This window comes from Acinetobacter sp. YH12239 (genome assembly GCF_013417635.1).
In the GTDB taxonomy this organism is placed as follows: Bacteria; Pseudomonadota; Gammaproteobacteria; order Pseudomonadales; family Moraxellaceae; genus Acinetobacter.
Genome location: NZ_VPDP01000019.1, coordinates 1 through 47,928, shown reverse-complemented (window position 1 = coordinate 47,928; position 47,928 = coordinate 1). Strand labels below are relative to the sequence as shown.

The window sequence follows — 47,928 nt, the reverse complement described above, 5'->3', positions numbered from 1 at the left end:
TTCTTCGCACATACAGTTGCGATAGCAGCAGTTAAAGTTGTTTTACCATGGTCAACGTGACCGATTGTGCCCACGTTAACGTGTGGCTTATTACGTTCAAACTTAGCCTTAGCCATGAGATCTTCCTTTTTAAACTACTCATGGAGGATTACTCCATGAGCACTTGGTTTTAAACTATGAATTAGTTGGGCTTATAGTAATCGAAAGATTACTCGTCGTCACCTTTTTTACCACCAGCTTGGAACTTAGCAATGATGCCTTCAGCCACGTTACGTGGAGTTTCAGCATATTTAGCAAATTCCATAGAGTAAGTCGCACGACCTTGAGACATAGAACGCATGTGTGTTGCGTAACCGAACATCTCAGAAAGTGGAACTTCAGCACGGATTGCTTTAGTACCGCCAGGTAAATCGTCCATACCTTGAACCATACCACGACGACGGTTTAAGTCACCCATGATATCGCCCATGTAGTCTTCTGGAGTTTCTACTTCAACTTTCATGATAGGCTCAAGAAGAACAGGATCTGCTTTCATGAAACCATCACGGAATGCGTAAGAACCCGCCATTTTGAACGATAATTCGTCAGAGTCGACATCATGGTAAGAACCATCGAACAATGTCGCTTTGATGCCTACAACTGGGTAACCAGCAAGGACACCATTCTTCATACGTTCTTGAATACCTTTGTCAACCGCACCAAAGAATTCTTTAGGTACAACACCGCCGACAACTTCTTCAGCGAACTCGTAGTCTTTACCAGCTTCAGGATCCATTGGCTCTAAACGTACATATACGTGACCGAATTTACCTTTACCACCAGTTTGACGAACGAACTTACCTTCTTGCTCAACAGATTTTTTAATCGTCTCGCGGTAAGCAACCATTGGTTTACCAATGTTCGCTTCAACACCGAATTCACGCTTCATACGGTCAACGATGATGTCAAGGTGAAGCTCACCCATACCAGCAATAATTGTTTGACCAGATTCTTCGTCAGTACGAACGCGGAATGATGGATCTTCTTTCGCCAAACGACCTAAAGCAACTGACATTTTTTCTTGGTCAGCTTTAGTTTTAGGTTCAACTGCAAGTGCAATTACTGGCTCTGGGAATTCCATACGCTCTAACGTGATCACATTGTTTTCGTCACAAAGTGTATCACCTGTAGTCGTGTCTTTAAGACCTACACATGCCGCGATATCGCCCGCACGAATTTCTTCGATGTCATGACGGTCATTAGCGTGCATCTGTACAATACGACCAACACGTTCACGTTTAGATTTAACAGGGTTATAAACTGCACTACCAGCTTTTAAAACACCTGAGTAAACACGAACGAATGTTAAGTTACCTACGAATTTGTCGTTCATGATTTTGAACGCAAGCGCAGCAAACGGTGCTTCATCAGACGCTTCGCGAGAACCTTCTGTCTCATCTTTGTCGTCTAAGATACCTTTAATTGCTTCAACGTCAGTAGGTGCTGGTAAGAATTCAATAACAGCATCCAACATACGTTGAACACCTTTGTTTTTGAACGCTGAACCACAAAGCATTGGCTGAATTTCATTCAACAATGTACGCGTACGAAGACCATTAACGATTTCTTCTTTAGTTAAATCGCCTTCTTCAAGGTACTTATCCATGAGTTCTTCTGATGCTTCTGCAGCAGCTTCAACCATGTTTGTACGCCATTCTTGAGCAAGCTCAACAAGGTCAGCAGGGATTTCACCGTATTCAAACTTCATACCTTGAGATGCTTCATCCCAGATAATCGCTTTCATTTCGATAAGGTCTACTACACCTTGGAAGTTTTCTTCTGCGCCAACAGGAATCACGATTGGCACTGGATTACCACCAAGACGTGTTTTTACTTGTTCAACAGCACGGAAGAAGTTTGCACCAGTACGGTCCATTTTGTTAACGAACGCAATACGAGGTACTTTATATTTATTTGCTTGACGCCATACAGTTTCTGACTGAGGTTGTACACCACCTACAGCACAGTAAACCATGCACGCGCCGTCAAGAACACGCATAGAACGCTCAACTTCGATCGTGAAGTCAACGTGTCCCGGTGTGTCAATTACGTTAATACGGTGTTGTTCGAACTGGTTACCCATACCTTTCCAGAAGCAAGTTACTGCTGCTGAAGTAATGGTAATACCACGTTCTTGCTCTTGTTCCATCCAGTCAGTTGTTGCTGAACCTTCGTGAGTTTCACCTAGTTTGTGGCTCTCACCTGTGTAGAACAAAATACGTTCAGAAGTCGTTGTTTTACCAGCATCAATGTGTGCTGAGATACCAATGTTACGGTAACGAGAAATTGGGGTTTGACGAGCCATGATTTCTTGCATTCCTAAATTTTGTTGTTTAAAACAGGACGCTTTAAGCTGCTGAGCAGCTTAAAGCGATTCGATGACAAATCAGTGAAACCCGACTTACCACCCTCCTGAATAGGGGCTGTTTTATCCGCTTAGAAACGGTAGTGAGAGAAGGCTTTGTTAGCTTCAGCCATACGATGCACATCTTCACGTTTCTTGATCGCTGAACCTTTACCTTCAGCTGCGTCAAGCAACTCACCAGCAAGGCGTAACGCCATAGTTTTTTCAGAACGCTTAGCAGCAGCATCTACTAACCAACGCATCGCTAGAGCAGTACGACGGGATGGGCGTACTTCCATAGGAACTTGGTATGTAGCACCACCAACACGGCGTGCTTTTACTTCGACCATAGGACGAACTTTTTCAAGAGTAGTCTCGAAAAATTCAACTGGGTCTACTTTAGATTTTTCTTGAACGCGGTCTAAAGCACCGTAAACGATACTTTCAGCAATAGATTTTTTACCATCTTGCATTACGTGGTTCATGAACTTAGCGATTGTTTGGCTGCCGAACTTAGGATCCGGAAGGATTTCACGAGCAGCAACTACGCGACGTCTTGGCATTTTAATACTACCTATAAATATGACACTTCAGGTTTATCCAGCAGCAGTACAAAGTGTCATGTACTATTCGCTGGCCTTACTACACGTCGCTTGAATTTCACAAAATTAAATGCAGAAATCAGACAAGCGAGACGATAAAGGATTGCAGTTCTATACGTTTAAGAAAATGATCTAGTTAGATTATTTCTTAGGACGCTTAGTACCGTATTTAGAACGAGACTGGTTACGATCTTTAACACCAGCACAGTCTAAAGAACCACGAACGGTATGGTAACGTACACCTGGTAAGTCTTTAACACGACCACCACGGATAAGAACAACACTGTGCTCTTGTAGGTTATGGCCTTCACCACCGATATAGCTAGATACTTCGAAACCTGAAGTTAAGCGAACACGGCAAACTTTACGCATTGCTGAGTTAGGTTTTTTAGGTGTAGTTGTGTAAACACGTGTACAAACACCACGACGTTGTGGACAAGCCTTCAACGCAGGAACTTTTGATTTTTCAATCAAAGTCGTACGACCCTTACGGATCAACTGATTTGTTGTTGCCATGTGGCAATTCTCCCGTTAATAAAAAGCCCCAAAAAATACTACTTTTTGAGGGCATGCAATTGTAAGCCAAGAAGTAAAAATGGTCAACATTCAACATGACATCAAATATTGACCATTGTGTGCTTACAACGAAATTTTCAGAATGATTTCTTCAATAATTCATAACTAAATTTATTGTTTTTTTGGTGACGTAGGTTGTGCATTCGCTGCATCGTCTTTCTTTTTTGAGTTACGACGCTTAGATGGCGCTTTTACCTGTACAATAGGTTCGCCTTGAGGCTGGTCTTTATCAGCGTCTTGAACACTTTCATTAGAAGCCGATTCAACATGTTTTTCAGCTAAAGCCTTAAGACCTTCCTCAACACTGACCTCTTCTTCCTTTTGAGACTCCACAGGTTTTGCTTCAATTTTAATTGCTGAAATTGAATCATTAAGAACTGCTGACTCATCAACTTGAATAGACTCTTCCCCTTCAAGTTTTTTTGCAAACTCTTTAACCTCCACCAGTGACTCATCATTGATTGACACTGCGGAATTCAATGCGAGTGAGGATTGCTTTAATAATTCTGTACCTCGCTCAAAGGCTTCCTGAACAGATACCTGCTCATCTGGATGTTGGAGAATGTACCGCTGTGCTTCTGAAAAAACAGCTCTAGCTTTAGAATGAGCCTCTTCCACCAAACGCCAGCTATATACTGCACCAATACCAGCACCAGCCACAGGTGCTAATTTAGATAAAATTGAAATTTGAGGAATCTGATTCAACCAATTCCATTTATAACCACCTTCAGGATTACTCAGCCAATTTTTTAAAGCCGTGAAGTCGTTACTAGAGCCCAATAGGGTTTGTAGCTGATGAGTATCTTGTGTTTCCAATAAATTTGCGACTGTTCTTAATGCCACTAAAAGTGTTTGCTTTTCCGCAATAACACCTAAATCGACTTGCTTGAATACATACTCAACGATCTCTTGCTCTTGACGATGATTAAGTTCAAAACCATGCGCGCGCCCTTCTTGGTAAATACTACGCAACGTAAATGCCAACGAGAAAGGAATATCGATGGCCGTACCAACTACGCCTGTCGCACCAGACACTGCCCCCTGAACCGCTGCAATCAATTTATTTTGATTGGCTAATGCTTCACCAATACGATTCGCACGATCAGGGCTTGATTTAAGTTCATCCAAGCTTTTTGCACCAACTTCCTTTAATACATGCTCAACTGAACTTAACTCAGAAACAAAATCATTCAATTTATCAAAAAAATAATCTGCAACTTTGTTGTTCAAGTCCGGAGAGATAAAAGAAGCAACATTATTTAATTTACTGTAATGACGACCAAAAATTTTTTGAGAAACTTGAGGGACATGATCACGAAATAATTGTTGAGGGGTTTCGTACTTTTTTTGTTCAGTCATTTTTCTCTCATCTAAAGTTATGTCAATAATTTTTTGTGGATCAGGTTGTTGCGTCATTTTCGCAATCGAACCTGGTGCAACATGTTGTGCCAGTTCAAAGCCAGAAGCACTGAGCTTTTTAGCCACTCCAAATGCTTTTGATACCAGTCCGCTAGATTGCTTATTATTAGAATTTGCCATTTACAACCCTCCTTCGCATTTATCACTTATGTTTAAAATTCTATGTGCAGTCAAGAGTTATCTCAACTTTATCGTGTTTTATTCGGTTGCAATATAGTGAACATATCTGCCAATAAGCGTTTTAGCGCTGCGATATTGATTTGCCATAAGAATTTAAAATAGATTCTGATATCATGATACGAATTTTTGACAAGATCTTATGGACTTTTACATCCAATTAAATCGATGTGAATTTTTCCATAAAATGACTTCACCATGATAGGGAATTGTAAATGAAACGTGTTGTAATCACTGGTATGGGCATTAACTCATGCATTGGTAATACATTAGAAGATGTAAATCATGCCTTACAAAATGGTATTTCAGGCACACGTTTTAACCCAACTTATGCTGAACTTAATTTTAAAAGTCATGTTAGTGCTGCAGCAGAACAAAATTTTGACGGTATTGACCGTAAACTGAAACGCTTCATGGGTGTATGTGCGATGTATGCCTATAACGCTGCAGTCGCTGCGGTTGAAAATGCGGGTCTAACCGCTGAAGATCTTGCGGGCAATCCTCGTTATGGTATTGCGGGTGGTTCAGGCGGCAACTCTACAGCTTCTGTCGCTGAAATGATTGAACTTCTTGAAGAGAAAGGCGCACGTAAAATTGGCCCTTTCTTTGTTCCACGCAATATGTCAAATACTATTACAGCTAACGTTGGTGTGGCATTCAAATTACAAGGTATCGCTCACTCTATTACAAGTGCTTGTGCAACCTCAGCTGATGCCATTGGTTACGCATACAACCTGATTCAACTTGGCAAACAGGATCTAATGCTCGCTGGTGGTGGTGAAGAAGACCATTGGTCACAAAGTCTATTATTTGATGCAATGGGTGCTTTATGCTCAAAATATAATGACTCACCAGAAACCGCTTCTCGCCCTTACTCTGCTGATCGTGATGGTTTTGTCATTGCTGGCGGCGGTGGTTTCGTGGTACTTGAATCTCTTGAGCATGCTCAAGCGCGCGGTGCAAATATTCTTGCTGAAGTCGTTGCATATGCAGCCAACTCTGATGGTGCTGATATGGTCGCACCATCAGGTGAAGGTGCAACACGTTGTATCTTGATGGCACTTGATGAAGCAAAACAGCATGGTGTTGAAAAAATTGATTATGTAAATACACACGGCACATCTACACCAGCTGGTGATGTGACTGAATTGAAAGCAATGGAACGCGCATTCGGTGAAGGTCAAGTACCACCTTTAAGTTCAACAAAATCTATGACAGGTCATAGCTTAGGTGCTGCAGGTGTACAAGAAGCGATTTACTCTATTCTCATGATGCAGAATGACTTTATTGCACCAAATATCAACGTTACTGAGCTTGATGATGGTGCAAAACCATTTGATATCGTACTTGAAAAACGCGATACAAAACTGAATACTGTAATGAGTAACAGTTTTGGTTTCGGCGGCGTAAATGCCTGCCTCATTTTCAAGAAATGGGAAGGCTAATTTAATTCCGCCCATAATGGGTGATTAGATGGATGCTCCTTCAGATGCTTTCCTATGGGTAAAAGCATTACATATTATTGCTGTGGTATGTTGGTTCGCTGCTTTGTTCTATCTACCACGGCTTTATGTTTATCATGCGATGAGTGACGATGCCATAAGCCATCAACGCTTCGAAGTCATGGAACGTAAGCTTTATCGTGGCATTATGTGGCCTGCGATGATCGCAACATTGATCACTGCACATTTTTTAGTGGACTGGGGTGATGCAACTCGACATTATCATGAAGCTTTATGGTTTTATTTAAAAGTTGGTTTAGTCGGATTACTGGTCATATACCACCTAATGTGTGGATATTACCGTAAAAAACTCATTGATAATGCACACTATAAAAGTCATAAGTTCTGGCGCTATTTCAACGAAATGCCCACATTGATCTTATTCGCAGTTGTAATTTTAGTTGTGGTAAAACCTACATTTTAACTAAAGAAAGAAAAACCTCCATTCGTGGAGGTTTTTTTCTTTCTCTAAAAATTAATTATGGTTACGCTTACGCATACGTGGTTTATAAAGAACACGGTATGTTACAGCTAACAGAATCAACCAGATTGGGCTAATCATCAAAGCTTTCAGCGTGTCTGGCTCTAAACTTAAAATGATTAATGCAAATAGCAAAAATGCCAATACAACGTATGACATTGCCACTCCACCCGGCATTTTAAAATTCGACTTTTCATGTAGCTCAGGTCGCAATTTACGGTAGCGTATATAGCACACCATGATAATCGCCCAAATACTAATGAAAAGAATCACACACAGTGAACTTGCTAATGTAAAAGCTTCCATCGTATTTGGCACAAAATACTGAAATGCTGCACCGGCCATAATAAATGTACATGAAAAGATTAATCCCTTAGCAGGTACGGCACGACTTGATAGTTCTGCTAGCTTTTGAGGGGCTTGGCCGTCACGAGCCAATCCAAATAACATTCGACTGGTAGAAAAGACACCACTGTTCATGGAAGACATCACAGAAGACAAAACCACTAGGTTCATAATCACAGCAGCTGAACCAATACCCGCAAATAAGAATAATGTGACAAATGGACTTTGATCTGCTGGGATATTGATCCAAGGTGTCACAGACATAATCATGATCAACGAAAGCACATAGAAAATGATAATACGTGTCGGAATAGCATTAACCGCTTTTGGTAAATTTTTCTCAGGATCTTTGGTTTCCGCAGCCATCGTCCCGAGTAACTCTACACCAACAAAGGCAAACATTGCGATCTGAAAGCCGGCCAAAAAGCCCATGGTTCCTTTCGGGAACATTCCACCATGAGACCAAATGTTACTGAAGCTTGCAACAGCGCCACTTGGTGACTGAAAACTCGTAAACACCATGAAAGCACCCACCAAGATCAATCCAATAATGGCTAGAATTTTGATTAATGCAAACCAAAACTCAATTTCACCAAAAAGTTTTACAGTGACTAAGTTAATTGCAAGTATGAATAAGACACATCCTGCACTAATCGCTGCTTGCCCCATTGGGGTAAACATTTGATCTGGAGGTAACCAAAAACTGAGATAATTGATAATTGCTGCTAAATCAGCAATACCGACCAAAATCCATCCCAGCCAATAGGACCAACCAATATAATATCCTGCACCTGGTCCAATCAGATCATGTGCCATATCAATAAATGATTTGTAGTGCAGATTAGATAAAAGAATTTCACCAAGGGCACGCATCAAGAAAAAAAACATAGCACCAATAATCATATAAATGATGATGATTGAAGGTCCTGCAAGTGAAATCGTTTTTCCTGAGCCCATAAACAACCCTGTACCAATCGCTCCACCGATGGCGATGAGTTGCAAATGTCGATTTGAAAGCTTACGCTGTAATTCATTGGGAGATGATTGTTCATCAATATTTGTGGTTGTCATTATTCAACATCCTTTTACACCATCTAATCTAATCGATCAGCCTAAATTCCGCTTCAAACTGAGATTCGAGAGATTTTGTTATTATGAGAGGAGCCATAAATGACTCTTCCTCGTGAATTCTTACTTATATTCAGTTATTTCAATGCAGCAATCACTGCAATTTCAATTAACCATTCTGGATTAACTAAGTCAGCCTGAATGGTTGCTCGTGATGGAGGTATTGAATCCTCCATCCATTCAATCCAAATTTGATTGAAGATTTGAAAATCTTCCAAATTCTTCACGAAAACTTGTGCTGACAATAAACGAGATTTATCTGTGCCTACTTGAGCCAAAAGAGCGTCGATCGTATTCAGCACATCTTTCGTTTGTAAGGCGATATCAGGCGTCGTAATCTTAGGTACTTGACCAGAAAGATAAGCCACTTGATTAAAGACTGTAACTGCACTCATCACGCCATTACTATTGAATTTTTGAATATCCTGATTTTGCATATTAATTCCTTAATTGCTAAGTATTGTTCCTAGTGCTGATCGTTGAATTTTTAACATTAAATTTCTAGAACAAATGGAACCCGCGTCGTTACGCCACACATTAACTCATATCCCACAGTACTCGCTCCTACAGCGACCTCATCAATCGGTAACAAACTTCCATACTTTGAGATGCCCCACAGTACGACTTCACTGCCAATTTTTGCATCTTCAATATGCGTGATATCAACAGCTAGCATGTCCATACTTACACGACCAATTAAAGAAGTTTTTTGCCCATTCACAAGCACTGCTGTGCCAGATTGAGTAATCCGTTGATATCCATCTGCATATCCACAAGCGACAATGCCAATTTTCATAGCTTTTTCTGCAAAAAATATCGATCCATAGCCAATACTTTGCTGCGGATTGACTTCTTGAATTGCAATCAATTCACTTCTTAAAGACATTGTTGGTTTTAAATTCCAATCTTGAATAGTATGGCTTGGATAATCCGGTGAACTCCCATACAACATAATGCCACTGCGTACAATGTTGGAGTGGACATGATTGGCATGTCTAAGGATGGCTGCACTATTACTTACTGAGCAAGGACCACCTAAAGCACTGACGATTTGATTGAATACTGAAATTTGATAGTCAACGCCAACCTGATTCAAGCGCTCGCCATCAGCATCAGAAAAATGTGTCATGTGAGTGATTGATGACACTTGCGGCAATTCAGTTAACAGACTCCAAATTTCAGAGTAACGTTGAGGTTGGAATCCTAGGCGATTCATGCCACTGTTCATTTTCAGAAAAATATTAAAATGAGCATCTAAACCGCACCGCTTAATCCATTCGACTTGAATCTCATTATGAACGGTAAATTGAAGATCCAAATCATGACACAACTGTAAATCTGCTTCTTGAAAGATACCTTCCAAAAGCAAAATTGGGCCTTTCCAACCTAAATCTCGAACTCGTTGTGCTTCACTCAGCTCTAGAAGTGCAATTCCATCAGCAACCGTTAAGGCTGAATAAATGCGCTCGATCCCATGGCCATAAGCATTAGCTTTTACAACAGCAAAAACTTGGGCATTGGGTACATGTTCCTTAGCAACTTTCAAATTATGTTTGATTGCGTTTAAGTGAATAACAGCCTGTATTGGGCGAGACATATTCCTTGTCCTATTATTTATTTTTTAATAGCAAACCACGCAGCCTTTATGCTGCGTGGTTATAACGTTGAATTGAAAGTCCATCAGTACTAATCTCTGGAGTCCGATTCAGCACTAAATCACTAATCAGCTTTCCAGAACCACATGCCATGGTCCAACCGAGCGTGCCATGTCCAGTATTTAAAAATAGATTCTTATATTTCGTCGCACCGATAATAGGCGTACTGTCTGGCGTCATTGGTCGTAGTCCCGTCCAGAAGCTGGCTAGTGCCATATCTCCACCTGGAAACAAATCACGCGTTACCATCTCTAAGGTGCCACGGCGATCCTCATTTAACTCTTTATTAAAACCACTTAACTCAGCCATCCCACCAACACGAATTCGTTGATCAAAACGAGTTATTGCAATCTTGTAGGTTTCATCTAAGACAGTTGATTGAGGAGCATATTGCGCATCCACGATAGGTATAGTTAATGAATATCCCTTTACAGGATAAATGGGCAAATCTAGACCTAATGGTTTAATAAAATCTCGTGAATAGCTACCGAAGGCAAGTACATAACGATCTGCTGTAAGTACCTGACCGTCGACAACAACGCCTTTGATTTCGTCACCCTCAACTACGAGTTTTTCAACATTTTGATTAAATTTAAACTCAACACCAATACCTTTTGCATATTCAGCAAGCGCGTTGGTAAAGATATAGCAATCCCCAGTCTCATCATTTGGAAGATGTAAACCACCGACTAATTTGTCTTTAACTTCCGCTAATGCAGGTTCAACTCGACCTAGACCTTCACGATCTAATAACTCAAATTCGACACCTGTTTCTTTTAAAACTTCAATGTCTCGTTGAACTGCGTCTAATTGCGCATCCTTACGAAAAATTTGTAATGTTCCTTTTGAACGATTCTCATAAGATATGCCAATATTTTCGCGTAGTTCTCTTAAACAATCTCGACTGTATTCAGCAACACGTACCATACGCTCTTTATTGATGGCGTAATGTGCCGCATTGCAGTTCTTCAACATTTGAGCCATCCATTTCAGCTGCCACAAGCTTCCATCAACGTTAATTGCTAATGGTGCATGATGTTGAAACATCCATTTAACCGCTTTAAATGGAATTCCTGGTGCAGCCCATGGTGTAGAATATCCAGGAGAAATCTGTCCTGCATTGCCAAAACTCGTTTCTTCGGCAGGACCTGATTGACGATCTAATACAGTGACGCTTGCTCCTTGTTGCGCTAGGTAATACGCACTTGCAACACCAATGACACCACTACCTAATACAATAACGCGCATGAACTATCCCTCAGCACTGTGTAGTTTATTTCACTAGTATATTTTTGCTTTAATAGTTTTTTTCACTCTTTTAAACGTTATAATTTAGGTAATTTAAGGGTTTTATCCTAAAAAAATTAAAAAATAAGGAAATTATTCATGCGGAAATTAGATCGCACTGATCGTATGATTTTAGATATTCTGCAAAAGGACGGTCGTATTGCCATTAGTGAACTGGCTGCAAAAGTAAATCTTTCTACAACCCCATGCTCGGAAAGAGTGAAAAGACTAGAACGAGATGGCATTATTATGGGCTATTACGCCCGATTAAATCCGGAGTTATTGGAGCGTAATTTACTCGTCTTTCTAGAAATTAAATTATCGGCGAAATCTGGAGATGTTTTTGATCAAGTCGCCAAGAATTTAGTTGAGATACCTGAGGTATTAGAGTGTCATTTAATTTCAGGTGAATTCGATTACTTGGTGAAAGCGAGACTAAAAGAAATGAGTGCTTATCGCCAACTACTGGGTGACCTGCTTAAAATGCTTCCCTCCTCAGCATCCTCCCATAGTTATATCGTGATGGAAGAGGTCAAAGAATCCTTGTATTTGGATCTAAGCTGAGCTGCAAAGAGCAATCTCTTGAGAGTTGCTCTTGAGCCCAAATGTCAGCTTAGATTAATCAACGTAATTTAAAATTTGATGGAAAGCTTGAATTCTGGCTTTGGGTGCAGCAGCGGCTAGCTCAGCATCACTGCCGTAACCGTATTCCACCGCAATCGTTTCAATTCCATTTTTTCGAGCACCGATAATGTCATGCTCTCGGTCCCCTACCATCAAACAGGTTTCAGGCTTAATTTTTTCTTGCTCTAAAATATATGCAATAAGTTCAGCTTTATTGGTGCGGTCACCATTTAACTCACTGCCATAGGCATAATCAAAATACGGTGTGAGATTGAAATGTTCAAGAATTTGCTGAGCATACACTTCAGGCTTCGCAGTAGCTAAAAACAATCTGTAACCTTTATTCTTAAGTGTTGCCAATGTCTCTGCTACATCTTCAAATAATAAATTTTCAAATAAACCTTTTACAGCAAAGCGCTCACGATAACCAAGTAAAGCCTGTTCCGCCAAATCATCATTCACATCAACCTTCAAAATTTTGGCCAACGAGGCTTTTAAAGGTGGTCCAATAATCCAATCAATATTCTCATCCTCCGCGATAAGATGACCTACTTTTTCTAAACCATAGCGTGCGGAAGTCGTAATACCCACTTTAGGATCAGTTAGCGTTCCATCTAAATCAATGAGAATATTTTTAATCATGCTGTACCTTTTTTAGAAATGCTATCGAGACTTCTCAGAAACTTGCCTATACTACTCCAAATTGATCAATGAAGGACATTGTTGTGCGCCCTACTGTATTGTGCTTTTCTGGTTTAGATCCATCTGGTGGTGCTGGCTTACAAGCAGATATTGAAGCGATCGGCCAAAGTGGTGCTCATGCAGCAATCGCCTGTACAGCGTTAACCATTCAAAACTCTCAACAAGTTTTTGGATTTGAAGCAACCTCAAAAGATTTACTGCTGGCTCAAGCGAATGCTGTAGTGAATGATCTTCCTATCAAAGTAGTGAAATCTGGCATGCTCGGTACTACGGACAATATCGCAGCTTTGGCAGAATTCCTAAGAGCACATCCTGATTTTCAATACGTACTCGATCCAGTTTTGGTTGCCAATAGTGGTGGCTCATTAGGAAATCAAGCAACATTGGTCAAGGCTTTTGTTGAATTGATTCCTCTTGCTACGATTCTGACACCCAATACCGTTGAACTTCGCGCATTAACAGGCTGTGAAGATTTAGATCAAGCCACACAGAAGTTATTTGAAATGGGTGCTAAAGCTGTATTAGTCAAAGGGGGTCACGAAGACACACCGACTTATATTAGAAATGCACTCTACATTAATGGTGATATAATCTCTGAAACAAAATGTCCTCGTCTTGAAGGTGAGTATCATGGTTCAGGCTGTTCTCTTGCAAGTTTTATTGCAGGAAGGTTGGCACAAGGTGATCAAATTAAAAATGCAGTTCACCATGCGGAAACATGGCTATTTGGTGTATTAAAACGTGCTGAAATCCCAGTTGAAGGTGGCCAAAGAATTCCAAAACGCTTCTAAATAAAAAGCCCACTAACTGTGGGCTTTTTTTATTAATCTTTTAGTCTTTCTTTGACTGATCGAATATGTTCTCTATTGGTTTTCCACGATTTTTGAAGCGCTGCTTTTTCAATACGATATTTAATTCTCTGTAATCTACGATCATCAATCACTTTCATTTGGTAGTTTTTAACTTCTTCAATCCAACTTTTACCCAAATGAACATGTACAGGAATTGGTGTTTTAAACTCACAATTAGGCACGAAAACCACTAAACCATGTATCGACAGATTTGAATCGATTAAGTCTTTTAATAATCCCTCTAAAACCTTTATATGCTTGTAGTTTTGGTGCAATGGATTTTGAAATTTATGGCTAGATTTATAAATTTTTTGAGTCCACATTTTTTGATGTGATGAACAAAAAATCCAACCTTTATAGTTTTTAGTCTCAATCACAAATATTCCATAAGGACTTAATAAAATATGGTCAATCTGTGTGGTCTGATTGTCCTGATCCCAAAATGTGAGATCATTCAGTAAAATATAGTCCTCATTCAAAAATTTTTTTGCATGATATTGGACAATGTATTCACCCAATTTTCCTTTGATATAAGGTAAAAATAGTTTGAAAACAGGGATGATTGCTAGAATTAAGATCAACCACCATAACTGCGATATGAGATTAACAACAATTATAATTATAGGATTCTCATTAGACATAATTTTTTATTTCATATATTTATACTGTTATAACATCACCACTTATCATCTTCAAGCTGCAGCAGCTTAAGCTTATTCTCCACACCACCTGAAAATCCGACCAGCTTGCCATTGACACCTATTACACGATGACAGGGTACAATGATCGCGATAGGATTTTTCCCATTGGCCAAGCCTACCGCTCGAACCGCTTTTACATTCCCAACATCCTCAGCAATTTGCTTATACGTTCTAGACTCTCCAAAAGGAATATTTAACAGCGCATTCCATACCGAACGTTGGAATTCTGTCCCATAAAGTTCTATGGGCAAATCGAATACCTGACGTTGTTTTAAAAAATATTCGCGAAGCTGTTTTTCGGCAATGCATAAAATCTCGTGATCATCCCACTGAATGATTATTTGATTTTGAATAAACTGAGGAAGTGCATTTTCCCAAGCGACAACAACCAATGCTTGATCATGAGCAACCAATTGAAGTTCACCGACAGGTGTCATTATTTTTTTTAAATAAAGCTGAGTCATTTTTTTAATCGCTTGTAAATTAAATCATCTAACTATGTTGATGATAACTTCATTAAGACCAAACCCGAAATAATCAATACTGCAGCGATCATTCTCATTGCATTTGCTGGTTCTCCAAGAATAAAAATCCCAACCACAAACGAACCTACAGCGCCTATGCCTGTCCATACGGTATAAGCTGTCCCGAGTGGTAAGGTTTTCATCGCATGGGAAAGTAAAGCAAAACTTGCGATCATGAAAACGATCGTCAAAATACTGGGTGTCAATTTGGTAAAGCCATCTGAAACTTTCATAAAATAGGCCCAGACCACTTCCAACAACCCAGCAACAATCAAAACTAACCAAGCCAAAATAAACACTCTCTCAATTAAAAAAGCAGCGTATGGATACGCTGCCTTAAATCTTACGCTGAAGCTAATTTCATCATGACTAAACCTGAAATAATCAGAATAGCCGCAATCATCCGCATTGCTGTCGCAGGCTCACCCAGAATAAAAATGCCGACTAAAAAAGACCCTACTGCACCAATCCCCGTCCAAATCGTATAGGCAGTTCCCAGAGGTAATGTTTTCATGGCATGTGCCAACAACCCAAAACTGAGAACCATAAAAAATAGAGTAATTGCAGTCGGTGTGAATTTAGTAAATCCTTCAGACATTTTCATACTATATGCCCAAACGATCTCAAATAAACCCGCGAGAATAAGAATAAACCAAGCCATGATGCCTGCTCCCAATTAAAATAATTTAAGAGTCAGGCCGTCCTGACGATTTTTCTCAGAGAAATGAGGGAGGTCGTTCCTCCAAATGATGGTTGAATTATATCAACACACGCACAAAATAGGCGCAATTTTACAATTTTTGACCCAAAATACACCTACTAAAAATAGGTCATTATCGGACTAGCTTTTCTAGATTATTTCTGCATTTTTAGGCTATTGCATTGCGAAGGCGATCGCTATTGTCAGATGGAAGACTAAATCCGCACTAAATTAAAACACTTTACAGCACTATAGAATCACTGGTCTGGGATGTTTAAATTTAAATTGATTTTTTATCTCGCTCTTTTAAGACTTATTCACGAAGACAAGCCAAATAATGAGCAACGAAAACTTCTCCCCCAAACAATAGAAAAGAAAGGATAACAAGTTCCATTTTTTGTAAAAAAGGACTCACATGAGTCCTTTTTATACATTTATTGTCTAATAAACAAACCATTGAACTAAATATGATTATAATCTAATCAAATTATCCAAGCTGTTATCAACACAGATATCCACCACGTTATCCATAAACTTATCCACAGATTTGAGCAGTGTTATACATGTTTCGGATCAAACATTAATTGAACCCACTTTCGCCAACTCTGCACGCATTTCATCAATTACAGCTTTATAATCTGGCTTTCCAAAAATGGCAGAACCAGCCACAAACATATCAGCACCAGCTTCAGCGATTTCACGAATATTTGCTGGACCAACACCACCATCAACTTCTAAGCGAATATCTTTACCAGATGCATCAATAATTTTGCGTGCTTCACGAAGCTTATCTAGCGTCATTGGGATAAATTTTTGTCCACCGAAGCCAGGGTTGACGCTCATTAATAAGACTTGATCCACTTTATCCAATACATAATCAAGGTAATGTAAAGGCGTTGCAGGGTTAAAAACTAAACCTGCTTTAGCACCACCAGCTTTAATCAGCTGCAATGAACGGTCGATATGGTCTGATGCTTCTGGATGAAAAGTGATGATATCTGCACCCGCTTCTAAGAAATCTCCAATCATACGATCGACTGGTTTCACCATAAGATGAACGTCAATTGGGGCCTGAATACCATATTTTTTAAGTGCCTTACATACACCAGCACCAAAAGTTAAATTTGGTACATAATGATTGTCCATTACATCGAAATGGACCACATCTGCACCTGCTTCAAGTACGTTTTCGACTTCTTCACCTAAGCGAGCGAAATCAGCAGATAAAATCGATGGAGCAATTAAGAATGGCTTGGACATGTCAGGACCTGGCGGGAAATTAGAATTCAAAAGATGATTATAGCAAAACTTCGTTTATTCATTCCTTCGAAATTACTGCTATTTAAATTTCAACTCAAAATGCAAATCGTTAATTAAAAAATCTTCAAGGACGGAATATGACTTATGCAAAGCTATGTTGCATATTCGGAACAACCTTATGGTGAGATGAATGTTAAGATACAATAAATTTCAAGCATCACGGTAAATAATGAAAACAACCACAACAATAGAAAGCTCCGAAGCATTACGTATCGCTAAACGATTAAGCAATCATTGGAAACATAAATTTGATGTCGCCAATACCGATGACCAATATCAAATTTTTATGCCAAAAGTGACAGTTGAATTATCAATACAACCTGATCAACTTCATGTCAGTATTGTGAATAAAGAAGAAATATCTTTAGAAGAATTAATACGACTAGAAAATGCCGTGCTTGATCATATCAATCGCATGGTTCAAGCTGACTATCAAGTTGTATGGTCTAGAGAAAGTTAAAGAAAAACCGACATAAAGTCGGCTTTTCTTTTTTATTGTTGCTGTTTAAATTCAGTAACACGGCGAATTCGTTCTTCAGTGGCAGGATGACTTGCAAAAAGATCAAGAATTTTTGATTGATCTTCGTCTTCTCCCATATCATCACTCATACGTTTTAAAAAGTTTGCAAAATGCACTGTATCCATTTCATGTTTATGCATGAGTTCTAGCGCATACTGATCTGATTCTAACTCAAACTTCCGTGAATACCCTGCACCAATCATGGCAACTGGCAAAGTCGCAATTAAATCCGATCCATCACCAGTGATGGCAATATAAAGTACGCTGAATCCTAGGCTCGAAAGACCTTGTTGTAAGCTGTGACGTTTTAATAAATGTGCTTGTTCATGTGCCAAAACGCCGATAATTTCCTGATCATTCTTGGCAAGCTTCACTAATTCATCGGTGAGATAAATTGTATTGTTTGGCAATGCGAGTGCATTGGCTCCAAGCGAGGCACCTTCCCTAAATTTCAACTGAGCGGGACGACCATCAGCAACATATTTCAGATAATCCGCAAGAATCTGATCCTGTCTTTGCTGTGATAACTGGGAAGGTTTAGTGTATTCGGCTAAATAAACTTCTGCCTGACCACCCAAACGATTCAGCGTATTTTCTGGCAGCTGGAAAGCAACAATGTGCGATGCCGTCGGTATTCCCCATTTAATGACGGAGAAACCAAGTGCGACCACGAAAATAACACTAAAAATAATCAACGATGGTGTACGTTCAAGTTTCCATACTTTTTGATGAAAATTTTTATGCTCAACAGGCAACCATTCAGGAAGCTGACGCTCATGAAATTCAATTCTAGCGTCATGTGTTAACTCTAATGCTGGATTACGTCGACCAATTTTACCAAGCAATACCATTTCATCTGCATGATAGTAGACTGTTTTCACTTCGCCTTGTTCTGTATAACTGACAGCGATACTGTCTTGATTAACAGGGCGAATCTGTGCTGTAAAAGGCTTAGAAAGAACACCATCATAATATGTCACTGTGAGAGATTGATTCATTGAATTAACTCCTAAAGTGAAATATCAATATCAAAAATATCGCTAATTTCTTCCGCGATCGCACTATGATCACTTTGCGCAATATTCATCATCAAGTTTGGATCATCATTTAATTCTAAGCTCATCGATTCAACTTGGTATCGATAAATGCGAATAGCAGCCCATGCTGACAATAATCCTAAACTTAAGATTCTAGCGATCCAATTACTCGCAACAATCCATGCATAGCGCCATTGATTACAACTGGTCTTAAACTGACTGCTGTTGAGTGTTGTGCTATTCCACGTAGTAATAAAAATTCGTGCCTGTATTAACGGACCAATAAACAACATTCCAATCGCATAAACGGCAAAGATCATCATCAGCATCATATCCATTCCATGACCACTGAGTATTGATAATGTCGAACCACCAAATCCGATGAGCATAAGAATCAATACAAAGAGAATCATGGGAACATATACTGCTCGCATATAACTAGGCCAGTCATTGTTTAATTGAAATTTGAGTTGTCCAACGTACAAATGATTAAGCGTATATTTTTTATAAATCCAAATTGCGACAGGGCTAAATATACCTAATGTAAAAATGGTGATAGCAAGCGCAATTAAAAATTGTTTATAGGCTTCTTTATTCGTGCCAGAAAAATAAAAACGGCTGTTCCCAAATTTACTGTTGCGCGCATTAAATCGAATTGTGGCACGAACCAACCATGGAAGAGCAATATAAATAATCAGTCCACCAAATGCTGCTATCGTCATATCCATATATGAGGCAATCGCAAATATTGCCCAAATGCCAATGGCTATCAGTCGACCAATCAAAATTTTAGTCGGTAAACCAGTAAAATCAAAAAAGCGATGAAAAAATTCGGTATTGTTATAAAAATATCTTAAACGACGTACTTTCGCCCATGGCGCATATAGGCTCAATGTCGCAATCGTCAACAGAATGTTGACGATCCAAATGCCAAAGTACTCCATCGCATTGCCATGAAATTTAAATTTAAATACTTTCCCCATATAAATCGGTCGATTTTCATCTGCATCAGATAATGGAAATGGATCGTTGATCAATGGTAAGGGTACTTTTTCAGCGGAGTGTTCTGATGAGTTCATTATTATTTTCTCTGATTATAAAAAATGACATCCCGAGAGATGTCATCATTCAACATGGTTTAAATGTGATATCACACACATTATAACGAACTTAAGTATGAATATCTTAAAATTCAAATGAGATTAATTTTGCAATTGTAAAGCATGGAATTGCAGATGGTCATCAATAAAACTTTGGATAAAGAAGTATCCGTGATCATAACCCTCGTGCTCACGCAATATAAGCTTTTGACCTACGGCTTTACATGATTCAGCAAATAGTGCTGGATTAAGTTGAGCATAAAATTGATCTGCAACCCCCTGATCAATTAAAACTTCGTGATATAGAGCACCCTTTGCTTTCACGAGTTCATTCGCATCATGTGCTTTCCATAACTCACGATCTGCTCCGAGGTAAGCTGAAAATGCCTTTTCACCCCACGGACAAATTGATGGCGCACAAATCGGTGCAAATGCTGAGACTGACTTAAATAAGTCTGGATACTTCCAAGCAAGCGTGAGTGCACCGTGCCCTCCCATGCTGTGACCAAAAATACCAATCCCATCATCCTGTACAGGAAACGATGTAAGAACTAGAGGATACAGCTCCTGTGTAATATACGATTCCATCTGATAATGCTCAGCCCAAGGTGCTTGAGTTGCGTTTAAATAGAATCCAGCACCTTGACCAATATCCCAAGAATCCCCGACCGCCACGCCGTCACCACGAGGTGATGTATCTGGAGCAATCAAGATAATTCCCAATTGCGCAGCTAGACGTTGTGCATGTGCTTTGATGACAAAAGTTTCTTCAGTACAAGTCAAACCTGCAAGATAGTACAACGCAATACATTTTTGACCTTCGAGTGCCTGTGAAGGTAAAAATACAGAAAATTTAGTAGGATTTTTCAAAAACTTTGAATTGATCTGATAAACACGTTGTTCACCGTCAAAACATTTATTCTTTTGAACCAATTCCATTGCACTGCCTCACACATTTAATTTTTAAACATCATCGCATATTCGTAAACTGAGCACTATCACTCTGGTGTTCACCACTTACGGTTGATAATCCAACCTGAGGAAATAATCTCTTTTCAAGTTGCGGCAACATAATTTCCATATTCTTACCAATGACCCATTGTGGCTCTGATGGCATAAACCCTTGTGCATTTTCCCAATGTGCAATATTGACTGATGCATCTTCAAAGGCTTCACGTAAGCTATTTTTTTCACGCATCGCTAAATCGAAGAAAGCACGTCCAAAATAAGTCGAGTCTGCATCATTTGAACAACCAAACGACTCTCGATCTGCTGCAGCTGCAGTAATGACTAACGTATCTGGTGATTGCAACGCTGGAATAAAACTACCAGAGAAACATGATGAAATCACAATGACTCTCCATCTGATCCCTGATTTATCAAGCGTTTGGCGCAACCATTTTGGATCTATGTCTTCCAGATCAATTGGTGCATTTTCCATTTGGAACTGATTACCCAAACCATGGGAAGTCATATACAAAAACAGGACATCACTTTCACGATTCATCTGAGCGCCAATACGTTGCAATGCCAGATCAATACTGGTTTTTGACGCAATTGGATATTCTTCGCGAGTTGCAGGATTATTAATTAACGCAATTGAACGACCAAAGGTTCCGAAACGCGTATCAAATTGATCTTTAAATCTTTGAATTTCCAATTTGAATACATCTTGATAACTTGCACCAGCTACGCCCATAAAATACCAATGCGAGTTCGCGAACTCTCCAAATTGGATCTGTTCAAGCGCCTGATTTAATAATCTGCTTTGCGCGTAAAATGATTGTTCTGAAATACTTGAAGGCGCCTCATCTACCTTCCAAATTGGTTGACTTTGCGACGAAATCTGCCACACAAAAAGTGTAAAAAACGTGGCGATCATGATGAGCAGTCGCTCCCACCAAGGCCATTTTAATTCACGCGAAAAAACCCAAACAACAGCTAAACTTTGCCAAACAAACAATAAAGAAAATATGTGCTGCAAATGATCAACAAGGAAATTAGGTTGATAGTCAAAGTTATTAAAATAATATTGGATAAGACACTGAATCAACACAATATGTGTATCTAGTACTAACCAAAGTAATGCTGGCACCAACATCAAACGTGGATTATTAGTGCGCTGTGAAAGGAAAATCCCAACAATTAAAGCAATAAATGGCCAGAGCGCATAACTCACTAATCCTTGAGAGTTAAATTCTCCAGCACCACTCGATAACAACCAGCTAAATAAAGAGCTCGCTGAACCTCCAAGAATTCCCCAAAAAATAAGTTGAAGAATTGATGGCCTTACAATCTGTAGTGATTTCCTTGAACCTAAAAATAACCAAATCCCTGCAAGCTGGTTACTTTTTAAATCATGCCAAAAGTTAATTGAAGGTTTAAGGTCTATCATAAGATTACTGTGTAGGTGCTTGGATCAGCTTTTTTAAGTTTATGCTCGGTTAAATAATTATCAATGCTACTTTTAACTATATAACAATTTTTCGATTATTTTTGAGTCATTTACCAAACTACTCAGAAACAATCGTTTGAAAATAGGCATCAAATCGACATGCATCACCTAACCATTGATGATCAGGTTTTTGTGCATTGAGATAAACAGCATGCCTTGGTCGCTTTACAATAACTCGCTTAGCAACGCTTTGAGCCAATGCCAATAATTCATCACCTAAATCCATCTCTCCATCTTCTGGTAACAGAAGATGTAACAGCTGCATTTGTTTTTTAACTTGCGCTTGTTTTTTAATGGTATTTTGATTTTGGTCACGCTGTGGAAACATTGGATCTAAATACACCACATCGGCATCGACGAGTTGGTTTGCACATTGCTTAAGATAATCAGCGGAATCTGAAAAAACCAGCTGAATACGCGCAACAATACTCTTTAAAAATGGGTCAAGACTCGCTTGTTGATGAGTAGATTCTAACAAAGTATATAAAATTGGATGTCGTTCAACTAATGTGACATTTGCCCCTAAATGTGCCATCAGTAAACTGTCATGCCCAAGCCCTGCGGTGGCATCAATGAGCTGGGGCTTTTCAGATAACTGGCATGCCCTCGCAATCATTTCAGATTTCAAGCTAGCACGTTTTAAGCGACCGACTTCGGCTTTCCAATCAGGTTGCATACGCATGCCCTGTGCGCACAGCCACAACCCATCTTGATCAACACAAAGCGCAAGTTCAGGATGATGTCTGAAAAATCGAGCATTCAATTTTTCAACCTCTTCGATTGTTGACTGCACCCCACGAGAAGAAAGCACAGCATTAAAATGCTGTGCTTTCTCAAGAAAATCTCGTTCAGCAAATAAGCGTATTTCGCTTACCATAATTTCCAACCTGTAAATGCAAAGAGAAGGATCACTAAACCTGAAGCAATTCGATACCAAGCAAAAATCATAAAATCACGTTTTGCGACATAGGCAACCAAAGCTCGAATGAGTAATAAAGCTGAGACAAATGAAACAATCAACCCAGTTGTCAACACTGCCCAATCTTCAGCAGTCTGGAACACATCATAGCTTTGATATAAATCTAATAATCCAGCACCAATAATGACTGGAATTCCAAGAAAGAATGAAAATTCGGTCGCTGCTTTGCGGGAAACGCCTAAAAACATTGCCCCGATGATCGTAGCACCAGAACGTGATGTACCTGGGATCAAAGAGAGCACTTGAATTAAACCAATCCAAATTGCATCTTTATAACTGAGCTCTTCAACTTCTTTGACACGTATTCTTGGGGGATTTTTTTCTACCCAAATGATAATTAAACCACCGACAATCAGGCCAATTGCAATCGCGTAGTTATTAAATAATAGCTCTTTTATTGTTTGCCCAAAGGTCAAACCTATTGCAACAATTGGGATTGAAGCCAAGATTAAACCAAATCCGAGTCTTCTGCCTTGTGCTTCGCCAGTGACCATACCCGTTGCAGCACCCCATAAGCGCGACCAATATTCATAAATAACCGCTGCGATTGCCCCCATTTGAATGGCAATCACAAAGACATCACTTTTTTCCTTGGTCCAGAAATTCATGAGTTCAGCGGCTAAAATTAAATGGCCTGTACTAGAAATGGGTAAAAACTCAGTAATACCTTCAACGATACCCATAATTGCCGCTTTAAGCAGCAGTAAAAGATCCATAGAAATTCCTAATTATGCTTTGCCTTGTTCTGGAATTTTTTTCCACGCATTGTCACGTAAATAAACGGGTAGTGCGAGATCGGCACTGAGCCAGTGTTCTTCTAAAGCATGTTCACGTGCAATCGTCGCTATATCCTCAGCAGTTGCTTGGACATTTGAATAATCATTTAATTCGGGATGAATACATTTTGTTCCCGAACCAATCATTTGAAACTTTTGATAGGCTGCAGCATTTTCATAATTTAATAATTGCTCTTCATCCACCAACTGCATTAAGCCTTGAGCATTTAACTGAAAACTTGCGATGTAGACCTCACTCATTCTTGCATCAAGTACAGCCGTAACTTCTGTCAGTTGATACATTCGATAAGCAGCCTGTGCCAGAGCTTGAAGGGATGAAACAGGAATCACAGGCACGTCATGTGACCATGCAAGCGCCTGAGTGACTGCTGCATTAATACGCACACCGCTGAATGAGCCAGGACCACGACTAAAAGCGATCGCATCCAAATCTGAAACGTGTACTTCAGCTTGCTGAAAAGCTGCTTCAATCATTGGGAGGATGGATTGGGTCTGCGCTTTTGCACGATCATCTAGTTGATAAAAAAGTACTTGATTCTCATCAATTAACGAAACTGAGCACTGCTCATTGGCAGTTTCTAATGCAAGCAATTTCATGCATGCCCCTATAAATCGTTAAAAATGGTGCTAATCATACTCCACTCGAATTATTCCTGCGAGAGCAGATCTGTTCAGATTTAGTGATTATTGAACGCTCGTATCAATCTCAACACTTATATTTAAAATTCAAATTTTTCAAGCTGAGTGAAATTTTTGAAATGATGCGCATAATGCATCGCACTCATTTTGAGTTTAGCTTCTGCAAATTCATCTAATGTTTTAATTACTTTGCCAGGAGAGCCCATCACCAATGAATTATCTGGGATGATTTTACCTTCTGGAATCAACGCATTCGCGCCAATAATGCAATTTTTACCGATTACAGCATTATTTAATATGACGGCGTTGATACCAATCAAACTATTATCTCCAATCGTACAACCATGTAACATTGCTTGATGACCAATGGTGACATATTGCCCAACATTCAATTCAATGCCCGGATCAGTGTGTAAGACGGCATTTTCTTGAATATTACTGAAATCACCAATACGAATTTTGCAGTTATCCCCGCGTATTACCGCACCAAACCAAACACTCACCTCTTGTCCAAGTTCAACATCGCCAATCACAGTGGCATTTTCTGCAATCCATCCATTCCATGGTTGAATCGTCGTTGAAGGGGTTTTGTCTTGAAATTTGTACATCATATGCAGCAATCCTATGCATTTAATATTTTAATGTTGTTTGAAAATTGAAGATTTAAAACTTGGGGAATTGAGCAAAAAGGGCCAGTTTTTTTTATAATTTAAGCCATACTGAAACAACGAAATCAGGATCCTTGCTGTAAGACCCCATATCACCTCATTCTCAACTCTTAAACTTGGAAAATAGATTGATTGCTTAGCCAATCGAACTTCATAAGGTGTTGGGCGAGCATCCATCATTTCGCGGATTGAAGCAAAAAAAATACGATCGATTTCTGTAGGTTGTGGGACAAGCTTCACATTAGGCGGTATCAATCCAACAACAGGTTTTACTAAAACACCCGCTTTTGAGCGCTCTGAAGGCAGATCACCTAGCAACTTTACATCGAACGGATTCAAAGCCGTTTCTTCCCATGCTTCTCGGAGTGCAACGACAATATTACTGGTGTCGTTCGGATCTCTTTTTCCTCCTGGGAATGACACTTCACCCGCATGATTATTCATATAAATAGAGCGACGCGTCAGCAGAATTTTAGGATCATCTTCATTGGTGATTGCAAGTAATACTGCTGCATCAGCTTTTTGAATGCGTTTAGAAAACCTAAGGTGTTGTTGCAGTTGCAATGTTAATGAATGATCCATCATCTTGAATAGCTCGATCTCTCTTTTTTATTCTCATCCCATCATATATGAAATTTTGTGCATAAGGCTATAAATGATGCGAAAGTTATTTTTTTGGGGTATGCTGAATCATCTCATTTTTACTTGACAGCATATGCCTTTTTGCACGGCCTGTGGGCAACCGACGACCGAACAGATACCTTTAGGTGATCATAAAGTACGCCAAGTCTGTACGCATTGTAAGACCATTCACTATGTGAATCCAAAGGTCATTTGTGGAGCCTTAGCGATTTGGGAAGATAAAGTACTCTTATGTCGTAGAGCGATTGAACCGCGCTATGGTCTTTGGACGCTACCAGCAGGATATATGGAACTCTTCGAGACAATGGAGCAAGGTGCAGCTCGTGAAACTCGTGAAGAAGCTGAAGCTGAAGTGGAAATTGAGCAATTGTACTGTATGTACAATATCCCTCGTATTGGTCAAATTTACGTATTATTTAAATCTCACCTTGTTGAAGGTAAATTTGGGGCTGGTGAAGAAACTATCGAAAGTCGTTTATTCGAAGAACATGAGATTCCATGGGATAGTTTAGCTTTCCCAAGTGTTGAACGAACGCTTCGTCATTATTTTGAAGACCGAAAATCGAATCATTTTCCTACTCACTTAGAGACCTTAGGTACTCGACTTGATCAAACAGGTTAAAAAAAACTCCATCTCATAAGATGGAGTTTTTTTGGTTAAGCTTTTCGACCTATTTGATAACAAGGTGTTAAAGCAATTTCAATTGTTCCTGTTCTAAGCTTTGCTAGATTAAGTTGTTCAGTCGTTGGTTTATTCTCTGGAATCGAATTGTACGTGTGTTGGTATGTCGCATGCGTATTCACCCATTCAGCTGCGGCTGTAGAGCCCTTAGTATCCCAACTCGTGATATTAATACCCGCTCTTATGTCATTATTTACGATTAAGTTTTGTAAATTTAAACGTACACCTCCAGATGACACAAGTTCACTATTAGAATCGACTCCAAAGTCTGGTCTGTTATTTAGTCCAGCTCTGACCCCATTTAGGTTCCCAAAAATTGGATTCGCTAGAATCATACGTATTGTCAGAGATTTATCATTTGCAGTTGAATATGTTGTGCCTGTCGTACCAATAATGAATTGTTGAACATCCAATTCATCTGTCATGGTTGAAGTATTCTTAATGCTTGGACAAGTGGTAGATTTTAAACTCGATGCAGTACGATTGGTTCGTATATCTCCATTTTCATCAATGACGATACTCACTGTTTGTGATGGAATCGTTTTATCATTAAAGTTAAACACTAAATCTGCGTATAATGGGAAAATAATTTGATCCCCAGCTTCAACATTTTTACGTGTTTTGAACACTTTACGATCTAAATAGCTCACTGGACTGTATTTTAGAATATCAAGCTTACCTGTATACCGCTCAGAATTGACATCTTGACGCCACTCCCCGTATACCTCAGTGCTTGTAGGTGTATCCTTGCTGCCTAAGAATCCTTGATAAGCATACTGATTACCAGGAATAATGGATTGACCAAACAGAGTTCCTTTATAGATTTCTAATTTGTCATTTGAAGATTCAATACTTTTAAAAACTAAAGGTTTTTGTATTTTTTGTGAGATATTATTCAACCAATCTTTTGAATTAGAAACGACATCTAATTTTTCAGGTGGTACTTGATTGATTAATAATACTCGTGCTAACTCTTCTGAAGTATTACTACCCGTAACAATTGGTTTCCCTCTCCACTGTGAGAGATAACCACTCGCATAACCTTCGCGCGTAGTAATTACGCTCATATCAGCAATTGCTTGATTATTGTTTAGGCTTGAGCCGTGAAACCCTGCAAAATTAGTATTTTGTCCAATAAAGAGTAAGTGATTGGCCTGATAAATACCCACACTTCTCATTCTAATGATCTGTTGTGCTACTTTTTCCGCATCATCAATTGATACCTTATCGACATCTAACCATGGTTTCAGGATCTGAACATAACTGCCATTTTTGAACTCATTGGCCGTTATATTTTGGCTGATCACTTGAAGCCCATCCAAATTGTCTTTTGACAGCACAACTTGCTGTATATCACCAGGCACATTACTGATTTGATCTACACCTAATGTTTGCAAAATTCGTGTAATTCCGACCATTGCATTATAGGTAGGATCGGACATATTAAAATTTTCAATTGGCTTACCAGTTAGCCCTTGAGCCATATCTTGCACACCAATCTGAATATAAACATCGCTCATTTTCTTAGGCACAATTGAACCTAGATCGACCGTCCCTAACTCAATTTTTCGAGCACTGGCTTCACCCTGAATATAAAATGTAACTTTGTCTCCCACTTTGCATGAACCAATCGCAACATTAGGATCGAGTTCAGTTCGATAGTGATTCAATTTGTCAGTACTACAATCGAACTTTAGTCCCTCTACAGGATAGTCCAAGACAAATCCCAGACAATTAGCATCATTTGAGGTTAAACAACCATTAGAGGTTGTAACGGAACCACGGTTAGGATCTTCATTTATTTTAGCACTCTCTCCACCACATCCAGTCAATGCTAAAAAAAGCGTGGAAAACGTGAATGGGATAATATTAGACTTTTTCATTATAGTTCTCTTTTATTTGATGGCCTTGAGCTTTAGCTGACCAGTATTCACGAGTTTTTGATTTTGAATATCAATTGATTCGACTAAAGGGGTGAGTAATAAATATCGTGTTTGAGGTGGTTTTTTTAATATACCTTCGAGTGCAGAGTATGTCGTGACGTTGGCTTGAGTATTTGTACTTTTAAAACCAGTCGCTCCCTCTAAAATGCAACCTTGCTGATCCAAAAATACTGCAATCGGCCAATAAAAAGTTGGGTTATTTTGAGATGAAGCAAATGATTGAATTTGAATCTGATCAATTGATTCATCTAACTCCACCACCTCGTAAGCAAAACCTTCTTTCAATGGCGCAACTGGCCATAAACCAATTTCACCTTGAGCACCCTTCAAACGCTTAGCTTTCTGAATTTTTTTATCTTGAAAACATGTATGTTCCAAAGATTCTGCAAGATCTTTTGCTTCAATACGCATGTACGTACTCGATAAAGCCATTGCTTCTTTCGCTGTAGGCTCTGTCGGCCGTAGGAACTGAGATAAAACGGCTTTGGTAATCCCTTTTTGTCGCTCAATCGTTTCAAAACGAGCTGCACCTACACCCTGCGTATCAGGAACTACATAAAACCGTTTTCTTCCTTCCAGATTAAACTCATGATCCTCAAGATATTCATGATCAATGTATTCAACACCATCAATCACAGTTACAGGACTTCCTGTTTCAGCTTTCAGTGAACCACCTGCGTTTTTGCTATCTGAAATCTGCTCAACACGTTGAAGGCTTTCTTTAGAATTTTGATCGTGTGTAGATTTATTTTTTGTTAACGACTGCTCATGTTTCGTATTGACTTTAGTCTGTGCAAGATCAATTTTCTTCATTTGATCTTGAGTCTTTTTTTCAACACTCACTGCTGATTGTTCAACATTGTCATTTTGACTGCGCCCAACTGATTTGCTCGCTGTAGGAGCTTTAATACTCGGCTGAGCGATTTCAACATGTATTTTTTTAGGCTCATCTGCCGGTTTTTTTTGAATGATTTTTGGCTGAATATTTTCTCTTTGAACTGATTTTTGATTTTTAATAGATTCGTTTTTTTGAGCACTAGATGCAGCTCTTTCGATGACAATCGGTCTGCCATCTGGACCTATAATTGTGTAAAAGTCTTGGGCATACAATGTAGGACTTACTAAAAAAGAACCTGCACATATAACACAACCGAGAGACTGGCTCACTCTTGTTTTTATTTGTTTAAATTGCTCAAGATTTAAGTCCATTACCATCTCGTTCTATAATTAATACCTAAAATCGTAACTTTGGTATTTGTCGATACATTTAAGCCTGCATATGGATTAAGTAATAAATTATCCACGGCGTCTAGATTGGCTAGGCTACTTGATCCCGCTGGAATTCTATCGCGGCTACGAAGGAACCCGACTGATAAATCAATATCTGTATCTTCATCAAAACGGTAACCAATACCCAATCCAAACAATTGTGCATTATTGATCGGTACCATTGTATTCCGCTTTCCATCTGGGATCGCACTTGTTCTAGGTTCATAACCAGCACGGAATTTCAAACGGTCATTGGCAGAATATTCAACGCCAACGCCCCAACTCCATGGGGATTGAAAACCTAGAGGCAGAGATAAAGAAGAGTCTGTTACATCATTAGATAACAGTTTTGCAATCTTCAGAGCAGAAATTTGACGATCGAACTCAAATTTAAACTTATCCCAAGCCGCATAGTCAGTCCATCCCACATCGAAATTTACTTGTAAGTCCGGGAATACTTTGTACTTAATCCCCGCTTGGAAATGTGCTGGATATTCTAAATCCATAGACATTAGACCAGTTTCAATCGCAGGTACATAGTTCGGAAAACCAAGTATAGTTGCCAAAACTTGCCCCGTAGGTGAGGAGTTTAGTCCTTTGATTAATTCTCGGGATGCGTTTCCATTTTCTACAATATATTTACCCTTCAAGCGCATTTTAGCACCGCTTTGGTAAACCAACCCCAAACCAAACTCTTCAGTGGGTTCCCACAAGACACCTAAGTTGTAGCTTGGTGATAAACTCTGCTCCATTTCAACATTGATTTTCCCGAAAGTTGAAAATGGATTCATGCCCTCATTGGTATTACATAAGCCGAATAACAAAATATTCGTGACAATATTGTCATTCCCTCCACGGAAAGGGGCACAGACAGACTCATCCACCATCCGAAGAAGACCAATCATTTCATTTGGAAAACGTAAATCTGTTTTCATGGCAATGGCTTGATAAGACATGCCCACTGAAGCACCAATTGAAAGTTCGTCATTTACTTGATATGCAATCGATGGTGATAAATATGTAATACGCTCCATGGCAACTTGCTGCCCCATGAAGTTACCCGGATTACCATCTTCTGCACCGAAACCTGCAACCATTGGTGCATAAACTGCTGTAGCGAAAGTAAACTTAGATCCTGGTGGGTTGTAGGAGATCCCTCCAGTTGGAGCTGCTACGGGCCATCCCTCTCCTAAATCCACCATTTTTTTCAATATAGGAATATATAAGGATGCGTACTCGACATCACCTCTCACAGAATCCTTAAAATCAGTACAGAGGTTTGATGGATTATCAAGCGCGTCATTACAAATTAATGGATCATCAGAATATCCAAAGACGTCATAACCTGATGGCGCGGAAAATTCACGCTGAATATCAAAATTAGCAACTAAGCCTTGAACGTCAGTTTGTAACCCTTTGAGTTTGGTTAAACCCGCAGGGTTAAAGTGAATTGCACTAATCCCGGGTGGATCTGCAGTGACAGCATTACCCATTGATAATGAGCGTACATCTACAGATAAATTCTGCCCAAGGTGTGCAAAGACTTGCGTACTACATCCACTCAGAACAATTGCTGTAACTAAAGGATGCAAACGGAATTGACTCATTTCCGAACTCCTTTAGCTTGCTTTTTTCTTACCGAAGCCAAGTATATCTAATGGGAACGATAGGCCGAGAGAAACATCTGGAGAGTCTTCAGTTAACCCGATACCAATCGTTCCATTGACAATCGTCTTTGGACTTACACGTACACCAAGTGCCACCGCAAACATAGAGCTGGTCTGAGTCGCAGGCTCGTAATATTCACCTGTATCATATGTAAATTTGGTACCCATGTTCATCGATTGCTGATAAGACATGGTCAAGGAGACATCATAGTTAAATGAATATGCAAACCCGAACGAGAATCCAGCCGTAACACCGGGTTCAAAAGTATCTAAAACACGGTTACGCCCGGTTAAACCTTCACCTTGAGTATTTCCCCCCCCTCGGATTTGATTTAAGCCAGATTCTTTAAAACCATAATTTGTTGATACTGACGCAAATAATACAACTGGATCAATATATTTTCTTGTACTTGCACCAACACCAACTGAATAATACCCCTTACCTGTTGAGAGATCCGTCAAAGGATTAATTTCATAGGGGCTATCACCTGTTTTTGTCGAGAGATTACCAAACAAAATAAGTGGCAAACGACCTTCTTTCAGTGGAAATGGCTCCCAACGCGCCCCTAAACTAATATCACCCAAACCAGCCGTGGTCGTATCTTTGACACTATCAGACTTTGCAACCAATGGAATTGAAGCGTTTAGCGTGATGTTATCTCTTAAACCATATTGGGCCGTGATGGTATTGGTAATCGTATGATTTGCATCTTCATCAATACGAAGTTGATACAACTGTCCTTCATCGATCGAAGCATTTATTTGTGAATCCCGATAGTACGAATAATCAAGATCATAAAATGTTGAAAATTCACCACGTTTGATCAGTGAATATTGTCGTTCATTAGAGGAAAAAACTTCCTGCAAGTTAGTCTCTTGCGTCGCATCACCTTCTTTTTGTTGGAGTGCATTTGCAGCCTGCCCTTCAACACCTGGCTTAAGAGAAGGTGTTGCATCAACATTTTCAGTAGATTCTGCCGTATAACTTGATTGTGCTTGTTCAAGTTCGGTCGCCGAACTATTTTCAGTATTATTTTGAGTATCTTGAGAAATATTCTCTTCTGATGGAGCTTCAACTGTTTCGGGTGCTGCATAGACGCCTGTGACAATCATTTGAATACTGATTGCGAGTAGCGTTCTTTTCGTCCATTGATTATTCATTTTACTTCCTACCACAATTCTTCATTATTTGGATTTTGTTTCAATTCAATTTACTTACGTTTATAGTAAAGCCGCATATATGTTGTAATGGGTTGATTATACGTTGGAGATTTGGGATCAAGATCTAATACTTTACGCATAGTTGAGGCTTTATCTGCGATTTTATTCATATAATCTGACGAAAATTGTGCATCAACTAAGGCGTAACGGTTAATTGTTGCATCATCGACATGTCTTAAATCTGTTTCTTGTAATGCCAATAGATCTTTCTGTTGAGATTCGGGGACATTCACTAAAAATAAGGTATTGTTTTCCCAAATTTCTTTAAATCGTGCTTCATCAAAACTGATATTTCCTAATGCAGGGTCAGCAACATAAACCCTTCCATCTTTATATGCTTTGTATACAACAAAGTGCTTAAAACCTGCATAGTGAATTGGAACAATTGCAGGTTGTGTCTGTTTAATCAGGTCTTTGAATTCACCACGGTAACCCCCACTTTCATAACCTAAAGCAGTGACGAAGCGCTTCATATCCAATAATGAAAAGCTTCTACGCTCAATGATTCGATCATATTCGCCAAATCGCAACAATCCCTCCATGGTTTGTTGTTCTGTCAAATTTAGACCTGCGTGACCATTAAGAACTGTCGTCAAAGCCGCAGAACCACAACTATAGTCATACGCTTGACGGACTATTCCTCTAAACTGATTTTCGATAGCCGGCTTGATTGCTACAGGTTCACGGTGATTTTTTGTATAAGATAGATGTCGTGAGTCTGATATCTCACTGTAATAAACTGCTTCGCGTGGTTTTTCTTTAATTTCGAGAGCATGACTCGCAAAAAAATACATGATTGCAGAGCCTAAAGTAATTTCTATCATAATGTTAACTGTTCTAGTTCGGCGTACTTGCCTTTATGATTCTGTAGTTGGAGTTTGCACTCACATTTATTCTTATATTCAGAATACCTTTTTCATCCTAAAAATACAGTACTTTTACTTTTTAATTTCAAATTCGCAAAATTTAAAAAACGCGTGATCAACACGCGTTTTTTGTATAAAAACTTAGTGACCAGAAATTTTGATTGAAGTGCTACCCAAATTCAAACCTTGAACTTCGATTGAACCGATACTCTTATTAGCTTCACCTAAAGAAACTTTTTGGATGTAAGCATTTAATGGTGATTGAGCTGGGCTGATATATAATCCATCTTTTGTTACACCAATTTTGGCGTCAGCATTCAGGTTTTTACTGCCTGAACTTGTAACTTTCAAGCCCTCGATTCCTATGCTACCACCACCCGATGTAGATGTATCATTAATAGTTAAGCTTGTAGATAAACCACCAGTGATTTCAGAATCAACGACAATCATAGCGCCTTGAGGTGCATTACCTAATTGAACGTTTGCTTTGGTTGCACCCAATGATAATGTTAAACCTGTAATAATTTGTTTTTCAGAGCCTTCAACAACGCCACGAACATTGTCATCAGAACTGTAAGTGCCAGAGCTTGCAACCCCAATAGAACCAACATTGATGTCTAAAGCACCAGTTTCAGCAAGAACATTAAGTACCGCTTGACCACCAACATCTGCGGCATCAACTTTCAACGTTGCTAAGTTTTGAGTATTTCCAGTACCCTTTGAAATCGTTAAACCGTTAACCGTGATTGCACCAGCACCAATTGTTGGATCATCAGTGCCAGCTGTATTAATGGTCGTATCACCGAATGTCAAAGCGCTATTTGTAAAACCATCATTATCATGAATATATAACTTATCGATTTCGATACCAGCAGTTGTATCAATGGCAATAGTAATACCGTCTTGACCAGTCGTTGCGCTGAGTGATGCATCATCCATTGCCTGCATCGCCATAGCATTCACGCTCACCGCCATTGAAGAAACTAAAGCCAATTTTGTGAATAATTTCATTATGTACTCTCCCAAGAGCATTTTTTTCATTTTTTTGACTGCTCTCCGTGTTTCTGAAGTTTTTATAATTTAACGACTGAAACTTCATCCTTGAGCAGTTCGCTTTGCAGTATTAAGTTAACCTTATGTTATCTTATGATCAATATCTGTTAAGAAAATTCGACCTATTCCCGATAAATGGCATAAGTGTGAACTAGTATTAAATAGGTGATGCAAATTTTCTGAAAAGAGTGTAACAAGTCACAAATGGTAAGTGCTTCATTTTTTAAACAAAACTTAAAAATTTCAGGACTGAGTAAAGCTGATTTTTTGCAAAAAATTGGTTCATTGACAGGATTGGTATATCTTGAAAATCAGGATTTACCGATTATCGGATTTTTGCCAAAAAAATATTGCGTTTATATAAACGGCGGATTCAGTCAATTTGTGCGTTGCTCTGATTTTAATTATCAGTATGAAAGCCAATTTTCTTCACTCAAAGATTTTGTTCAATGTAGCGAAAATTCACTTCCAGATTCTGCAAGCCATTATTTCAGAGGCGGTTACATTGGTTACTATGATTATAATTTTGCAGCAAATTTTCAAATCAACACCAAGGTAAAAAAACAACCACAATTGTTTTTTGGCTTGTATGAAAGCTATTTGATTTATGAAAATAATGATTGGGTTTTCTATAGCACTGAACATAATGCCGAGTGCCTTTATACAAGATTATTAGACTGTATTCAGCAATCTAGTTCATCATCATTTCAACTCAGTTCACCCATGCAAGCACGTTGGACTAAACAACAATATCGAACTGCATTTCAACGAGTACAAGATTACATTGTTGCTGGGGATTGTTACCAAATTAACCTAACTCAAGAATTTGTAGCACAAGCTGAAGGTGAGCTACTGAGTATAGCTAAACCTTTTTGGGCACTCACAAATGCTCCTTATGCTGCTTATCTTAAAATTGATAACCTTGAACTTTTGAGCTGTTCACCTGAGTTATTTATCGAGTTTAGACCCAATAAAAAAATGATCACTAAACCGATCAAAGGCACCATGCCACGCTTTAAAGATCCTCAAAAAGACCAAGAATCCAAACAAACACTCATCAACTCTGAGAAAGATAAGGCCGAAAATCTGATGATTGTTGACCTTCTCAGAAATGATTTAAGCATTTATGCAGAAACTGGCACTGTCAAGACACCAAAATTATTTAACATTGAAAGCTTTAATCAAGTCCACCACATGGTCAGTGAAATTGAAGCGACATTAAAATCCGATGTTCATCAATTAGATGTTTTACACGCAGCGCTCCCCGGCGGTTCAATAACGGGGGCACCCAAAATTCGAGCGATGGAAATTATTGAAGAACTTGAAGAGTCCCCACGCGGTGCATACTGTGGCTCTATTGGTTATTTCAATTTTGATGGAACTGGCTCTTGGAATATTTTGATTCGAACAATTCAAAAATATCAGCAAGATGTGTCTATTTGGGCTGGTGGTGGTGTCACAATCAGTTCAGATTGCGATGCAGAATATCAAGAATGTTTTGATAAGGTTGATGCCATGCTAAAACTGATGAATCAATGGTACGAATCATAAAAAAAGCGACCCATCTGGTCGCTTTTTCCACAACTAAATTTGTAGCACTCACACTTTTAAAATGTCATTCTTCAAGGTGTCTACTAAACGTTGATTTTGCTCATCGGTACCAATGGTGATACGCAAATACTGATTAATACGTGGTTTATTAAAATATCTTACGATAATGCCACGCTCTCGCAATTCATTTGCAAGCTGACCTGCATCTTTGCTTGGTAAAGTTGCAAATATAAAATTTGCGGCAGAAGGCAACACATCAAATCCTAAAGATTGCAGCTGCTCAACTAACTTTATACGACTGGCAATTACTTTGGCATTTTGCGCTTCGAAATAGGCTTGATCCTCGAAAGACGCCACTGCAGCGGCAATCGCAAAACGATCCATTGGATATGAATTGAAGCTATCTTTTACCGCTTCTAACGCTGCAATTAAATGCGGCTGTGCAATCGCAAACCCGACCCGTAATCCCGCAAGCGAACGTGATTTCGAAGTTGTTTGACAGACCACCAAGTTGTCATATTTTTCTACGAGAGCCACTGCAGATTCAGCACCAAAGTCTACATATGCTTCATCAATCACAACCACTGAATTTGGGTTCGATTGAAGTACTTCCTCAATTGCAGACAAACCAAGTGCAATACTGGTAGGGGCATTTGGATTGGTGATAATGATGCCGCCATTTGGTTGCTTATAGTCATCCACAACAATTTCAAATTTTTCGTTTAAAGGCAAAATTTGAGTTTTCACACCAAAAAATTGGCTATAAACAGGATAGAAACTGTAGGTAATATCTGGATAAAGAATTGGCAAATCTTGAACAAAAAATGCCTTAAAAATATGAGCTAAAACCTCATCAGAACCATTACCAACAAACACGTGTCCCACTGGAACATGTTGCTGTTTCGCAATTGCTTGCTTTAATTCCGATGCGTCAGGGTCAGGATACAAACGTAAAACATCCGCGCCATTTGCTAAAACTTGTTGTACCGCTTCTACAACTTTTGGAGATGGTGGATACGGGTTCTCGTTGGTATTCAATTTTAAAAGATTTTGGATTTTGGGTTGTTCACCAGGCACATATGGCTCTAGTTCACGTACTTCTGGACTCCAAAAACGCATTTGTTCTACTGTAATATTCATTTTTAAATTCTCTAAATTCCCCTCACTGACTAAGGAGGTTAGGGAGAGATTTTTTAATTACCCTCACCCAACCCCACTTGCATTTCGATTTCAAGCAATGCTTAAAAACAGATTTAGAGAGGAATATTCATACCAAATTTATGGTTTAAATTACTGATAACGATATCGCGCTGAACGAGCGTGAGCATCTAAGTTTTCTTGCTGTGCAAGAATATCTGCTGTTTTCGCTAAAGTTTTCACGCCATCTTCTGAACACATGATTAAGCTTGAACGCTTTTGGAAATCATACACCCCGAGTGGTGATGAAAAACGTGCCGTACCCGAGGTTGGCAATACATGGTTCGGACCTGCACAGTAATCACCAATTGCTTCAGGCGTATAACGCCCCATGAAGATAGCACCTGCATGGCGAATACTTTCAGCCATTTCTTGTGCTTCATCTAAACATAGCATCAAGTGTTCAGGGGCAACTTGGTTGATCAATTCCACACCTTCGGCACGGTCTTTAACTAAAACGAGTGCACCACGATTAGCAATAGAAGTTCGTGCGATTTCTGCTTTAGGAAGTGCTTTTAAGTGCTCTTCAATTGCAATCGCGACATCATGAAGCAGTTGCTCATCTGGCGTAATAAATACAGCTTGAGCAACAGTATCATGCTCCGCTTGAGACAGAAGATCCATTGCAAGCCATTCTGCATTATTGTCCCCTTCAGCATACACTAAAATTTCTGAAGGACCTGCAATCATATCAATACCTACCTGACCAAATACGGCGCGTTTTGCTGCTGCAACAAAACGATTGCCAGGTCCAGTGATTTTGTCTACTGCTGGAATAGTTTCAGTACCATAGGCCAATGCTGCAACCGCTTGCGCACCACCAATCGTAAATACACGAGTGACACCTGCCAAATACGCAGCTGCCAACACCAATGGATTTAAATCACCATTTGGTGCAGGCACAACCATAATAATTTCAGGTACTCCTGCGACGTGAGCAGGAACAGCATTCATGAGTACTGATGATGGGTATGAAGCCAAACCACCTGGCACATAAATTCCAACACGGTCAAGCGGCGTCACTTTTTGACCTAAGGTGTTACCCAAAGCATCAACATAGGTCCAACCATCTTGTTTTTGTGCCTGATGGAATTCACGGACACGATTTGCAGCTAACTCTAAAGCTTCTCGAACTTCAGTCGTTAAATGATCAAATGCAGCTTTAAGTTGCTCTTGTGTCAGTTCTAAATCTGAAAATTGATGCGCTGGATGTCGATCGAACTGTTGTGTGAGTTTGAGAACATGAGCATCACCATGTTGACGAACATCGGCAATGATTTGGTCTACTGTTTTTAAAAGTTCTGGGTCACTCACGGTTTCAAAAGCGAGCAAGTCAGCAAAGTCTTGCTTAAAATTTTGATCTTGAGTCGATAAACGTCGCATCAATTTATCCACAATGAAATTAAAGGGAAGCTTTAGTTTACCTGTTTTCTGTTGATTTGTGGGCATCTTCATTCAAGCAACCCAGATAGAAATGATTGAAAATAACTTTTGATTAAATTGAATTTTCTATTGAGCTCTGTTCTTATCATAATTTGATTTTATTCGGGGGGATTTTAGATGAAAGAAATAGAAAAATATGTCGGTTACTATTTAGGTATTTATGTCGTTGTTTTAACTATTTGTAGATTTTTTCAATACTTTTATTACTGTCAGGGACAGTCTTTGATGTGTGCCGTTACTAAACAAGGAATCCAAGATATAGTAACTTTAACCGCATATGTACTGACGCCAATAGTTGCAATTATTGGTTTCTTAAATTGGAAGATTGAAAAACAATATGATTTAGAAAAATCACAAGCTGAGAAACTAATAAGTCTTTTAATTGAAGTGAATTTTAAAATTGACAAAAATACAAATTAATTGAATCACTTAATTCCGTTAAAGAAAGCATTGTAATCATTCAAAGCCTTGAGCATGAAAGAGTAAGCTTGTCTCAAATTAATGAGATCGAATTAATTCAACAAGGCTTAAAACTATTAAACAAAATCTTAAACAACCAAGATCGTATTAATGAACAGCTCTACAAGAAGTTCTATATGCATTTTCATTTTTTCGATCAATCTATAACTTATATTGAAGAAAGTTATTTAAATAATTATTACAGACACATCAATGACGCATTTAAGGTGACCCCAAATACTCAGATCATTGATCTACATAATTTTGGTACGAATTTCGAAAATTCACCACCTATAATCGGAAATGCTGCTCGAAGAGAATTCAGCGATCAATTATATGAAATGATAACTACAAAAAATATTAAAGTTACTATCACCGATCCATTATCAAAAGAAATAAACGAATCAGATAAAACTTTTGCAGAGCACAAAAAAGATTACGATCAATCTTTTAATGATTTAGTTCAAGAACTAGTTAAAATTATTAAACCGCATAAAAAAACCGCCTAATAAGGCGGTTTTTTTTTAACTAGCTTAAGCTTTTTTCGCTTCTCTTTCTTCCACTGCTTTTTCAAGCTGTGCAAGAATCGGATTAAGTAAGGCTTGCTTACGCTTAAAGCTCGCTTTGTTCACGATTAAACGAGAAGACACTTTGCAAATTTCTTCAAGAGGCTCTAAGCCATTCGCGCGAAGTGTATTACCTGTGTCCACGACGTCGACGATGTAATCACCCAAACCAACCAATGGTGCAAGCTCCATCGAACCGTAAAGTTTAATCACATCAACTTGCTCACCTAAGCTCGCATAGTATTGACGCGTCAAATTCACGTACTTGGTCGCGATCTTCAAACGACCTTTCGGACGCTCCATACCCACTTTGCCCGCTGTCATTAACTTACAGTTTGCAATTTTAAGATCTAATGGTTCATAGACATTTTGTGCACCATGTTCCATCAGTACATCTTTACCTGCAACACCAATATCAGCCGCACCATTTTCTACATAAGTTGGTACATCAGATGCACGTAAAATTAAAATTCGAACATGTTTATGCGTCGTAGGAAAAATTAATTTACGCGATTTATCTGGGTCTTCTAAAAGATTAATCCCTGCTGTTTCTAGCAATGGCAATGTCTCTTTTAAAATACGACCTTTACTTAATGCTAAGGTTAAACCATGATCAAAATTGCCCATTACGTCAAAATTAGGATCATCGTTTCTCATATCGCTCATTAACTTACTCGCTCACTCGCTTAATTTGGGCACCTAAACCTTGTAATTTTGCTTCAACATCTTCATAACCGCGATCAATGTGATAAATACGGTCAATTAAAGTCTCTCCTTCAGCAGCTAAAGCAGCCAAAACTAAAGAAAATGAAGCACGCAAATCTGTTGCCATAACAGGTGCAGCTGAAAGTTTTTCAACTCCTGTTACAACTGCATCATTACCTTCAACCTGAATATTAGCGCCCATACGTGACAATTCAGGTACATGCATAAAACGGTTTTCAAAAATCGTTTCTGAAATTGTTGCAAACCCACGACCGATTGCATTGACCGCCATCAATTGTGCTTGCATATCTGTTGGAAAATCTGGATGAGGCAATGTACGGAAACTAACGGCCTTAGGACGCTTACCCATCATATCGAGTTCGATCCAATCATCACCGCGCGTAACTTCTGCACCCATTTCTTCAAATTTATCCAACACTGATTCCATCAGCAATGGATCTGTATGTGTCGTTTTAACTCGTCCACCCGTAATAGCAGCAGCCGCTAAATAAGATCCTGTTTCAATACGGTCAGCAACAACTGAATACTCACAACCATGCAAACTTTCTACACCAGTGACGATTAATGTATCCGTATCTAAACCTTCAATCTTCGCACCCATCTTAATGAGCATTTGTGCAAGATCAGTGATTTCAGGTTCACGAGCCGCATTACGGATGGTAGTAACACCTTCTGCTAAAACAGCAGCCATGAGGATGTTTTCTGTCCCACCTACAGTGACCATATCGAAAACAACTTCACCGCCTTTTAAGCGACCATCAACTTTTGCATTGACATAGCCTGCTTCGACTTCAATTTCCGCACCTAAAGCTTCTAATGCTTTTAAATGCTGGTCAACAGGACGTGAGCCAATAGCACAACCACCAGGTAAAGATACTTTTGCACTACCGTAGCGCGCCAGTAATGGGCCAAGCACTAAAATAGACGCTCGCATAGTCTTTACGAGTTCATATGGTGCAAATTGATTATCAAGGGTTGAAGTATCAGCGACTACAGTGTCACCTTCATACTTCATGGTAATCCCAAGACCTGCAATTAATTTTACAAGCGTATGAACATCTTTAAGCTTTGGTACATTTCTGAGCGTAATTGGTGTTTCAGCAAGAATCATTGCTGCTAAAAGTGGCAATGCAGCATTTTTTGCACCAGAGATGCGAACTTCGCCTTCTAGTCTTTTACCACCAGTGATTAGAAATTTATCCATTTATTCCTTAAGCTCCGAAAAGACTAGCTTTGCGCCATTCTTCTTTTGTCATTGCGCGTATGGTTACAGCGTGAACTGCACCACTTTTAATATATTCGTTAAGAGGAGCATAAACTGCTTGTTGACGAGCAACTGTTCTTTTACCTTCAAACAGATCATCTACAATACGGAGGTCAAATTTCCCACCTTGTCCACTTACAGCAACATCAGCAGAAGGGAAAGCAGCTTTTAAGATTTCAGTGAGCTGTTCACTATTCATTGCAAAGACCTCTCATGGGACGATCGATTGTGTAAAAACGAATTATTTTACTATAACTCATTCAATGAATTCATCTGCTATACAATTTATCTATAAAAAAAAGAGGTAATATACCTCTTTTTTTATTTCCAGCTACAGACTGTCATATAGGCAGTGGCTGAAAAGCCATTTGCATTTTACGATATCGCATTAACTGTCTTTTTATTTTCTCAGTCAATTTTTTAATTGATGCATACATATCATCGCCAGATGCCTGAGCAAAAAGTTCGACGCCGGGTAAACGCACGATTGCTTCAGCGATATGATTCGAGCTTCCTTTTTTCGAACGCTTATCGACTTGGTGATCCTTTGTGAGTTTCACCTGCATACTATTGACCTGATCAAGGTGCTTGGTCATTTCGGCGAATTTACAACGAATATTCTCTTCTATTGCAGGAGTAATACTTAAATGATGTCCACGAATTGTTATTTGCATAATCCTATCCCTCTCCTTCTAAAGGATTTGATTGAGTTAAGCCATGTGATTGCATGACAGAACATTCAACATAGAATTATTCTGCAAATTTAAGTCATGAAATCATGCTGGCTAAACCTCGTGTAACTAAAAAAAAAGAGATTCATTATTTCGTCATAATGAACCTCTAGAATAATCACACTTCAAATTTCAGATCAAGACTTTTCGATCGGATGATGCAGGAATATGTAACGATTCGCGATATTTTGCGACTGTACGACGTGCAACATCGATACCATCCTCATTTAACAACTTAGCTAAACTGTTATCAGATAATGGTTTCCTTGGGTTCTCTTCAGCAATCAACTTTTTAATTTTTGCTCGGATCGCAGTTGAAGACGCTTCACCACCTGACGTTGTTCCAACATGGCTTGAAAAAAAATATTTAAGTTCAAACAACCCTCTCGGGGTAAGTAAATATTTATTGGTGGTTACACGAGATACTGTTGATTCATGTAACTCAACTTCCTCCGCCACATCTCTCAACACCAAAGGTTTCATTCCTTCAGCACCCAACTCTAAAAAATCTCGCTGATGCTGAACAATACACGTCGCCACTTTTAAAAGCGTTTTATGGCGTTCGTCTACACTTTTAATAAAATTTTTAGCATCAAGCATTTGATTGCGTAAATATTGATTATCTGCACTTTGATCAGCTCGACGAATCATATTTGCGTAATAAGGGTTGATACGTAACTTTGGCAAAATATCTGGATTTAAGTGCACATGCCAACTGTCATTTTTCTTTGCCACCACAACATCAGGCACTTGATATTCAGATTCTTTATTTTCAAACATTAACCCTGGATAGGGTTGTAATGATTTTAAAAGTTGTATCGCTGCTTTTAACTGTTCAAGTTTAAAACCTGTTTGCTTCAGTAATTTATTTAGGTCATTGGCAATCAATAATTCATAATGCTGCAATAACAATAACGCGTCATTACGGCAAGGTAAGGTATTAGGCAAAACTTGAAGCTGAACATATAAGCATTCCACAAGATTGCGTGAACCAACGCCAATCGGCTCTAGTCTTTGAATATGTTTCAACACTACTAAAATTTCATCAATCTCAACATCTTCTTCAATATCCATCTGTGCGAGTAAAGTCAGCACTGCGTGGTGAATTTCTTCAACGCTCTCATCTAAAAAGCCTTTTTCATCCAAACCATCTACGATGCAATAAGCGATCAAAAGATCAGTTTGGGAGAAATTTAGAAGATTAACTTGCTCTAAAATATGATCTTTCAGTGTATTTTGAATTGAACGATTATCCTCACGTTCTTCATATTCTGGTAATTCCATTGATGATGATTGATGGGTATAGACATCATCCCATTCCGTATCAACAGGCAAGTCATTTGGTAAATGATCTGCATTTAGTTCTCGAGTAAGATCACTAACAGACTGCTCCTGATTCAACTCCTCCAAACTTTGCATTGGGGAATCGTCTTCCACCTTCTCAAGTAAGGGATTACTATCCAACTGCAATTGAACTTCTTGCTCCAACTCTAAGCTGGATAATTGTAAAAGTCGGATCGCTTGTTGGAGTTGGGGTGTCAAAGACAAAGAATTGGATACTTTTAGTCCTAACGCTAATTTCATAAATCATTACCCCCTAACATCTTTATTATTAAGCAATAATCATGCCTACAATTCTTATAACATAAGTTTCAAGTGTTAGGTTAATCAATTAGTCTTAATTATTAATAACAAATAAGGATAAAATACATTATAATTCAATCACTTTTTTTTAATTAATATTCAAAAAAATATGAGCACTCAAGTTTAAATTAAAAAAATAATTTTTTAGCGTTATCTGCAGTTATGGTTGATTAAAAATAAACCACTTACTCATGATCAAGGTGTTATAAGTTCATGATTTGTTTCGCGTTGATCAAAAAATCTAAATTCATTCGAATTTCGAGTATTTTTTATTCTTTACTTATTCTCATAGAAAGTATAAAAATAATTAATAGCTTATTTTGAATAGATTTCAACCAAATTTGAGAACTGTCAAAATTATAAGAACGATATATTAAAAGACATGGAGATTTCTTGATGAAAAGTCTATCTGGTAAAGTCCTTCTCAGCGCATTAGGCTTCATCATCGCTGGTGGAACAATGAGTCAAGCCAATGCTACTGACACCGTTGCGAAAATCAAAAAAAATGGAAAAGTGATCATCGGGTATCGTGAATCTTCTGATCCAATCTCATATATTGTTGGTGGTAAACCTATGGGGTATGCCATCGATATCTGTAATAACGTAGCCAACGAATTAAAAAAAGAGTTAAAACTCCCCAACTTAAAAGTTGAATATAAAGCGGTTACTTCTTCCACGCGAATTCCTGAAATGCTCGCTGGAAACATTGATATGGAATGCGGCACAACAACCAATTCTGTTCAGCGACAACAGCAAGTCAACTTCTCTACAAATTACTTTGCCACTGAAGTACGTATGGCAGTCAAAGCTTCAGCGCCTTTCAAAGATTTAGGTGATTTAAATGGTAAAGCCGTTGCCACAACGCAAGGAACAACCTCGGATAAATACATCAAAATGGGTGCACGAGGAGAAAAAATAAAAGTTACCAATGTCTATGGTAAAGATCATGCTGATTCTTTTGCAATGGTCGCTTCGGGACGTGCAGCTGCATTTGTTATGGATGACAATATTCTTGCAGGGCTCATTGCCAAATCATCAAAACCTCAAGATTTTAAAATTGTAGGTCCAGTCCTTTCGTCAGAACCTTACGGAATTATGCTGCCTAAAGGGGATGCCAAGTTTAAAGCGATTGCAGATCGTGTGGTAACTGGTATGTGGAAAAATGGTCAAATGGATACCCTTTATAAAAAATGGTTCTTATCACCTATTCCACCACGCAATATCAATCTAAACATGCCTATGAGTAGCTCATTTAAAAAATTAAAAGCATCTCCGAATGATGCAGGGATTAAATAACTAAAATTATGAGGGCTTAAATAGAAACACTTAAGCCCTTTTTTCTCATAACCATTGCAGGGAATTTCAATGACTGTTGGTTCTTTAAATTGGACGTCATTTTGCTTGGCATCCAACGAATATGGTGTTGATAAAAAAGATTGGGCTGAATCTATCTGTAGTGCGATTGGAGGTTCAAGTTATTCAGCTGTTGCTGATGCACCGACTTGGTTACAAATACTTGGATCAGGTATTTGGACCATGATCTGGACTGCTGTCATTGCCTTTTTCATCGCATTTTTACTTGGTTCACTTATTGGCATTATGCGTACATTACCCAATAAGTTACTTTCATTCATTGGGACTTGTTATGTAGAGTTATTTAGAAATATACCCTTAATCGTTCAATTATTTTTCTGGGCATTCGTTTTTCCTCAACTCCTGCCATTAAGTATGAGTACTGGAAGTGGTGAAATGGTTCCTGGCGGATGGTGGCAAAATATTTTAAATAATAATCCAGCAATTATTGGTGTATTTGCACTGGGTCTATATACCGCTGCAAGGATTGCTGAGCAGGTTCGAGCAGGTATTAATACCGTTTCACAAGGTCAAAAAAATGCAGCTTATGCGATTGGTTTAAATTTAAACCAAAGTTATCGTTATGTCATTCTGCCAGTGGCTTATCGAATCGTTTGGCCAACACTAACATCGGAAGCAATGAATGTATTTAAAAATTCAGCCGTGCTTTTTGCCTTAAGTGTTTTGAATTTTTTTGCATATACCAAAACAATGCGAGAAGAAACCTCTCAAGATGTGGTCATTTTAATTCTTTCAACACCTGTTTATCTCATCATCACTTATTCAATTAAATACCTGATGGCATGGATTGAGAAACGGATGGCGGTACCAGGTCTAGGTTCGGGAGGTAAATAAAATGGACTTCAGTGTTCTAAATCATCCCGATGTTGTTGCAAGTTTGATCGCTGGTTTTAAATTCACAGTTACAGTAACCATTCTTTCAATTATTGGTGGGATTCTTCTTGGTACACCAATCGCGATGATGCGTCTATCAAATAATAAAATTGCCAGTGGATTTGCAAAATTTTATGTCGACTTTTTTCGAGGTGTTCCCCTCATTCAAGTTATTTTTATCTTTTACTTTTTACTTCCTAAGTTTTTCGATTTCCAATATCACACCTATTGGGGACCTTTATTTTCAAGTGTAGTAACCTTCGCCATTTTTGAGGCTGCATTTTTTTCAGAAATTGTCCGCTCTGGCATTCAATCAGTTTCTAAAGGACAAGTGAATGCAGGTTACGCCTTGGGGTTTAATTATCGCCAGACGATGTCATACGTAGTTTTACCCCAAGCTTTTAGAAATATGTTACCCGTTATATTGACGCAATCCATTGTTCTTTTTCAAGATGTATCTTTGGTTTATGTCATCAGTGCACCAGATTTCCTAGGCAATGCAAATACTTTAGCTAATACCTATGGTTCGGAAACCAAAGCCGTTTTTTATCTAGTTGTTGCTATCGTCTATTTTGTCATTTCATTTGCACTTTCACGACTAGTTAAACGCTTACATCAAAAAATAGCCATTATTCGATAAGGAGAATCAAAATGCCAATGATTGAAATTCAAGATGTATCCAAATGGTATGGAGATTTTCAGGTACTTAGCGAGTGCTCAACCACTATTAATAAAGGTGAAGTTGTCGTTGTATGCGGTCCATCTGGCTCAGGTAAATCTACACTCATTAAAACCGTAAATGCTTTAGAACCTTTTCAACAAGGAAATATTATCGTTGATGGTACAGCGTTAAAAGATTCTAAAACGAATCTAGCAAAATTCAGATCTAGAGTAGGTATGGTATTTCAACATTTTGAACTTTTTCCTCACATGACTGTGTTAGATAACCTAACAATAGGACAAATCAAAGTACTTAATCGCTCAACTGAAGAAGCTAAAATAAAGGCCTTACAATATTTGGATCGAGTCGGTTTGACAGCACACAAAGATAAATTTCCAGGACAATTATCAGGTGGTCAACAACAACGTGTCGCGATTGCACGTGGTCTTTGTATGGATCCAGTTTGTATGCTATTTGATGAACCCACTTCCGCATTAGATCCTGAAATGGTCGGTGAAGTGCTTGAAGTCATGAGCCAACTTGCAAAAGAAGGCATGACAATGATGTGTGTTACGCATGAAATGGGATTTGCAAAAAAAGTTTCAGATCGAGTGATATTTATGGATCAAGGCATAATCTTAGAAGATTGCCCGACTGATGACTTCTTTAATAAGCCACAAGAGCGACATGAAAGAACAAAATACTTTTTAGAGAAAATTTCAGCAGTACACTAAACATTAGATTAAATCAGAAAATTTCGCGATATCTACTCAAATTATTTCGAATTCTGATTATCCCATATAAAAAAACACCCCCTTCTATTGAAGGGGGTGTTTAGAATAATGAGCTGGCGATGACTTACTCTCACATGGGTAACCCCACACTACCATCAGCGCTAAGAGGTTTCACTTCTGAGTTCGGGAA

The 47,928-nt window shown here is 38.8% G+C and carries 50 protein-coding genes; 13 read left to right on the top strand and 37 right to left on the bottom strand.

Annotated features, from left to right (window positions below; genetic code table 11):
* From FTV17_RS13235 to FTV17_RS13215, 5 genes are all read right to left on the bottom strand, one after another.
* A partial coding sequence (locus FTV17_RS13235) for a GTP-binding protein (RefSeq protein ID WP_244782822.1) occupies positions 1–116 on the bottom strand: 116 nt, incomplete at its 3' end.
* A 92-nt stretch (positions 117–208) separates the two neighbouring features.
* Positions 209–2,344: an elongation factor G gene (gene fusA / locus FTV17_RS13230; protein WP_180000206.1), complete on the bottom strand. Its 2,136-nt coding sequence runs from the start codon at positions 2,342–2,344 to the stop codon at positions 209–211.
* A 131-nt stretch (positions 2,345–2,475) separates the two neighbouring features.
* The gene (gene rpsG / locus FTV17_RS13225; protein ID WP_004648014.1) at positions 2,476–2,946 is read right to left on the bottom strand and encodes a 30S ribosomal protein S7; all 471 of its coding nucleotides are present in this window, start codon (positions 2,944–2,946) and stop codon (positions 2,476–2,478) included.
* Positions 2,947–3,126: 180 nt separating this feature from the next.
* Complete coding sequence (gene rpsL, locus FTV17_RS13220) at positions 3,127–3,501, bottom strand: 30S ribosomal protein S12 (RefSeq protein ID WP_004648013.1); 375 nt, start codon at positions 3,499–3,501, stop codon at positions 3,127–3,129.
* 171 nt (positions 3,502–3,672) lie between these two features.
* Complete coding sequence (locus FTV17_RS13215; protein WP_180000204.1) at positions 3,673–5,100, bottom strand: EcsC family protein; 1,428 nt, start codon at positions 5,098–5,100, stop codon at positions 3,673–3,675.
* Between the two features lie 272 nt (positions 5,101–5,372).
* Between FTV17_RS13215 and FTV17_RS13210 the strand changes: the two genes are divergently transcribed.
* Together FTV17_RS13210 and FTV17_RS13205 are read left to right on the top strand one after the other, a co-directional pair.
* A complete protein-coding gene (locus FTV17_RS13210; protein ID WP_180000202.1) occupies positions 5,373–6,602 on the top strand; it encodes a beta-ketoacyl synthase N-terminal-like domain-containing protein in 1,230 nt (409 codons plus the stop codon).
* Between the two features lie 28 nt (positions 6,603–6,630).
* Positions 6,631–7,083 (top strand): CopD family protein, encoded by a 453-nt coding sequence (locus FTV17_RS13205; protein ID WP_035268308.1) that lies wholly within the window; start codon positions 6,631–6,633, stop codon positions 7,081–7,083.
* A gap of 51 nt (positions 7,084–7,134) precedes the next feature.
* Here FTV17_RS13205 and FTV17_RS13200 read toward each other — a convergent pair whose 3' ends face one another.
* From FTV17_RS13200 to FTV17_RS13185, 4 genes are all read right to left on the bottom strand, one after another.
* Positions 7,135–8,556, bottom strand: a complete 1,422-nt coding sequence (locus tag FTV17_RS13200; protein ID WP_092768649.1) for an amino acid permease — start codon at positions 8,554–8,556, stop codon at positions 7,135–7,137.
* Between the two features lie 134 nt (positions 8,557–8,690).
* Positions 8,691–9,050: a RidA family protein gene (locus tag FTV17_RS13195; RefSeq protein WP_035268302.1), complete on the bottom strand. Its 360-nt coding sequence runs from the start codon at positions 9,048–9,050 to the stop codon at positions 8,691–8,693.
* A gap of 56 nt (positions 9,051–9,106) precedes the next feature.
* A complete protein-coding gene (alr, locus tag FTV17_RS13190) occupies positions 9,107–10,210 on the bottom strand; it encodes an alanine racemase (protein ID WP_180000200.1) in 1,104 nt (367 codons plus the stop codon).
* 46 nt (positions 10,211–10,256) lie between these two features.
* On the bottom strand, positions 10,257–11,516 hold the full coding sequence (locus FTV17_RS13185) for a D-amino acid dehydrogenase (RefSeq protein ID WP_180000198.1): 1,260 nt from the start codon (positions 11,514–11,516) through the stop codon (positions 10,257–10,259).
* A 138-nt stretch (positions 11,517–11,654) separates the two neighbouring features.
* On the opposite strand from FTV17_RS13185, the gene FTV17_RS13180 reads away from it, so the two are divergent.
* Complete coding sequence (locus FTV17_RS13180) at positions 11,655–12,119, top strand: Lrp/AsnC ligand binding domain-containing protein (protein ID WP_092768640.1); 465 nt, start codon at positions 11,655–11,657, stop codon at positions 12,117–12,119.
* Between the two features lie 54 nt (positions 12,120–12,173).
* On the opposite strand, the gene FTV17_RS13175 is transcribed toward FTV17_RS13180, so the two are convergent.
* On the bottom strand, positions 12,174–12,821 hold the full coding sequence (locus tag FTV17_RS13175) for an HAD-IA family hydrolase (RefSeq protein ID WP_180000196.1): 648 nt from the start codon (positions 12,819–12,821) through the stop codon (positions 12,174–12,176).
* 83 nt (positions 12,822–12,904) lie between these two features.
* On the opposite strand from FTV17_RS13175, the gene FTV17_RS13170 reads away from it, so the two are divergent.
* Positions 12,905–13,672: a hydroxymethylpyrimidine/phosphomethylpyrimidine kinase gene (locus tag FTV17_RS13170; protein ID WP_180000194.1), complete on the top strand. Its 768-nt coding sequence runs from the start codon at positions 12,905–12,907 to the stop codon at positions 13,670–13,672.
* 32 nt (positions 13,673–13,704) lie between these two features.
* Here the strand turns inward: FTV17_RS13170 and FTV17_RS13165 are convergent, their stop codons facing one another.
* From FTV17_RS13165 to rpe, 5 genes are all read right to left on the bottom strand, one after another.
* The gene (locus tag FTV17_RS13165; protein ID WP_180000192.1) at positions 13,705–14,373 is read right to left on the bottom strand and encodes a nuclease-related domain-containing protein; all 669 of its coding nucleotides are present in this window, start codon (positions 14,371–14,373) and stop codon (positions 13,705–13,707) included.
* Between the two features lie 35 nt (positions 14,374–14,408).
* On the bottom strand, positions 14,409–14,897 hold the full coding sequence (locus tag FTV17_RS13160; RefSeq protein ID WP_180000190.1) for a methylated-DNA--[protein]-cysteine S-methyltransferase: 489 nt from the start codon (positions 14,895–14,897) through the stop codon (positions 14,409–14,411).
* A gap of 32 nt (positions 14,898–14,929) precedes the next feature.
* On the bottom strand, positions 14,930–15,247 hold the full coding sequence (gene sugE / locus FTV17_RS13155) for a quaternary ammonium compound efflux SMR transporter SugE (RefSeq protein ID WP_180000188.1): 318 nt from the start codon (positions 15,245–15,247) through the stop codon (positions 14,930–14,932).
* 53 nt (positions 15,248–15,300) lie between these two features.
* Positions 15,301–15,618, bottom strand: a complete 318-nt coding sequence (locus FTV17_RS13150; RefSeq protein WP_092768625.1) for a multidrug efflux SMR transporter — start codon at positions 15,616–15,618, stop codon at positions 15,301–15,303.
* Between the two features lie 612 nt (positions 15,619–16,230).
* Positions 16,231–16,917: a ribulose-phosphate 3-epimerase gene (gene rpe, locus FTV17_RS13145; protein WP_180000186.1), complete on the bottom strand. Its 687-nt coding sequence runs from the start codon at positions 16,915–16,917 to the stop codon at positions 16,231–16,233.
* A 229-nt stretch (positions 16,918–17,146) separates the two neighbouring features.
* Here rpe and FTV17_RS13140 point away from each other — a divergent pair, with 229 nt between their 5' ends.
* Entirely contained in the window at positions 17,147–17,437 is a 291-nt protein-coding gene (locus FTV17_RS13140; protein ID WP_180000184.1) for a DUF2218 domain-containing protein, read from the top strand.
* 32 nt (positions 17,438–17,469) lie between these two features.
* Here FTV17_RS13140 and FTV17_RS13135 read toward each other — a convergent pair whose 3' ends face one another.
* The 9 genes from FTV17_RS13135 to FTV17_RS13095 form a co-directional block, all read right to left on the bottom strand.
* Positions 17,470–18,495: a M48 family metallopeptidase gene (locus FTV17_RS13135; protein ID WP_180000182.1), complete on the bottom strand. Its 1,026-nt coding sequence runs from the start codon at positions 18,493–18,495 to the stop codon at positions 17,470–17,472.
* A gap of 11 nt (positions 18,496–18,506) precedes the next feature.
* The gene (locus FTV17_RS13130) at positions 18,507–19,517 is read right to left on the bottom strand and encodes a YjgN family protein (RefSeq protein WP_257219954.1); all 1,011 of its coding nucleotides are present in this window, start codon (positions 19,515–19,517) and stop codon (positions 18,507–18,509) included.
* Between the two features lie 219 nt (positions 19,518–19,736).
* A complete protein-coding gene (fghA, locus tag FTV17_RS13125; protein WP_180000178.1) occupies positions 19,737–20,573 on the bottom strand; it encodes an S-formylglutathione hydrolase in 837 nt (278 codons plus the stop codon).
* Between the two features lie 31 nt (positions 20,574–20,604).
* Positions 20,605–22,029, bottom strand: coding sequence for a C13 family peptidase (locus FTV17_RS13120; RefSeq protein ID WP_180000176.1), 1,425 nt, complete (start codon positions 22,027–22,029; stop codon positions 20,605–20,607).
* 118 nt (positions 22,030–22,147) lie between these two features.
* Positions 22,148–22,966, bottom strand: coding sequence for a class I SAM-dependent methyltransferase (locus tag FTV17_RS13115; RefSeq protein ID WP_180000174.1), 819 nt, complete (start codon positions 22,964–22,966; stop codon positions 22,148–22,150).
* Entirely contained in the window at positions 22,960–23,784 is an 825-nt protein-coding gene (locus tag FTV17_RS13110; protein WP_180000172.1) for an undecaprenyl-diphosphate phosphatase, read from the bottom strand. Before FTV17_RS13110 ends, FTV17_RS13115 begins: the two co-directional genes overlap by 7 nt.
* Before the next feature lie 12 nt (positions 23,785–23,796).
* A complete protein-coding gene (gene tsaB, locus FTV17_RS13105; protein ID WP_180000170.1) occupies positions 23,797–24,462 on the bottom strand; it encodes a tRNA (adenosine(37)-N6)-threonylcarbamoyltransferase complex dimerization subunit type 1 TsaB in 666 nt (221 codons plus the stop codon).
* A gap of 122 nt (positions 24,463–24,584) precedes the next feature.
* Positions 24,585–25,115, bottom strand: a complete 531-nt coding sequence (locus FTV17_RS13100) for a gamma carbonic anhydrase family protein (protein WP_035268256.1) — start codon at positions 25,113–25,115, stop codon at positions 24,585–24,587.
* Positions 25,116–25,142: 27 nt separating this feature from the next.
* Positions 25,143–25,757, bottom strand: a complete 615-nt coding sequence (locus FTV17_RS13095; RefSeq protein WP_035268255.1) for a CoA pyrophosphatase — start codon at positions 25,755–25,757, stop codon at positions 25,143–25,145.
* 130 nt (positions 25,758–25,887) lie between these two features.
* Between FTV17_RS13095 and FTV17_RS13090 the strand changes: the two genes are divergently transcribed.
* Positions 25,888–26,436, top strand: a complete 549-nt coding sequence (locus FTV17_RS13090) for an NUDIX hydrolase (RefSeq protein ID WP_035268253.1) — start codon at positions 25,888–25,890, stop codon at positions 26,434–26,436.
* Between the two features lie 35 nt (positions 26,437–26,471).
* Here FTV17_RS13090 and FTV17_RS13085 read toward each other — a convergent pair whose 3' ends face one another.
* The 6 genes from FTV17_RS13085 to FTV17_RS13060 all read right to left on the bottom strand — a co-directional run bounded on the left by FTV17_RS13085 (position 26,472) and on the right by FTV17_RS13060 (position 34,473).
* Positions 26,472–28,379: a hypothetical protein gene (locus tag FTV17_RS13085; RefSeq protein WP_180000168.1), complete on the bottom strand. Its 1,908-nt coding sequence runs from the start codon at positions 28,377–28,379 to the stop codon at positions 26,472–26,474.
* Positions 28,380–28,391: 12 nt separating this feature from the next.
* Positions 28,392–29,648 (bottom strand): putative pilus assembly protein FilE, encoded by a 1,257-nt coding sequence (filE, locus tag FTV17_RS13080; protein WP_180000166.1) that lies wholly within the window; start codon positions 29,646–29,648, stop codon positions 28,392–28,394.
* Positions 29,648–31,315 (bottom strand): OmpP1/FadL family transporter, encoded by a 1,668-nt coding sequence (locus FTV17_RS13075; protein WP_180000164.1) that lies wholly within the window; start codon positions 31,313–31,315, stop codon positions 29,648–29,650. The genes filE and FTV17_RS13075 overlap by 1 nt, the downstream gene beginning before the upstream one ends.
* 12 nt (positions 31,316–31,327) lie before the next feature.
* Positions 31,328–32,536, bottom strand: coding sequence for a hypothetical protein (locus FTV17_RS13070; RefSeq protein ID WP_092768595.1), 1,209 nt, complete (start codon positions 32,534–32,536; stop codon positions 31,328–31,330).
* A 50-nt stretch (positions 32,537–32,586) separates the two neighbouring features.
* Entirely contained in the window at positions 32,587–33,420 is an 834-nt protein-coding gene (locus FTV17_RS13065; RefSeq protein ID WP_180000162.1) for a C39 family peptidase, read from the bottom strand.
* Positions 33,421–33,603: 183 nt separating this feature from the next.
* Positions 33,604–34,473 (bottom strand): DUF6160 family protein, encoded by an 870-nt coding sequence (locus FTV17_RS13060; RefSeq protein ID WP_180000160.1) that lies wholly within the window; start codon positions 34,471–34,473, stop codon positions 33,604–33,606.
* Between the two features lie 246 nt (positions 34,474–34,719).
* On the opposite strand from FTV17_RS13060, the gene pabB reads away from it, so the two are divergent.
* Complete coding sequence (pabB, locus tag FTV17_RS13055) at positions 34,720–36,066, top strand: aminodeoxychorismate synthase component I (protein ID WP_180000158.1); 1,347 nt, start codon at positions 34,720–34,722, stop codon at positions 36,064–36,066.
* Between the two features lie 48 nt (positions 36,067–36,114).
* On the opposite strand, the gene hisC is transcribed toward pabB, so the two are convergent.
* A complete protein-coding gene (hisC, locus tag FTV17_RS13050) occupies positions 36,115–37,206 on the bottom strand; it encodes a histidinol-phosphate transaminase (protein WP_180000156.1) in 1,092 nt (363 codons plus the stop codon).
* A gap of 150 nt (positions 37,207–37,356) precedes the next feature.
* Entirely contained in the window at positions 37,357–38,658 is a 1,302-nt protein-coding gene (gene hisD / locus FTV17_RS13045) for a histidinol dehydrogenase (protein ID WP_171260738.1), read from the bottom strand.
* A gap of 165 nt (positions 38,659–38,823) precedes the next feature.
* Here hisD and FTV17_RS13040 point away from each other — a divergent pair, with 165 nt between their 5' ends.
* Entirely contained in the window at positions 38,824–39,126 is a 303-nt protein-coding gene (locus FTV17_RS13040) for a hypothetical protein (protein WP_180000154.1), read from the top strand.
* Positions 39,127–39,194: 68 nt separating this feature from the next.
* Complete coding sequence (locus FTV17_RS13035; RefSeq protein WP_180000152.1) at positions 39,195–39,674, top strand: hypothetical protein; 480 nt, start codon at positions 39,195–39,197, stop codon at positions 39,672–39,674.
* 24 nt (positions 39,675–39,698) lie between these two features.
* Here the strand turns inward: FTV17_RS13035 and hisG are convergent, their stop codons facing one another.
* The 5 genes from hisG to FTV17_RS13010 all read right to left on the bottom strand — a co-directional run bounded on the left by hisG (position 39,699) and on the right by FTV17_RS13010 (position 44,036).
* Complete coding sequence (gene hisG / locus FTV17_RS13030; protein WP_180000150.1) at positions 39,699–40,397, bottom strand: ATP phosphoribosyltransferase; 699 nt, start codon at positions 40,395–40,397, stop codon at positions 39,699–39,701.
* Positions 40,398–40,401: 4 nt separating this feature from the next.
* Positions 40,402–41,661, bottom strand: a complete 1,260-nt coding sequence (murA, locus tag FTV17_RS13025) for a UDP-N-acetylglucosamine 1-carboxyvinyltransferase (RefSeq protein ID WP_180000148.1) — start codon at positions 41,659–41,661, stop codon at positions 40,402–40,404.
* Positions 41,662–41,668: 7 nt separating this feature from the next.
* Complete coding sequence (gene ibaG / locus FTV17_RS13020; protein WP_180000146.1) at positions 41,669–41,920, bottom strand: BolA family iron metabolism protein IbaG; 252 nt, start codon at positions 41,918–41,920, stop codon at positions 41,669–41,671.
* A gap of 142 nt (positions 41,921–42,062) precedes the next feature.
* Entirely contained in the window at positions 42,063–42,395 is a 333-nt protein-coding gene (hpf, locus tag FTV17_RS13015; protein WP_035268921.1) for a ribosome hibernation-promoting factor, HPF/YfiA family, read from the bottom strand.
* A 189-nt stretch (positions 42,396–42,584) separates the two neighbouring features.
* Positions 42,585–44,036, bottom strand: coding sequence for an RNA polymerase factor sigma-54 (locus FTV17_RS13010; protein WP_180000144.1), 1,452 nt, complete (start codon positions 44,034–44,036; stop codon positions 42,585–42,587).
* 456 nt (positions 44,037–44,492) lie between these two features.
* Here FTV17_RS13010 and FTV17_RS13005 point away from each other — a divergent pair, with 456 nt between their 5' ends.
* The 4 genes from FTV17_RS13005 to FTV17_RS12990 all read left to right on the top strand — a co-directional run bounded on the left by FTV17_RS13005 (position 44,493) and on the right by FTV17_RS12990 (position 47,738).
* The gene (locus tag FTV17_RS13005) at positions 44,493–45,392 is read left to right on the top strand and encodes an amino acid ABC transporter substrate-binding protein (protein WP_180000142.1); all 900 of its coding nucleotides are present in this window, start codon (positions 44,493–44,495) and stop codon (positions 45,390–45,392) included.
* 69 nt (positions 45,393–45,461) lie between these two features.
* Positions 45,462–46,304 carry an amino acid ABC transporter permease gene (locus tag FTV17_RS13000; protein ID WP_180000140.1) on the top strand — a complete coding sequence of 281 codons (843 nt, stop codon included), beginning with the start codon at positions 45,462–45,464 and terminating at the stop codon, positions 46,302–46,304.
* Between the two features lies 1 nt (position 46,305).
* On the top strand, positions 46,306–46,983 hold the full coding sequence (locus FTV17_RS12995) for an amino acid ABC transporter permease (protein ID WP_180000138.1): 678 nt from the start codon (positions 46,306–46,308) through the stop codon (positions 46,981–46,983).
* 11 nt (positions 46,984–46,994) lie between these two features.
* Positions 46,995–47,738 carry an amino acid ABC transporter ATP-binding protein gene (locus FTV17_RS12990; protein WP_180000136.1) on the top strand — a complete coding sequence of 248 codons (744 nt, stop codon included), beginning with the start codon at positions 46,995–46,997 and terminating at the stop codon, positions 47,736–47,738.
* The last annotated feature ends 190 nt before the right edge of the window (positions 47,739–47,928 follow it).

Coding starts and splice junctions, on each gene's coding strand:
- fusA (WP_180000206.1), bottom strand. CDS start 2,344: ATGGCTCGTCAAACCCCAATTTCTCGTTACCGTAACATTGGTATCTCA.
- rpsG (WP_004648014.1), bottom strand. CDS start 2,946: ATGCCAAGACGTCGCGTAGTTGCTGCTCGTGAAATCCTTCCGGATCCT.
- rpsL (WP_004648013.1), bottom strand. CDS start 3,501: ATGGCAACAACAAATCAGTTGATCCGTAAGGGTCGTACGACTTTGATT.
- FTV17_RS13215 (WP_180000204.1), bottom strand. CDS start 5,100: ATGGCAAATTCTAATAATAAGCAATCTAGCGGACTGGTATCAAAAGCA.
- FTV17_RS13210 (WP_180000202.1), top strand. CDS start 5,373: ATGAAACGTGTTGTAATCACTGGTATGGGCATTAACTCATGCATTGGT.
- FTV17_RS13205 (WP_035268308.1), top strand. CDS start 6,631: ATGGATGCTCCTTCAGATGCTTTCCTATGGGTAAAAGCATTACATATT.
- FTV17_RS13200 (WP_092768649.1), bottom strand. CDS start 8,556: ATGACAACCACAAATATTGATGAACAATCATCTCCCAATGAATTACAG.
- FTV17_RS13195 (WP_035268302.1), bottom strand. CDS start 9,050: ATGCAAAATCAGGATATTCAAAAATTCAATAGTAATGGCGTGATGAGT.
- alr (WP_180000200.1), bottom strand. CDS start 10,210: ATGTCTCGCCCAATACAGGCTGTTATTCACTTAAACGCAATCAAACAT.
- FTV17_RS13185 (WP_180000198.1), bottom strand. CDS start 11,516: ATGCGCGTTATTGTATTAGGTAGTGGTGTCATTGGTGTTGCAAGTGCG.
- FTV17_RS13180 (WP_092768640.1), top strand. CDS start 11,655: ATGCGGAAATTAGATCGCACTGATCGTATGATTTTAGATATTCTGCAA.
- FTV17_RS13175 (WP_180000196.1), bottom strand. CDS start 12,821: ATGATTAAAAATATTCTCATTGATTTAGATGGAACGCTAACTGATCCT.
- FTV17_RS13165 (WP_180000192.1), bottom strand. CDS start 14,373: ATGTCTAATGAGAATCCTATAATTATAATTGTTGTTAATCTCATATCG.
- FTV17_RS13160 (WP_180000190.1), bottom strand. CDS start 14,897: ATGACTCAGCTTTATTTAAAAAAAATAATGACACCTGTCGGTGAACTT.
- FTV17_RS13150 (WP_092768625.1), bottom strand. CDS start 15,618: ATGGCTTGGTTTATTCTTATTCTCGCGGGTTTATTTGAGATCGTTTGG.
- rpe (WP_180000186.1), bottom strand. CDS start 16,917: ATGTCCAAGCCATTCTTAATTGCTCCATCGATTTTATCTGCTGATTTC.
- FTV17_RS13140 (WP_180000184.1), top strand. CDS start 17,147: ATGAAAACAACCACAACAATAGAAAGCTCCGAAGCATTACGTATCGCT.
- FTV17_RS13135 (WP_180000182.1), bottom strand. CDS start 18,495: ATGAATCAATCTCTCACAGTGACATATTATGATGGTGTTCTTTCTAAG.
- FTV17_RS13130 (WP_257219954.1), bottom strand. CDS start 19,517: ATGGGGAAAGTATTTAAATTTAAATTTCATGGCAATGCGATGGAGTAC.
- fghA (WP_180000178.1), bottom strand. CDS start 20,573: ATGGAATTGGTTCAAAAGAATAAATGTTTTGACGGTGAACAACGTGTT.
- FTV17_RS13120 (WP_180000176.1), bottom strand. CDS start 22,029: ATGATAGACCTTAAACCTTCAATTAACTTTTGGCATGATTTAAAAAGT.
- FTV17_RS13115 (WP_180000174.1), bottom strand. CDS start 22,966: ATGGTAAGCGAAATACGCTTATTTGCTGAACGAGATTTTCTTGAGAAA.
- FTV17_RS13110 (WP_180000172.1), bottom strand. CDS start 23,784: ATGGATCTTTTACTGCTGCTTAAAGCGGCAATTATGGGTATCGTTGAA.
- tsaB (WP_180000170.1), bottom strand. CDS start 24,462: ATGAAATTGCTTGCATTAGAAACTGCCAATGAGCAGTGCTCAGTTTCG.
- FTV17_RS13100 (WP_035268256.1), bottom strand. CDS start 25,115: ATGATGTACAAATTTCAAGACAAAACCCCTTCAACGACGATTCAACCA.
- FTV17_RS13095 (WP_035268255.1), bottom strand. CDS start 25,757: ATGATGGATCATTCATTAACATTGCAACTGCAACAACACCTTAGGTTT.
- FTV17_RS13090 (WP_035268253.1), top strand. CDS start 25,888: ATGCCTTTTTGCACGGCCTGTGGGCAACCGACGACCGAACAGATACCT.
- FTV17_RS13085 (WP_180000168.1), bottom strand. CDS start 28,379: ATGAAAAAGTCTAATATTATCCCATTCACGTTTTCCACGCTTTTTTTA.
- filE (WP_180000166.1), bottom strand. CDS start 29,648: ATGGACTTAAATCTTGAGCAATTTAAACAAATAAAAACAAGAGTGAGC.
- FTV17_RS13075 (WP_180000164.1), bottom strand. CDS start 31,315: ATGAGTCAATTCCGTTTGCATCCTTTAGTTACAGCAATTGTTCTGAGT.
- FTV17_RS13070 (WP_092768595.1), bottom strand. CDS start 32,536: ATGAATAATCAATGGACGAAAAGAACGCTACTCGCAATCAGTATTCAA.
- FTV17_RS13065 (WP_180000162.1), bottom strand. CDS start 33,420: ATGATAGAAATTACTTTAGGCTCTGCAATCATGTATTTTTTTGCGAGT.
- FTV17_RS13060 (WP_180000160.1), bottom strand. CDS start 34,473: ATGAAATTATTCACAAAATTGGCTTTAGTTTCTTCAATGGCGGTGAGC.
- pabB (WP_180000158.1), top strand. CDS start 34,720: ATGGTAAGTGCTTCATTTTTTAAACAAAACTTAAAAATTTCAGGACTG.
- hisC (WP_180000156.1), bottom strand. CDS start 37,206: ATGAATATTACAGTAGAACAAATGCGTTTTTGGAGTCCAGAAGTACGT.
- FTV17_RS13040 (WP_180000154.1), top strand. CDS start 38,824: ATGAAAGAAATAGAAAAATATGTCGGTTACTATTTAGGTATTTATGTC.
- hisG (WP_180000150.1), bottom strand. CDS start 40,397: ATGAGCGATATGAGAAACGATGATCCTAATTTTGACGTAATGGGCAAT.
- murA (WP_180000148.1), bottom strand. CDS start 41,661: ATGGATAAATTTCTAATCACTGGTGGTAAAAGACTAGAAGGCGAAGTT.
- ibaG (WP_180000146.1), bottom strand. CDS start 41,920: ATGAATAGTGAACAGCTCACTGAAATCTTAAAAGCTGCTTTCCCTTCT.
- hpf (WP_035268921.1), bottom strand. CDS start 42,395: ATGCAAATAACAATTCGTGGACATCATTTAAGTATTACTCCTGCAATA.
- FTV17_RS13010 (WP_180000144.1), bottom strand. CDS start 44,036: ATGAAATTAGCGTTAGGACTAAAAGTATCCAATTCTTTGTCTTTGACA.
- FTV17_RS13005 (WP_180000142.1), top strand. CDS start 44,493: ATGAAAAGTCTATCTGGTAAAGTCCTTCTCAGCGCATTAGGCTTCATC.
- FTV17_RS13000 (WP_180000140.1), top strand. CDS start 45,462: ATGACTGTTGGTTCTTTAAATTGGACGTCATTTTGCTTGGCATCCAAC.
- FTV17_RS12995 (WP_180000138.1), top strand. CDS start 46,306: ATGGACTTCAGTGTTCTAAATCATCCCGATGTTGTTGCAAGTTTGATC.
- FTV17_RS12990 (WP_180000136.1), top strand. CDS start 46,995: ATGCCAATGATTGAAATTCAAGATGTATCCAAATGGTATGGAGATTTT.